Here is a 42798-nt window from a genome sequence, read left to right as displayed (position 1 = left end):
GCGGGTACACCCGCCCGGCCGGAGGAAACCGGCCCGGTTTGCGCCCACCGGCCCGACGGAGGAAACCGGCCCGGTTTGCGCACACCGGCCCGACGGAGGAAACCGGCCCGGTTCGCGCACCCCCCGGCAGAGGAGACGGACCCGACCCGGATGGGGCCGTCAGGCCTGGCGGGAGGCCAGTTCGATCACGGTGATGTCGGACTCGGCGCCCACGCGCGTGGGCGGGCCCCAGGCGCCCGCGCCGCGGCTGACGTAGAGCTGGGTGTCGCCGTAGCGCTCCAGGCCGGCCACGGTCGGGTTGGCGGCGGCGGCCAGGAGCGGGCCGGGCCAGAGCTGGCCGCCGTGGGTGTGGCCGGAGAGCTGGAGGTCGACGCCGTGGTCGACGGCGTCGTGGATCATCACCGGCTGGTGGGCGAGGAGCACACAGGCGCGGCTGCGGTCGCGGTCGCCGAGAGCGCGCTCGTAGTCGGGGCCCTGGCCCTCGTCCTCGCCGCTGATGTCGTTGACGCCGGCCAGGTCGAAGTGGGGCAGTTCGGTACGGGCGTTCTCCAGGGGCAGCAGGCCCAGGCGCCGCACCTCGTCCACCCACTGCTCGGCGCCGGAGAAGTACTCGTGGTTGCCGGTGACGAAGTACGCGCCGTGCCGGGCGCGGAGCTGCGCGAGCGGCGCGGCGGCGGGACCGAGGTCCTTCACACTGCCGTCGACCAGGTCGCCGACGACCGCTATCAGGTCGGGCTGGGTGCCGTTGACCGTGTCGACGACCTTCTGCGCGAAGCCCCGGCCGAGGACCGGGCCCAGGTGGATGTCGCTGACCACGGTGATCCGGAACCCGTGCGCGGCGCGCGGCAGCTTGGCCAGCGGCACGGTGACGCGTTTGACCGTCGGCCCGTTCAGCACGCCGTACGTCCCGTACCCGACCGTCCCCACGGCCACCGCGGCGGCGGCCCCGCCGACGACCCGGGAGACGAAGAGGCGTCGGGAGGGGACGGCGAGGGGGGTGGCGGAGGTGGGCGTGGGGGCGGTGGTGGCAGTGGTTCCGGTCCCGGGAGACGTGGGGGGCGCGGCCTCCACGGCCGCCGCACCGGACGCACCGGACGTGGTGGCCGTGCCGTCGCCGCCCGGGGACGGGGCCGCGGCCCCCGCCGCCACGCGCTCCGTCGGCACGTCGGCGCGGGACTCCGGGGCCGGGGCCGGGGCGGGCGCCCGCCCCGCGGCCCGCCGTTCCAGCAGGAGCCGCACCAGCGGCCGTACCGCCTCCCCCACCAGGAGCGCCAGCAGCAGGTAGACCGAGAGGGCCATCCACAGGAAGCCCGGCCACCCCAGGACCCGCTGGAGCCAGAAGGGCGCGCCCGAGCGCTCGGCGACCAGCGCGCCGACGGCCAGCAGCCAGCCGCCCGCGACCAGTACCGCGCCCGCCCGGCGCACGCCGCCCGCGCGCCGGGTCGTGTCGCGGAACAGGCGCCGCCACACATACCAGTTGGCCGCCACCAGGACGCCCACCACCAGCAGCGCGACCAGCGCCAAGACGATCACCATCGTGTCCCTACCCCACCCCTTGTGAAACCGCGACTATGACGTGCGGCGCAGTGCGCGCAGACCGCGCAACCCGATGACCCCGACGACCGTCCCCAATACGAAGGAGACCACCGCCAGCAGCAGGTGGACCCAGAAGTACGCCGTGGGGTCGCCGTCCTCGAACGCGAGCCCGCTGCTGTCCTTGGCGAGATTCTTGACGAAAGTGATCCAGATGATCCAGGACCACACCCCGAAGATGAGCAGGAACCACGAGACGGGACGGCTGAGCTTCATACAGCCAGTATCGCCGCCGCGTGTCCGGTTCCGTGTCCGGGGTGGGGAGGCGGGTGGGACGGCGCGGGGAACGGGCGGTACGTTCTCGACCGTGCCCGCACCCAAGAAGACCGTCCGGCGATCGTTGCTGGTCACTCCCGCCGTCCTGACCACCGTCTCGGCCCTCGCGCTGGCCTCACCGGCCGCGTACGCCGCGCCGAGCCCGGATTCCTCGGCGAGCCCCTCCGCCACGCCCCCGGCGAACATGTCGTCCGTGGGCGGCGCCCGCCTCGGGCAGCCGGGGACGCAGGCCAATCTCGCCGGCGGCGTGCCCGTGCTGCCCAAGGACATCACCGCCCGCTCCTGGATCGTCTCCGACGCCGAGTCCGGCGAGGTCCTGGCCTCGCACAACGCCCACTGGCAGCTGGCCCCGGCGTCCACCCTGAAGATGCTGTTCGCCGACACGCTGCTGCCGCAGTTCCCGAAGACCACCGAGCACAAGGTCGCCCCCTCCGACCTGGAGGGCATCGGCTCCGGCTCCAGCATGGTCGGGATCAAGGAGAACGAGACGTACACCGTCCACGACCTGTGGCTCGGTGTCTTCCTGCGCTCCGGCAACGACGCCGTGCACGTGCTGTCCGCGATGAACGGCGGCGTGGACAAGACGGTCGCCGACATGAACGAGCACGCCGAGGAGCTACAGGCCCTCGACACCCACGTGGTCAGCCCCGACGGCTACGACGCCCCCGGCCAGGTCTCCTCCGCGTACGACCTGACCCTGTTCGCCCGCTCCGGGCTGCAGAAGGCGGACTTCCGCGAGTACTGCTCGACGGTCAGCGCGAAGTTCCCGGGCGAGACGACGAAGAACAAGAAGGGCAAGACGGTCCGCAAGTCCTTCGAGATACAGAACACCAACCGGCTGCTGACCGGCGACTACGACATAGAGCAGTACGAGGGCATCGCCGGCGTCAAGAACGGCAACACCACCAACGCGGGCGCCACCTTCACCGGGGTCGCCGAGCGCGACGGCAAGGTGCTCCTGGTCACGGTCATGAACCCGGAGAAGAACGACCACAACGAGGTCTACAAGGAGACCGCCAAGCTCTTCGACTGGGGGTTCAAGGCGGCCGGCAAGGTCGAGCCGGTGGGCGAGCTGGTGGCCCCGAAGGGCGCCGAGTCGAGCGCCTCCCCGGCGACGGGCGGGGGCGAGGCCGGCGGCAGCGGTGACGCGGCCACGGGCACGAAGACCGTCGGCGCCGCCGCGGCGGGCGGCTCGGGCGGCGCCGGGACGGCGCTGGCGATCACCGGCGGGGTGCTGGTGCTGCTCGCGGGCGCCGCGTTCCTGGTCAACCGCCGGTGGCCGCTGCCGGACCTGGTGCGTCGCCGGACCCGTCCGTGACGTCGGCGGGTTCGGTCTCCTTGCCGCCCGTCGCCGTCCAGGAGGCGCAGAACAGGACCAGCTTCGAGGTGAAGTTGATCCACAGCAGCAGGGCGACGGGCACGCCGAACGCGCCGTACACGCTCTTCGCGGCCACGCCCCGCACATAGCTGCTCAGCAGCAGCTTGAGCAGTTCGAAGCCGACCGCGCCGATCAGCGCCGCCACCAGCAGCCGGCGGCGCTCGGGCTCGGCGCCGGGCAGCAGGGTCAGGACGTAGAGCAGGACCAGGAAGTCGGCGAGTACGGCGACGGCGAACGCGGCGATGTACAGCAGTACCCCGCCGACGCCGCCGTCGTCCATGCCCAGGTGCCGGACGAGCCAGCCGGCCAGCGCGGAGGCGACGGTGGAGAGGGCGAGGGTGACCAGCAGCGCGCCGCCGAAGCCGATCAGGACACCGCCGTCCTTGGCCCGGCGCAGGAGAGGGTTGTCGTCCTCGTCGGGCAGTTCCCACACCGCCCGCAGACAGCCCCGGGTCGAGTCGACCCAGTTCATGCCGGTGAACAGCAGCAGGGCGGCGGCGATCAGCCCGACGGTGCCGGCGTTCGCCACCAGCCCCTCGATGTCCAACTGGTCGCCGAGGCCGGGGAACTGATCGGCGATCGCTTCCTGGACCTCCTTCTGCTGCCGCTCGCTGAGCGTGGCGGCGGTGATCGCGGCGCCCAGCGAGAGCAGCGGGAACAGCGCGACGAAGCTGCTGAAGGTCATGGCGGCGGCCAGCCGCGTCCACTTGACCCGGTCCAGGCGCTCGTACGACCGCCACGCGTGCGTGGCCATCAGCCGCGCCGTCCACGGGCCCACTACGGGAAGCTTTTTCAGCCAGTCCATGGTCCGTCTCTGCCCCCGGTCGGGAAAACCAGTGTCCTTGTGCCCCAGAAACGCAGCAGCGTGGCCAGCGCCATGCCGATTCCCGCGCCGGAGACGGTGTCGGCGCGCTGCGAGGTGAGGCCGAGGCCGTAGTGGCTGACGGCGAGGCAGAGGAGTTGTACGGCGGCCCCGGCGAGGTTCACCGCGAAGAAGACGGCGTACGGGCGCGGGCCCCGGGGCCGGGTGTGCCGGTAGGTGAAGAGCGCGTTGCCGGCGTACGCCACCGAGCAGCCGGCGACGAAGGAGAGCGCCTTGGCGGTGAGCGGGCCGAGTCCGGCCGGTCCGCGCAGGCAGGTGAAGAGGGCGAGGTCGACGGCGTAGGCGAGCAGGCCGACGGAGGCGAAGCCGAGGAGTTCCCGGCGGGGACCGGGCGCGCTCGCCGTACCGCCCGGCGCGCCCGCCGACTCGGCCCACCCGCTCGCCGCGTCACCCGTCCCGCTCGCCGCGTCACCCGTCCCGCTCACCATGCCGCCCGTCCCGCTCGCCATGCCACCGCCCGCCGCGCTCACCAGTTGGCCACCGCGGCCCCGTACATCGCGGCCCAGACCACCCCGATGACGGCGAGCGCGCGGTCGCGCAGCACCACGTCCTCGGGTTCGCCGGCCGTGCCCCGGTCGGCGAAGACGGCGTAGCGCAGCACGGCGAGGACGAAGGCGACCACGGAGAGCTGGCGCCAGGGCAGCAGGCCGGCGTGCGGGACGCCGCCCTCCTCCAGGGCCCACAGGCAGTAGCCGAGGACGGCGACACCGGCCGCGAGCTGCCAGACGAAGCGCAGGTAGCCGACGGTGTACTCGGTGAGCAGCGCGCGGGTGGCGCCCGCCGCCCCGGCCATCTGCACGGCCTCGGAGTAGCGCTTGGCGGAGACCATGAACAGCGCGCCGAAGCCGGTGGTGATCAGGAACCAGCGGGAGAGCGGGATGCCGAGCGCCAGTCCGCCGGTCACCGCGCGCATCAGGAAGCCCGTGGTGACGACGACGAGGTCGACGACGAGGACGTGCTTGAGGGTGACGCAGTACGCCAGTTGCATGCCGAGGTAGGCGGTCAGCAGGGCGGCGACGGCGGGCGGGCAGAGCCAGAGCGCGGTGGCGGGCGCGAGGAGGGCGAGGGCGCCGCCGGCGGCGTAGGCGACGGGGACGGGGACCTGTCCGGCGGCGACCGGGCGGTGCCGTTTGACCGGGTGGGCGCGGTCGGCGTCGGCGTCGCGGGCGTCGTTGACCAGGTAGACGGCGGCGGCGCAGGCGGTGAACAGGAGGAAGGTCAGGGGGAGCCGGGCCAGGGCGGCCGTGGTGAACAGTTCTCCGGCGGCGGCCGGGGCGGCGACGACCAGGACGTTCTTGACCCACTGCTTGGGGCGCGCGGTGCGGACCAGGCCGGTCAGCAGGCCGCCCGCGCCGGGCGGTGGTGCCGGGGACCGCTCGGGGGTGCGCCGGCGCAGGACGGCGGTGGTGTCAGCCACGTGCGGCGCCTCCTCGCATCCAGCCGGCGCCGAGACGGGCCGTGAGGGCGCCCAGGGCGGCGCCGGCCGCCACGTCCGAGGGGTAGTGGACGCCGGTGACCAGCCGGGAGAGGCACACCGCGGCGGCCACCGGCCAGGCGGCGCGGACCCCGAGGGTGCCGAAGACGACGGCGGCGGCCACCGCGGAGGTGGCATGCGAGCTGGGGAAGGAGTGCCGGCCCACGGTGGGCACCAGGGGCCGCACATGCGCGGGGCGCGGACGGCGCACGACCCGTTTCACGCCCATGCTGGCCAGGTGCGCGCCCGCGGTGAGCGCGGTGCCGCGCAGCCAGGCGCCGCGCCGGGCGCCGTCCGCGGCGGCCCCGGCGAGGCCCGCCGCCAGCCACAGCGCCCCGTGCTCCCCCACGAAGGACAGGGCGCGGGCGGCGCCCGCCACGCGCGGGTCGCCGCCGCACGCTCTGAGGGCGGAGACGATCCGGTGGTCCATGCCGTCGCGGTGGTCGAGGTGGTGGTCCATACGGACTCACTGTTCATGCCGGTGGCGGCGGAACTCCGGCAAAACTCCGGAACTATTGAGCGACATCCCATTAATCACCCATTTCGGGGATAAACCGGAGGTTTCAGAATTGATGTTGGATAAAGGGGCGATACGGTCACCGGCATGTCTGCCGACACCGACTGGGGCCCCGTCACCGGCTGGGGCCGTACCGCCCCCACCGTCGCCCTCCTGGTCCGCCCCCGGACGTACGAGGAGGCGGCGCTCGCCGTCCGCGCCTGCGGCCGGCGCGGTGCCGTCGCCCGGGGCCTGGGCCGGGCGTACGGCGACGCGGCGCAGAACGCGGGCGGGGCCGTGCTGGACATGACCGGCCTGGACAAGATCCACGCCATCGACGTCGAGGGCGGCACCGTACTGTGCGACGCGGGCGTCTCCCTGCACCGGCTGATGGAGGTGCTGCTGCCGCTCGGCTGGTTCGTGCCGGTGACGCCGGGCACCCGTTACGTCACCGTCGGCGGCGCGATCGGCGCCGACATCCACGGCAAGAACCACCACGTCAGCGGCTCCTTCTCCCGGCACGTGCGGTCGCTGGAGCTGCTCACCGCCGACGGGCGGGTGCGGACCGTCACACCGGGCACGCCGCTGTTCGACGCGACCGCCGGCGGGATGGGCCTGACCGGCGTGATCCTCACCGCGACGGTCCGCCTCCACCGCGTCGGCTCCTCGTGGATGTCGGTCGACACCGAGCGCGCCGCCGACCTGGACGACCTGCTGGCCCGGCTGACCGACGGGGACCACCGCTACCGGTACTCCGTCGCCTGGATCGACCTGCTCGCCCGCGGTGCCGCGACCGGCCGCGCGGTCCTCACCCGCGGCGACCACGCCCCGCCCCACGCCCTGCCGCGCCGCGCCCGCCGGGAGCCCCTCGCGTTCCGCACCGCCCGCCTCCCGGCCGCCCCCGCGTACGTCCCGGAGGGCCTGCTGACCCGGTCCACGGTCGGCCTCTTCAACGAAGCCTGGTTCCGCAAGGCCCCCCGCGCCCGCACCGGCCGGCTCCAGCGCATCCCGTCCTTCTTCCACCCCCTGGACGGCGTCCCGCACTGGAACCGGATCTACGGCCGCGGCGGCTTCGTCCAGTACCAGTTCGCCGTCGGCCACGGCCAGGAGGAGGCCCTGCGCCGCATCGTGCACCGCATCCGCGCGCACCGCTGCCCGTCCTTCCTGGCCGTCCTCAAGCGCTTCGGGGACGCCGACCCGGGCTGGCTGTCCTTCCCGGTGCCCGGCTGGACGCTGGCCCTGGACATCCCGGCCCACCTGCCCGGCCTCGGCGCCCTCCTCGACGCGCTGGACGAGGAGGTGGCGGGGGCGGGCGGCCGGGTCTACCTCGCCAAGGACTCCCGGCTGCGGCCCGAGCTGCTCGCCGCGATGTACCCGCGTCTCGACGACTTCCGCGCGCTGCGCGCGGAGCTGGACCCGCGCGGGGTGTTCGTCTCCGACCTCTCCCGCCGCCTCGATCTCTAGGAGACCGCCATGAAGGACGCCTTCGGCCTGCCCCAGTCCCTGCTCGTCCTCGGCGGTACGTCCGAGATCGCGCTGGCCACCGCCCGCCGCCTGGTGGCCCGCCGCACCCGTACGGTCTGGCTCGCGGGGCGCCCCTCCCCCGCCCTGGACGAGGCCGCCGAGGGGCTGCGCGGGCTCGGCGCCGAGGTACGCACGGTCGCCTTCGACGCCCTCGACCCCGAGTCGCACGAGGAGGTGCTGGGGAAGGTCTTCGCGGAGGGCGACATCGACCTGGTGCTGCTCGCCTTCGGCGTCCTGGGCGACCAGGCGCACGACGAACGGGAGCCGGTGAGCGCCGTGCGGGTCGCGCAGACCAACTACACGGGCGCCGTCTCCGCCGGCCTGGTCTGCGCCGCCGCGCTCCAGGACCAGGGCCACGGCTCCCTGGTCGTCCTCTCCTCCGTCGCCGGGGAGCGGGCCCGCCGCGCCAACTTCATCTACGGCTCCAGCAAGGCCGGCCTGGACGCCTTCGCGCAGGGCCTGGGCGACGCGCTGCACGGCACCGGCGTGCACGTCATGGTCGTACGCCCCGGGTTCGTGCGGTCGAAGATGACCGCCGGTCTGGAGGAGGCGCCGCTGGCGACGACGCCGGAGGCCGTCGCCACCGCCATCGAGCTGGGCCTGAGGCGGCGCTCGGAGACGGTGTGGGTGCCCGGCGCGCTCCGGGTCGTGATGTCGGCCCTGCGCCACCTGCCCCGCACGGTGTTCCGGCGGCTGCCGGTGTAGGGCCCCGGCCCGCTGTGTGGTTATGAACCGTCCGGTGACAGGCCGGGGACGTGGCAGGCCCGTACGCCGCCGGGGCCGCGCAGGTAGAGCAGGTCGCCGTAGGTCCAGTGCGGCTGGGTGTCGCAGGCCGCGGGCTCGTGGACCGACTCCGCGGACCACACCTCGTGACCGTCCGCCGGCCGCACCGCGCGCAGCCGCAGCCCGTCGTACAGGAACAGCAGACCGCCGTGCCGCTCCGGTGCGAACTGCGGGGTGCCCACGCTCCGCCCGGCCTCCGCCCGCCACAGCAGCTCGCCGCGGGCCGTGTCACGGGCGAACGCCACCCCGCCGGCCACGGCCCACAGCACACCGTCCACGGCTCCGGTGTACGTGTGCGACAGCGTGTCGCGGTCGCCGTACGCCGGCGCCGACCACAACAGCCGGCCGGTGCGCGCGGCGAAGGCCCACGTGCCCTTGGTCGTCACCACGGCGACCACGTCCCGGTCCGGATCGACGCTCACCGCGCCGTTGGCCCCCCGGGGTCTTCGGCTGCGCCACAGGACGGTGCCGGTGACACCGTCCCGGCAGGCCAGCCCCCAGTGGGGCCGCCAGGTGAAGACGCGCTCGCCGAGGGAGGCGGAGGCCTCCGCCCGCTCCCGCCACCAGGTGCCCGTGTCGGTGGCCAGCCCCACGGCTTCCAGGCACCGGTAGCCCTGGACGAACAGCCGGTGGTGGGCCGCCCAGACGGTCGTGCCCCAGAGCGCGGTGCCCGGGTCGTTGCTCAGCCGGGGGGTCATGACCGGCTCACCGGTGGCCGGGTCCAGCAGGTAGAGGTGCTCCCAGGTCGGCACCGAGTGATCGGGCGTCTCGGGGGCCGGGTCGCGCAGGGTGTGGCGCAGGGCGACCCAGTGCCGTGGGGTGTCGGTGACGAAGAGACGGGCCCCCAGGGGCACGCCGGACCCCTCCCCCTTCTCCTGGCGGCTCCACCGGCACGCCCCGTCCGCCGCCCGGTGGCCGCTGATCCGGCCGTCGGCGTCGGCGACCACGAAGACGTCCCCGGCCGCCACGGGGCCCGCGGCCAGGCTCCTCCAGCCCGTCGGGAGGCTCCAGCGCACGGTGCCGGCGACCGCGTCCAGCCCGTACAGCCGGCCGCCGGCCGCGACGCACACCACGCCGGTTCCGTCCCCGGTGTACGCGAGGGCCGGGCCGCGCAGCGGGACCCACTCCGTGCCCGCGCGCTCGGGCGCCGTCCACTCCCACGGCCGGGGCCGTACGGCCGCTCCGTTTCCCTTCTGCCCGGCGGACGCCACCGCCACCGAAGCCACCGCCACCGAGGCCACCGCCGTCGCCGCCTGCGACTCGGCGCCCGCGAGGAGGTCCCGGACGGCGGGTGCCAGCAGGCCGGCGAAGGGGCGCGGCGGCCCGGCCCGGCCGATCCGCTCGGCGCACAGCGCCGCCAGGTCGGACAGGGCGGGGCGGGCGGCGGGGTCGAGGGCGAGTCCGGCCTCGGCCAGGGCGGCGAAGGACGCGTCGAGACCGTCCGGGAGATCGGGCGGTTCGTGCAGGACGTGGGCGATGTACTCGACCAGCGTGCCGCCGCGGAACGGGCTCCGGCCGCCGGCCGCGTACACCAGGAGGCAGGTCAGCGCGAACACGTCCGCCGCCGGGCCGACGTCGCGCATGCCCCGTAACTGCTCGGGGGCGGCGTAGCCCGGGGTGCCCGCCGCCTCGTGGGTGACGGTGAGGCGGGTGGCGTCGGCGAGGGAGGCGATGCCGAAGTCGATGACCCGGGGGCCGTCCTCGGCCAGGAGCACGTTGGACGGCTTGAGGTCGCGGTGCACGAGCCCGGCGCCGTGCAGGGTGGCCAGTGCCTCGCAGAGCCCGGCCCCGAGCCGCCAGACGGCGTCGGGAGCGAGCGGGCCGCCGCGGGCGACGACCGTGCCGAGGTCGGGCCCGGCCACGTACTCGGTGGCGAGCCAGGGCAGCGGCGCGGCGGGGTCCGCGTCCACGAGCGAGGCGGTGAAGAACCCCCCGGCCCGGCGCAGCGCCTCCACCTCGCGGCGGAACCGGGCCCGGAAGCCGTCGTGGTCGGCGATGTGCCGGTGCACCGTCTTCACCGCGACCCTGCGGCCGCCCGCGGTGAGCCCCAGGTAGACCGTGCCGAAACCGCCCGCGCCGAGCCGGCCCAGCAGCCGGAAGTCCCCCACCGTGGCCGGGTCCTCGGGTCTGAGCCCCGTCACCCCCACCCTCGCGCCCTCCCCCATGAGTGCCTGTGCGCCCGGGCCGCGTCGGTCAGCGGGCGGGCAGGCCGCCCCGGGCGCGCGGGGCACCGGGCTGTGGGGGTACGACGGTACCGCCGAACACGTACTCGTGCAGCTTGCGCCAGACGCCGTCGGTGCCCTGCTCGTAGAGGGCGAACCCGGTGCAGGGCCACTCGGCCGCGTAGTCGGCCAGTTCCTCGAAGGCGCGGTCCATGGCCGCCTCCTCGATGCCGTGCGCCACGGTGACGTGCGGGTGGTACGGGAACTGCAGCTCGCGGGCGACCGGCCCGGACGCGTCACGGACCTGCTTCTGCAGCCAGGAGCAGGCCTCGGCGCCCTCGACCACCTGGACGTAGACGACCGGGGAGAGGGGGCGGAAGGTGCCGGTGCCGGACAGCCGCATCGGGAAGGGCCGCCCGGCGGCGGCGACCTCCGCGAGGTGCGCCTCGATCGCGGGCAGCGTCGCGGCGTCGACCTCCGTCGGCGGCAGCAGGGTGACGTGCGTGGGGATGCCGTGAGCAGCGGCGTCGCCGAAGCCCGCGCGCAGCTGTTGCAGCCGGCTGCCGTGAGGCTCCGGGACCGCGATCGACACGCCGATCGTTACGGTCCCCACGTCGTCTCCTGTTCTGACCTGTCGTCGTTCCGGAAGTGGCCGCCGGTGCGGCCACCTGTTCTCCGACTGTACGGCCACGGCCCGGCAGCGGGCAGGCGCAACCGGAGTGATGTGCGGCGCTCGGGGTGGCGCTCAGTGCTTGGCGGGCAGGAAGCCCACGCGGTCGTACGCCTGGGAGAGGGTCTCCTCCGCGACCGCCCGCGCCTTCTCCGCGCCCTTGGCCAGGACCGAGTCCAGCGTCTCCGGGTCGTCCAGGTACTGCTGGGTGCGCTCCCGGAACGGCGTCACGAAGTCGACCATGATCTCGGCGAGGTCGGTCTTGAGAGCGCCGTAGCCCTTGCCCGCGTACTTCTCCTCCAGCTCGCCGATGCCCGCACCGGTGAGGGTGGAGTAGATGGTGAGGAGGTTGCTGACGCCGGGCTTGTTCTCGGCGTCGTAGACGATGACCGTGTCGGTGTCGGTGACCGCGCTCTTGACCTTCTTGGCGGTGGTCTTCGGCTCGTCCAGCAGGTTGACCAGGCCCTTGGGCGTGGACGCGGACTTGCTCATCTTGACCGTCGGGTCCTGGAGATCGTAGATCTTCGCCGTCTCCTTGAGGATGTACGGCTTGGGGACGGTGAAGGTCTCGCCGAAGCGGCCGTTGAAGCGCTCGGCGAGGTCGCGGGTCAGCTCGATGTGCTGGCGCTGGTCCTCGCCGACCGGCACCTCGTGCGCCTGGTAGAGGAGGATGTCCGCGACCTGGAGGACCGGGTAGGTGAACAGGCCGACGGAGGCGCGGTCGGCGCCCTGCTTGGCGGACTTGTCCTTGAACTGGGTCATCCGGGACGCCTCGCCGAAGCCGGTGAGGCAGTTCATGACCCAGGCGAGCTGGGCGTGCTCGGGGACGTGGCTCTGGACGAAGAGGGTGCAGCGGTCCGGGTCGAGGCCGGCCGCGAGGAGCTGGGCGGCGGCCAGGCGGGTGTTGGCCCGCAGCTCCTTCGGGTCCTGCGGGACCGTGATCGCGTGCAGGTCGACGACCATGTAGAACGCGTCGTGGGTCTCCTGGAGGGCCACCCATTGGCGGACCGCGCCCAGGTAGTTGCCGAGGTGGAACGAGCCTGCGGTGGGCTGGATTCCGGAGAGCACACGAGGTCGGTCATTCGCCATGCCCACCATTGTCTCAGAGGGTCATGGATGGTTTCGGCGGGTGGGACCGCGCGACCGTCGTGGCCGGTCGCGCGGTTCCCCGCGCCCCTTCGGGGCGCCTCAGCCGAGGTCGATCTCCGGGTACAGGGGGAACCCGGCGACCAGGTCGGTGGCGCGGCGGGAGATCTCGTCGGCGATCTTGCCGTCCAGGACGTGGGAGGCCTTGGAGGTGGCGCCGGACTTGGTGGTGCCGGGCTCGGCGGCGGTCAGCACGCGGTCGATCAGGCCCGCGACCTCGTCCATCTCGGCGGTGCCCAGGCCACGGGTGGTCAGGGCGGGGGTGCCGATGCGGATGCCGGAGGTGTACCAGGCGCCGTTCGGGTCGGCGGGGATCGCGTTGCGGTTGGTGACGATGCCGGAGTCGAGCAGGGCGGCCTCGGCCTGGCGGCCGGTGAGGCCGTAGGAGGACGCGACGTCGATCAGGTTGAGGTGGTTGTCGGTGCCGCCGGTGACCAGGGTGGCGCCGCGCTTCATCAGGCCCTCGGCGAGCGCGCGGGAGTTGTCGACGATGCGCTGGGCGTAGTCCTGGAAGGCGGGCTGCCGGGCCTCGGCGAGGGCGACGGCCTTGGCGGCCATGACGTGCGGGAGCGGGCCGCCGAGGACCATCGGGCAGCCGCGGTCGACCTGGTCCTTGAGGGAGTCGTCGCACAGCACCATGCCGCCGCGCGGGCCGCGCAGCGACTTGTGCGTGGTGGTCGTCACGATCTGGGCGTGCGGTACGGGGTCGAAGTCGCCGGTGAGGACCTTGCCCGCGACGAGACCGGCGAAGTGCGCCATGTCGACCATCAGCGTGGCGCCGGCCTCGTCGGCGATCTCGCGCATGATCCGGAAGTTCACCAGGCGCGGGTACGCGGAGTACCCGGCGACGATGATCAGCGGCTTGAACTCGCGGGCGGAGGCGCGCAGGGCCTCGTAGTCGATGAGCCCGGTGGCGGGGTCGGTGCCGTACGAGCGCTGGTCGAACATCTTGCCGGAGATGTTCGGGCGGAAGCCGTGGGTGAGGTGGCCGCCGGCGTCCAGGGACATGCCGAGCATCCGCTGGTTGCCGAAGGCGCGGCGCAGCTCGGCCCAGTCCTCGTCGGTGAGGTCGTTGATCTGGCGGACGCCGGTCTTCTCCAGGAAGGGCACCTCGACGCGGGCGCCGAGGACGGCCCAGAAGGCGACGAGGTTGGCGTCGATGCCGGAGTGCGGCTGGACGTAGGCGTGGCGGGCGCCGAACAGCTCGCGGGCGTGCTCGGCGGCGAGCGACTCGACGGTGTCGACGTTGCGGCAGCCGGCGTAGAAGCGGCGGCCGACGGTGCCCTCGGCGTACTTGTCGCTGAACCAGTTGCCCATCGCGAGGAGCGTGGCCGGGGAGGCGTAGTTCTCCGAGGCGATCAGCTTGAGCATCTCGCGCTGGTCGGCCACCTCCTGCCCGATGGCGTCGGCGACGCGCGGCTCGACGGCGCGGATCACGTCGAGGGCGGCGCGGTAGGCGGTGGACTCGGTGGAGAGGGACGGCTGCTCGGCTGACATGGGGACCTCCGGACGGGGGCGTTCGGCGTACACGGTTCGGCCCAGGCGCACGGCACTCGTTCCCGTACGGGCCGCTTCCCGATGGTCGGTCCCATCCCAGCGCGCCAGTCACGGCCCGGGGCAAGGGTACCCGGGGGACAGAAGCGCGGAGGTACGGCGTCCATCATCCGGGCGGGGTGACGAGACGGCGTACGGCGTCCGTGATCGTCGTGCGCCGCTGTGCGGGCGGGACCAGGGAGTTGACGTCCTCGGTGTGGTGCTGCCACATGTTCGCGAGCGTCAGGACGAGCGCCAGGATCTCCGCCGCCGGCTTGTCCCGCCGGACGCTGCCGCGCCGCTGGGCGGCCTCGACCGCGGCGATCTTGTCCCGCATCGAGCGGGCCACGAGGTCGGACGCCGGCCGTTCGGCGCTTTCCAGCGCGTACCAGGTCAGGAAGCGCATGACCTGGGGGTGCCGCTGTCCGGCGTCGTGCAGTCGGCCGGCGTACTCGGGCAGGTCGTCGGCGTCGAGGGGGACCGCGTTCACGGTCTGCTCGGCGATCGCCTCGTAGACGGCCTCGAACAGGCCCTCCTTGCCGGCGGCGAAGGAGTACACCAGACCGGGACTGATCCCCGCGCGCTTGGCGAGCCGGTCCACGCGGGCTCCGGCCACGCCGAACTCGGCGAACTCGGCGAGGGCCGCCTCCATCAGCTGCTGACGCTTGCGGTCGGGGTCGCGTGTTGCCATGCCGTCAACCTTCCTTACTGAACGTTCATTTTACAACTCGGACCGGCTTCCGCATACTGAGCGGAGTAAATGAACATTCATTTAGGAAGTGACATGGTCGATTCACACTGGTCCCCGGCCGGCATCCCGGATCTCTCGGGCCGTACCGCACTGATCACCGGCGCCAACAGCGGCATCGGCTTCCGCACCGCCCAGGTGCTGGCGGAGCACGGTGCCCGCGTCCTGCTCGCGGGCCGGCGCCCCGACTCCCTGGCGGATGCCGCCCGCCGTCTGCGCGCGGAGGTGCCCGGCGCCCGCCTGGAGACGGTGGAACTCGACCTCGGCAGCCTCGCCGCGATCCGCGAGGCCGCCGCCCCGCTCGCCGCGGCCGAGACCCTCGACCTGCTCGTCAACAACGCCGGTGTGATGGACGTCCCGGAGCGCCGGCTGACCCGCGACGGACTGGAACTCACGGTGGGCACCAACCACCTCGGCCATTTCGCGCTGACCGCGCACCTGATGCCCGCCCTGCGGCGCTCCGCGGGCGCCCGGGTCGTCACAGTCAGCGCCGTCGCCGCCGCCTGGCGCTCCGGTGATCTCGCGGATCTGATGAGCGAGCGCGGCTACCGCCCGATGAGCGCGTACGCGAAGTCCAAGCGTGCCAACGTCGTCTTCACCCAGGAACTCGCCCGCCGCCTCGCCGGCGGTGCGCACCGTGCCGTGGCCGTCCATCCGGGCTCGGCCGTCACCAACCTGCAGCGCCACACCTCCGCCAGCCGGACGGGGCGCCTGCTCGTGGCCCTCGCCTCCCGCACGCTGATGGGCTCCCCCGACGGCGCGGCCTGGCCGTCCCTGTACGCCGCGACCCACCCCGAGGTCGCCAACGGGGCCTACCTCGGCCCGGCCGGACGCGACCAGACCTCCGGTACGCCGAGGCCGGTCCGGCTGCCCGCCGGGGCCGACGACCCCGGCGTGGGGGCCCGGCTGTGGCGCGAGAGCGAACGGCTGACCGGCGTCACCTTCCCGGTCCCGCAGACCTGACCGTGCCAGGAAGGAGAAAGCCCGTGACCAGCTCCGACGGATTCGTCCCGAACCCCGACGCGGCCGAGCTCGCCGCCGTCAACCGACGGATCGCCACGATGATGCGGTACCCCGATCTCACCACCCCCGAGGGCCTGGCAGCGGTACGCGCGACCGACTTCTCGCCCGGCGGCGACCTGAGCCATCCCGTCAGCGAGCGGACCGTCCCCGGCCCGGGCGGGGAGCTGACGCTGCGGATCATCCGGCCCGAGGGGCCGCCCGAGGCCGTCATGATCGGCATCCACGGCGGCGGCTGGTGCACCGGCACCCCGGCCGAAGACGACTGGCTCAACGACTACTACGCCGGCCACTCCCACGTCGCGACCGTCGCCATCGACTACCGGCTCGCCCCCGAGCACCCCATGCCCGCGGCGGTCGACGACTGCCTGACCGGGGTCCTGTGGGTCGCCGAGCACGCCGCCGCAGCGTTCGGCACCGAACGCCTCCTGCTGCACGGCGCCTCGGCCGGCGCACACCTGGCCGCGGCGACCCTGCTGCGGCTGCGCGACGAGCACCCCCGGGTGGCCGCCCGGATCGCCGCGGCCGGCCTGCTCTACGGCGCATACGACCTGAGCGGCACCCCCAGCCAGCGTCTCGCCGACGACCACACCCTCGTCCTGCCGGCCCACTGGATCCGCGGCTTCGCCGCCAACACCTTCCCGGACCTCGACGCCGAGCGGCTGCGCGACCCGGCCCTCTCGCCGCTCTACGCACAGCTCGACGGCCTGCCGCCGGCCCTGTTCACCGTCGGCGCACTCGACCCGCTGCTGGATGACAGCCTGTTCATGGCCGCCCGCTGGCGGGCCGCGGGCAACCACGCGGACCTCGACGTCTGGCCGGGCGGCGTCCACGGCTTCGACACCATGGGCCCCCGCACCGGCCGCGCCGTCGCCGCACGCGTCTCGTCCTGGTTCAGCGCCCGCCTGGCCGCCTGACCCGCTCCCGGTCCGCCCGCCGGCCCCGTGGGTGCCTACAGGATCACGTGGGGCAGGAAGCGGGCGTACTCGTCCGTCACCAGGCCCGACGACTCCCGGATGCCCAGGCCCGCCGACTCGTCCTCGACCACCCAGGCGCCGAGCACGACGTGGTTGCCGTCGAAGTCGGGGAGCGGGGCGAGGGCCTGGTAGCAGCAGGGTTCGTCGCGGACGGCGGCCGGGCTGCCGGGCTCGTGGACCGTGACGCCGGCGCCCTCGCGGCCGAGGAGCGGCTTGGCGACCCAGCCGGGGCCCTCGGCCAGTTCGCGGGGGCCGTCGAGGTAGGCCGGGAGGAGGTTGGGGTGGCCGGGGTACAGCTCCCAGAGGACGGCGAGCAGCGCCTTGTTGCTGAGCAGCATCTTCCAGGCGGGCTCGATCCACAGGGTGGAGCCGGTGCCGCCGCCGTTGTCGAGGGTGTCGAGGACGTGGCCGGCGAAGCGGTCGGTGGTGAGCCACTCCCAGGGGTACAGCTTGAAGCAGCTGCGGATGAAGCGGAGCCTGGTGTCGACGAAGCGGCCGGAGAGGCGGTCCCAGCCGATCTCCTCCATGGAGATCGACTCCGTCTTCAGGCCGGCCTGCTCGGCGGTCTCCTGGAGGTAGGCGACCGTCATCAGGTCCTCGCCGAGTTCGTCGGCGGTGGAGTGCGCGAAGTACAGGGGGCTGCCGGGCGGCAGCAGGGCGGCCTGTTTCCTCCAGGCGTCGATCAGGCGCTCGTGGAGGGAGTTCCACTGGTCGGCGCCGGGGAAGCGCTCCTCCATCCAGAACCACTGCGGGGAGGCCGCCTCGACGAGGGAGGTCGGGGTGTCGGCGTTGTACTCCAGGAGCTTCGCCGGTCCCGTGCCGTCGTAGCGCAGGTCGAAGCGGGCGTAGACGGAGGGGAGTTCGGCGCGGCGCCGCCAGGATTCGGCGACGGCCCCGGCCACCCGGGGGTCGGTGATGCCGAGGTCGGCGAAGCGGCCGGCGGTGACGATGTGCTCGGCGGCGGCCAGGCACATGCGGTGCAGTTCCTCGACGACTTCTTCCAGCGCCTCGACCTCGGGGAGGGAGAACACGTAATAGGCGCTCTCGTCCCAGTAGGGGCGCAGGGAGCCGTCGGGGTAGCGGGTGAGGGGGTAGACGAGCCCCTGCCCCTCGACGGTCTGCTGCCAGCCGGGGCGGGGCTCGGTGGTGCGGCGCTCCACGGCCGCTCAGCCGCCGCTGCTGCCGGAGGAGCAGCCGAAGCCGCCCCGGTCGACGGCCTCGTCGCGGTCGAAGGTGCCGTAGTCGGCCCGGCCGCGGGTGACCTCGGAGTCGTAGTACCAGTCCGAACTCGAAAGGCTGGTGGAGGACTTGCAGTTCTTGTCGGCGACGACCTTGTAGCCGTCGGCGAAGGTGTAGTTGTCGCGGTCCACACAGCGCCGGTCGGGCTCCGAGCCGCACGACGTCAGGGCCGCCGCGAGGACCCCCATACCGCCGAGTACGACGGTGCTCGACCGCAGCCGTCGCCGAGTCTCTGCCATGTCCCCATCCCCCGCTGCTGTTGCCGATGTCCGTCCGGACGTACGGCCGTTGGGTCGCTCGGATGTACGGCCGCCGTCGGAGGTGGATGCTACGGCAGGAGCCCGTGCGGGTGGCAACGCGCACGGGCGTGCGGTGGCGGATCAGGGAGTCGCGACGCGTACGGCGGTGGTCGCCAGGGTGGTGTACCGCATGGTGAAGCCGCCGCCCAGCGCGTCGATGGCGTCACCCACCGTGCCCAGGACCTCGGCGAGTCGACCTGCGGGGAGCCGGGTGACGCCGCCGGTCGTGGGGAGCAGGTCCAGCCACTGGTCGCGGGTGTAGGGCCGCTCCCAGTCGAACTGCCACTGTTCCGGTTCGTCGAACCGCCCGGTCTCGCGGATCGTGCCGGCGATCTTCGCGTACCCCGCTCGGTACATCTCCAGCGGACGTCGCGCCGGCTGGCCGCTGAACGGGGAGTCGGGCGCCACCCGACGGCAGGCGGCGGCGAACGCCTCGGCCACCTCGGCCGGGGGTTCGAAGACATGCCCGAAGATCGCCAGGCGCCCGCGCGGACGCAGCACGCGGGCCGCCTTCGCGGCGCCGACGGCCGGGTCGACCCAGTGCCACGACTGGGCGGCGGTCAGCGCGTCGAACGTCCGGCCGGCCGGCTCCCAGGCCTCGAAGGTCGCCGCCTCGACCCGCAGGCCACGGGCGCGCGCGACGTCGGCCATCCGCGCGTCCGGCTCCACACCGAGCACGGCGCATCCGGCGGCCTGGAACTGGCGGGCGGCCGTGCCGGTGCCGCAGCCGACGTCCAGCACGTCGGGGGCACCGGACGCGCCGGACCCCGGGCTTCCGGCGATGACGCGCGCCACCAGGTCGTCGGGGTAGCGGGGGCGGGCCCGGTCGTAGCGTCGCGCGTCGGCGCCGAACGACTCGGCGGTCTGGCGAGCCTGATGCGGGCGCACCGGCTCTGGCTGCTCTCGCGATGGAGTGGGCATGCGGTCACTTTAGTGGGCGCATGCCCACACGCCAATACGGCTGCGCCCCTGGGGAACGCCCGTTCCCTCTCGTCCTTCTTCTACTTCTTCCGCGTCGTGATGACCGCGGCGATGATGGATCCGGTGGCGATGATGATCCCGGAGATGATCTCCATGCCCCGCACCTCCTTCCCGTCGGTGCCGGTGTGATCTGGTGACGCCGACCACCTTGGCGGCCGGCGGAAGGAAGTTGGGGATCGCCGGAAAAACTGCATCCCGGCCATGGAAGCGGCCCCGGCTGCCTAAGGTCACGGACCATGGGAGTGAAGCAGCCGCCAAAGGTCTTGCTGGATCTTCTGCCGGCCGTTGACGCCGCACTGGAGCGCAAGGGGCTGACCGCGGGTCGCTACACCGCAGAGCGTCTGCGCGTGGACTACTACGCCGAGAAGCTGGTGCCGTTGCCCGGCCGGTGCGGGGCGAGCGCCGAGGACGCGGTGCTGTCGATGTTCGTCGCGGCGACGGCGCGGGCCGAGACCGGTCGTCTGTGTCCGGCGATCCGCTGGTACCTGTTGGCGTTCAATCCGGAGCCGGGCGCCACCGAGAAGTTGCGCACGCGGTTGCGGGGTGCGCTCGGGCGGGTGGAGAAGCGCGGGCTCGCGGTGCCGAAGCTACCGACGCAGGCCGAACCGAACTTCAGCGAGGAGCGGGACGCCCTGATCCGCCGAGCGTCCGCCGATGCGAGACAGATCATGATGCCGCTGGCGGACCAGATGGATGAGGAGGAACAACGCCAGGAGACACTGGCGGCGATCAGAACGCTGTTCCCGGTGGAGCTGGACCCTCGGCGTCGGTCGGCCGCTGCCGCGGTGCGTGAGCTGCACCACGCGTTCTCCCGATCCCTGGGTGGCCCGATCTCAGATGAGAGTCGGGCTGACCTGGCGCTGCACATGACACGGCTCCGCGACCGGACAAGCGTTCTGCGGGACCTGATCGCCGAACGGGAAGGGATCACGGACGCGGCATTGGCCGACTCGTATCGGGGATGGACCGATCCGGCGATGGTGCACAGCCTGCTGGACGCAGCACCGGACGAACGGCTTCGGCAGACGGCCATCAAGGTGCTCTCCCGCAGACGTCTGGGGTCGTTGACCTGCCAGGGCCATCTGGGGCAGGGGTGCCGGCCGGCGTGTGACGGCGTGGCGTGGGTGTTGTGCTGCCTGCTGGATCCTCCGGTTCAGAGGTTGTGGGAGCTGCGGCAGGCCGACGTGGCGTGGCTGGTGCAGCGGGTGATGGAGATCATGGGCGTGCCTGCGCGGGTGGTTGAGCAACGCGCTCTTCGTCCGGGCCGGTGAGGGCGGCGTCCAGCGGGCCGGGGCCGGCCAGAACCACGCGGGCGCCTGGGAACGCGGGACGGGAAGCGGCTGGAACGACGCCCCCGCCCGCGCGCCTCTCTCGGATCCACTACGGCAGCACCCGGCACAACGCGTCCAGTGCCCCCGTCCAGGCGTGGTCCGGTGGGGTGCCGTAGCCGACGACGAGGGCGTCGGTGGGGGGTGTCGTGGCGGTGGGGTGGCGGAAGAGGGAGAGGCCGTAAAGGGCCAGGTTCTGCCAGGTCGCGGCCTGGACGACGGACTGTTCGGTGCCGGGCGGCAGGAGCAGTACGGCGTGCAGGCCGGCGGCGATGCCGGTGGGGCGGACGCCGGGGGCGCGGGCGGCGAGGGCGGCGACCAGGGCGTCACGGCGGCGGCGGTAGCGCAGGCGGGAGGCGCGGACGTGGCGGTCGTAGGCGCCGGAGGTGAGGAACTCGGCGAGGGTGAGCTGGTCCAGGGCGGAGCAGGTGGGGAGGTTGTTCTTGGCCTCCAGGACCTCGTCGACGAGCGGCGGTGGGAGGACGGCCCAGGCCAGGCGGAGGCCGGGGGCGAGGGCCTTGCTGGTGGTGCCGAGGTGGACGACGCGGTCGGGGTCGAGGCCCTGGAGGGCGCCGACGGGCTGGCGGTCGTAGCGGAACTCTCCGTCGTAGTCGTCCTCCAGGACCAGGGCGCCGGTGCGGCGGGCCCAGTCCACGACGGCGGCGCGGCGGTCGGGGCGCAGGGGCATGCCCATCGGGAACTGGTGGGCGGGGGTGAGGAGGACGGCCCCGGCACCGTCGGCGGGGGCGCTCGGGTCGGTGCCCTGGTCGTCGAAGGGCAGCGGGACGGTGCGCAGGCCGGCGGCGGTCAGCAGGTCGCGGTGGATGTGGAGGCCGTACGACTCGACGGCGACGGTGCGGACGCCGCGGGACCGCAGCACCGAGGCGAGCAGGGACAGCGCGTGCACGAAGCCGTTGCAGACCAGGACGCGGGACGGGTCCGCGTGCACGCCACGGGCGCGGGAGAGGTAGCCGGCGAGGGCGAGCCGGAGTTCGGGGCGGCCTCGGGGGTCGCCGTAGCCGAGGGCGTCGTGCGGGGCCCTGTCCAGGGCGCGGCGGGCGGCCTTGAGCCACTCGGCGCGAGGGAAGGAGGCCAGGTCGGGGGTGCCGGGGCGCAGATCGTAGGCGGGGCGGGCGAGGGCGCGGCCCTGGGGTACGGGGTCGGCGGGCGGGGCGGCGACGGGGCGGTCGGCGACCCTTGTGCCCGAGCCCTGCCGGGCGGTGAGCCAGCCCTCGGCGACCAGGTCGGCGTAGGCGTCGGCGACGGTGTTGCGGGCGATGCCCAGGTCGGCGGCGAGGGCGCGGGAGGACGGCAGCCGGGTGCCGGGGGCGAGGCGGCCGGTGCGGGCGGCTTCGCGCAGGGCGTCGGTCAGGCCGCGGCGCAGGCCGGGACCGGCCGGTTCCAGGTGCAGGTCGATGCCGAGATTGGCCCGCGTTTCCGTCACGGAAGTGGACCATACCCGTGGGCTGCTTGCTCTCTAGGGTCGAGGCATGACGGACACCGAGAACACCACGACGTACGCCGACGAACACCAGCCCCGGCTCCAGTGGGCCAAGCACGCCCCCGAGGTCTACAAGGCGATGGTCCGGCTCGACGCCGCCGCCAAGAAGGGCCTGGACCCCAAGCTGTACGAGCTGGTCAAGATCCGTGCCTCGCAGCTCAACCACTGCGCCCTCTGCCTCGACATGCACACCAAGGACGCGCTCGCGGCGGGCGAGAGCGTGGAGCGGATCGTGCAGCTCAGCGCCTGGGAGGAGTCGCGGCACTTCTACACGGAGAAGGAGCTGGCGGCGATCGAGCTGACCGAGGCGGTGACCGTGCTGACGGACGGTTTCGTGCCCGACGAGGTGTACGCGCGGGCCGCCGCGCACTTCCCCGACGAGGCGGAGCTGAGCCAGCTGATCGCCGCCATCACGGTGATCAACGCCTGGAACCGGTTCGGCGTGACCTGCCGGATGACGCCGGGGCACTACACGCCGGGGCAGTACGCGTGACGACGACCGATACGGCCCGTACGGCCCGTACGGCTCGTACGTCGCGTCTGGACGCCGGGGTGCGGTCCGCGCTCCAGGCGGTGAGCGCCGCCGCCAAGCAGGGGTTCGGTGACCCCGCCCTCGCCGAGCTCGTCCAGATCCGCGCCTCGCAGCTCAACCACTGCGCGTTCTGCCTCGACATGCATCTGGAGATCGCCCGGAAGCACGGGGTCGGGCAGCGGCAGCTGGATCTGCTGGCCGCCTGGGAGGAGGCGGGGGACGACGTCTTCGACGGCCGGGAACGGGCGGCGCTGGAGCTGACCGAGGCGGTGACCGTGTTGACTGGGGGTCCCTCCCGGGCTTTCGGCTCTGGGGGAGGGTTCGTGCCCGACGAGGTGTACGCGCGGGCCGCCGCGCACTTCGACGCGGACCGGCTCGCCCACCTCCTCGCGCTGATCACCGCCATCAACAGCTGGAACCGGCTGATGGTCGCCCGGCGCGTCCCGGCAGGGGGCAGCCCGTGGTGACCAAGGCCGAGCGGTTCCGCGCCCTGCACCGCCGCCGCGCCCCGGAGAACCCCCTCGTGCTGCCCGGACCGTGGGACGCGGCGAGCGCCCGGGTGTTCGAGGCCGCCGGGTTCCCGGCGCTGGCGACGCCCAGCGCGGGGGTCGCGGCGTCCCTCGGGTACGAGGACGGGCACACCCCGGCCGACGAGATGTTCGCGGCGGTGGCCAGGATCGTCCGGTCGGTGGACGTGCCGGTCTCGGCGGATGTCGAGGACGGGTACGGGCTGGCGCCGGGGGAGCTGGTGGGGCGGTTGCTGGAAGCCGGAGTCGTGGGCTGCAACCTGGAGGACTCCGTGGACGGCGTCCTCAAGGACCCCCGGGAGCACGCGGAGTGGCTGGCCGGGGTCCGGGAGGCGGCCGGCGACCGGCTCTTCGTCAACGCGCGGGTCGACACGTTCGTCCGCGGGGTCACCGATCCCCGCCGGGCCGTGGAGCGGGCGGCGCTGTACGTGGCCGCGGGCGCCGACTGCGTCTATCCGATCATGGCCCCCGTGGCCGTACTGCCGCTGCTGCGGGCCGGGATCGAGGGGCCGCTGAACGTCGGCGCCCTGGTCGGGGACGGCCCCTCGCCCGCCGAGCTGGGCGGACTCGGGGCCACCCGGGTCACCTTCGGGCCGGGGTTCCAGCGGCGGGCGGCCGAGGCGCTGCGGGAGACGGCCGCGCGGCTACTGGGCTGAGGGCCACGGGCCAGGGCCGCTGCGCGGCTGAGGGCCACGGGTCAGGGCAGCCACGTCCGCCACACCGACGCGTGGCTGTCCGCCCACTTCTCCGCCGCCTCCTCCGGTGACAGCTTCTGCTCCGCGATCATCAGGGAGACCTCGTTCTGGTCCTCGGTGGTCCACTTGAAGTTCCTCAGCAGCTGGGCCGCCTTGCCGCCGTCCCGGGCGAAGTCGGCGTTGAGGTACTTCTGGAGGGGCGTGACCGGGTAGGCGCAGTCGACCTTCGCGGGGTCGGCGTCGCAGCCGTCCTCGCGGGCGGGGAGCTTCACCTCGGTCATCGGGACCTTCTCGAACAGCCACTGCGGGCTGTACCAGTACGTCAGGAAGGGCTTCTTCTCCTTCGCGAACTGTTGGATCTGGGTGATCTGCGCGGCCTCGGAGCCGGCGAACACGACCTGGTAGTCCAGGTCCAGATTGGCCACCAGCGCCTTGTCGTTGGTGACGTAGGACGGGGAGCCGTCCAGGAGCTGGCCCTTGCCGCCGCTCTCCGGGGTGCGGAGCTGACCGGCGTACTTGTCCAGGTTCTTCCAGTCCCTGACGTCGGGGTGCGCCTTCGCGAAGTACGTCGGGACGAACCAGCCGATGTGGCCGGTGACGCCGAGGTCGCCGCCGTTCACGATGGTGCGCTTGTCCTCGACGTAGCGCTGTTCCTGCTCGGGGTGGCCCCAGTCCTCCAGGATGGCGTCGACGCGGCCCTGGCTGAGCGCGTCCCAGGCGGGCACCTCGTCGACCTGGACGGTGTCGACGCGGTAGCCGAGTTCGTGCTCCAGGAGGTACCGGGCGACGGCCACGTTGGCCTGGGCGCCGACCCAGGACTGCACGGACAGCGTCACCGTCTTCGCGCCCTGCGCGTTCGCGAACGGTGACGCCTGCTTGGTCATGTCGGCGGCGCCGCAGCCGGTCAGCAGCAGCGAGCCCGCCAGGGCGATGACACGACGGCGCATGTCAGGCTCCCTTCCGTGCGCGGCGTTCGGTGGGCTGGGTCACCCGGTCGAGCATCAGGCCGAGGCAGACGATGGCCGCGCCGGCCACCAGACCGGTCGCCAGGTCGCCCTGGGCGAGGCCGAAGACGACGCTGTAGCCGAGGGCTCCGCCGCCGACCAGGCCGCCGATGATGACGACGGCGAGGACCAGGACGACGCCCTGGTTGACGGCGAGCAGCAGGGCCGGGCGGGCCAGCGGGAGCTGGACCTGGCGCAGTTGCTGCCCGCTGGTGGCGCCGAGCGAGCGGGCCGACTCCAGGGCGCCCGGGTCGACGCCGCGCAGGCCCTGGGCCGTGATCCGGACGACGGCGGGGAGGGCGTAGACGACGGCGGCGGCCACGGCGGGGGCACGGCCGACGCCGAACAGGGCGACGACCGGGATCAGGTACACGAACTGCGGCATCGTCTGGAAGACGTCCAGGACCGGGCGGAGCAGCCGTTCGAAGCGGTCGCCGCGGGCCGCCGCGATGCCGGTGGCGAAGCCGATGACCAGGGTGGCGGCGACGGCCGCCAGGACCTGGGAGAGGGTGTCCAGGGACGGTTCCCACACGCCGAGGACGCCGATCGCGGCCATGGCCAGGACGGCGGTGAGCGCGGTGCGCCAGGTGCCGATCAGCCAGGCCAGGGCGGCGACGAGGAGGAGCACGGACCACCAGGGCAGCCAGAGCAGGCCGTCGCGGAGCGGGTCGAGGACCCAGGTGGTGAAGCGGCCCGCCCAGTCGGCGGTGCCGCCGACGACGGGGACGCCGGAGTAGAGGTGGGCGGTCATCCAGTCGACGGCGCGGTTGACCGGTCCGGCGATGCCCAGCTCCCAGGACTCCGGCCACTCCAGGCGGCCGGCGAGGCGACCGGCGACCGCGACGGCCACGGCGGCGGCGAGCGCGGACAGCCATCCCGCCGGGGACGTCGGTTCCTGGCCCGTCCGCTCCCCCGCCGCGCCGGTCACCCGGTCCAGGACGACGGCGAGCAGCACGATGGGGATGCCGGCGACGAGGGCCGCGCCGACGTCGACCGAGGCGAGCGCCTGGTAGACGCGGTCGCCGAGCCCGCCGGCACCGATGACGGAGGCGATGACGGCCATGGACAGCGCCATCATGATCGTCTGGTTGAGGCCGAGCAGCAGCTCCCTGCGGGCCAGCGGGACACGGGCGGTCAGCAGCCGCTGGCGGGCGGTGGTGCCGAGGGACTCGACGGCTTCGAGGACCTCCTTGTCGGCGCCGCGCAGGCCGAGGGCGGTGAGCCGGGCCATGGGCGGGGCGGCGTAGACGACGGTGGCCAGGACGGCGGCGGGGACGCCGATGCCGAAGACCAGGACGACCGGGAGGAGGTAGGCGAAGGCGGGGAGCACCTGCATGGTGTCCAGGACCGGGCGCAGCAGCCGGTCCATCCGGTCGGACAGCCCGCCGGCCAGCCCCAGCAGGGCGCCCACGACCACCGAGGCCAGGACGGCTACGACCATCAGGGCGAGGGTCTGCATCGTCGGCACCCACATGCCGAGCAGGCCGCAGGCCAGGAACGCCGCAGCCGTGCCGAGCGCGAGCCGGGCGCCCGCCACCCGCCAGGCGGCCAGGACGCCGATCGCGGTGACGCCCGCCCAGCCGACGGCGAGCAGGGCGAGGTAGACGGCGCGTACGGAGAGGACGACGGCGTTGCTGACGTGGCCGAAGAAGTAGAGGAAGAGCGGGTGGCTGTCGCGGTTGTCGATGATCCAGTCGCTGACGTCGCCGAGCGGGGCGGAGACGTCGACGGTGAGGGCGGCCGGCCAGGTTCCGCTGGACCACTGGGCGTGGGCGAGGGGGGCGAGGACGGCGGCGGCGACGGCGAGGAGCAGCAGCTTGCCGACGGGGCGGCGACGCAGGAGGGCCGGCAGGGCGGGACGCGGGGCGGTGGACGCCGTGGCGGTCGCCATCAGACCGCCTCCTTCGGCCGTTCCGTCTCCTCGGGGTCCTCGGGATCGTCGGGGTCCTCGGGGTCCTCGGGGACGGCGGGATTCTCAGGGACCGCAGGGCCCTCAGGGACCGCAGGGCCCTCAGGGACCGCAGGGCCCTCAGGGACCGCAGGGCCCTCAGGGACCGCAGGGCCGGTTCCTGAGCCTCCTCCGGTCCCGGCGACGACGCCGAGCAGCGCGCCCGCGTCGACCACCCCCAGGCAGCGGCCGTCGGCCATCACCCGGGCCGCCGATCCGGCGCGGGCGACGGCCTCGATGGCCTCGGAGACGGTGGCGTCGGGGCGCAGCGCCGGGCCGTGGCCCGCCTCGCCCGCGTCGGCGGCGGGCCGCATCGCCGTACGGACCGTCAGGACCTGCTCGCGCGGCACGTCCCGCACGAACTCCCGTACGTAGTCGTCGGCGGGCGAGCCCACGATCTCCTCCGGCGTGCCGAGCTGCACCACCCGGCCGTCCCGCATCAGGGCGATGCGGTCACCGAGCTTCAGGGCTTCCTGGAGGTCGTGGGTGATGAAGACCATCGTGCGGCCCTCCTCGCGGTGCAGCCGGACGACCTCCTCCTGCATGTCCCGCCGGATGAGCGGGTCGAGCGCGCTGAACGGCTCGTCGAACAGGAGCACCTCGGGGTCGACGGCGAGCGCGCGGGCGAGGCCGACGCGCTGGCGCTGGCCGCCGGAGAGCTGGGCCGGACGGCGCCGTTCCATGCCTTCCAGGCCGACCTTGGAAATGACGGCGGCGGCCCGCTCGCGCCGCTCGGCGCGGCCCACGCCCTGGATCTCCAGGCCGTAGGCGACGTTGTCCAGCACGGTGCGGTGCGGGAGCAGGCCGAAGTGCTGGAAGACCATCGCGGTGCGGTGCCGGCGCAGGGCGCGCAGCCGGGCGCGGTCCATGGCGCGTACGTCGTCGCCGTCGATGGCGATGGTGCCGGCCGTCGGTTCGATCAGCCGGGTCAGACAGCGTACGAGGGTGGACTTGCCTGAGCCGGACAGGCCCATGACGACGAAGACCTCGCCCTTGCGCACCTCGAAGCCGACGTCCCGGACGGCGGCCGTGCAGCCGGTACGGGAGCGCAGTTCGGCCGGGCTGAGGGAGGTGAGGGAGGGGTCGCCGGGGACGCGGTCGGCCTTCGGGCCGAAGACCTTCCACAGGCCGTCCACGGAGAAGACGGGGGGACGCTCGGCCGGGGTCTGGGTGACGGCGCTCACCGGGCGTCACCGCCGATCAGCTCGACGGCCTTCTCCCCCACCATCAGCACGCCGATCATCGGGTTGACGGCGGGCATCGTCGGGAAGACGGAGGCGTCGGCGATCCGCAGGCCCTCCAGGCCGCGCACCCGCAGGTCGGGGCCGACGACGGCGAGCGGGTCGTCGGGGGCGCCCATCCGGCAGGTGCCCGCCGGGTGGTAGACGGTGTGCGCGACCTTGCGGGCGTACTCGCTCAGCTCGGCGTCGCCCAGCACGTTCGGGCCGGGGCACACCTCGCGCTTGAGCCACCCGGCCAGCGGCTCGGTCTGCGCGATCTCGCGGGCGATCCGGATGCCGTCCACGAGGGTACGGGCGTCGTAGTCGTCCTCGTCCGTGAAGTAGCGGAAGTCCAGGGCGGGCTTGACGGACGGGTCGGCGCTGGTCAGGCAGAGCCGGCCGCGGCTGCGCGGCTTGGGGATGTTCGGGGTCATCGAGACGCCGAACTCCGGGCGCTCGTAGCCCAGTCGCTCGGGGTTGTCCGTGAACGGGATCTGGTAGAAGTGGAACATCAGGTCGGGGCCCTGGCGTTCGGGGTCGCGGCGCACGAACAGGCCGGCGTCGGAGTCCATCGCGGAGTTCTCCGGGATGGGACCGTTGGTCTCCCAGACGATCACGGACTCGGGGTGGTCGAGGAGGTTCTCGCCGACGCCGGGCAGGTCGTGCGCCACGGGTATGCCGAGCCCTTCGAGGTCGGCGCGCGGTCCGATGCCGGAGTGCAGCAGCAGCCGGGGGGAGTCGACGGCGCCGGCGCAGAGGACGACCTCGCCCCGGGCCCGTACGAGGATCTCCTCGCCGTCCTTGGTGCGCACGTGCACGCCCTCGGCGCGGGTGCCGTCCAGCTCCAGCCGGTAGGCCCAGGTCTCCAGCATGATCGTGAGGTTGGGGCGTTCGTCCATCACCGGGTGGAGGTACGCCACCGACGCCGACGAGCGCTTGTTGTTCTCGGGGTGGTAGGCGAGGTCGAAGAAGCCGACGCCCTCGGTGAACGGCTTCTTGTTGAAACCCTCGATCCGGGGGACTTCGAGCGCCTTCTGGGCGGCGTCGACGAAGTCGCGGGCGATGGCGTTCCGGTCCTTCTCGTCGACCGGGACGATGTTGTTGAGCAGCCGGGCCCAGTACGCCTCCATCGGCACCGAACCCCAGCCCTTGGCGCCGGCCGCCTCCCACTCGTCCCAGTCGGACGGCAGCGGCTTGAAGGCGATGAGGGTGTTGTGCGAGGAGCAGCCGCCGAGGACGCGGGCGCGGCTGTGCCGGATGTGCGAATTGCCGCGCGGCTGCTCGGTGGTGGGGTAGTCGTAGTCCAGTTCGCCGCCGAGCAGGCCCATCCAGCGGCGCAGGGTCAGCACGTCGTCGCGGCCGACGTCGCTGGGTCCGCCCTCGATGACGGCGACGGTGGTGTCGGGGTTCTCGGTCAGACGGGCGGCGATGACCGAGCCGGCGGTACCGCCGCCGATGACGACGTAGTCGTAGACGTGGGGGGTCTCGGGCATGGGGGTACTCCAGGTGGGGCTGGGGTGGGTGGAGGGGGTGGCGGGCCGCGGTGTCAGCCGGCGAACCAGCGGACGGGCGCGGGCGCGAGGTTCTGATAAACGTGCTTCGCTTCGCGGTACTCGGCAAGGCCCGCGGGCCCCAGTTCCCGGCCGGTGCCGCTCTTGCCGAAGCCGCCCCACTCCGCCTGCGGCAGGTAGGGGTGGAAGTCGTTGATCCAGACGGTGCCGTGGCGCAGCCGGCCCGCGACCCGGCGCGCGCGGCCCGCGTCGGCGGTCCACACGGCGCCCGCGAGCCCGTACTCGGTGTCGTTGGCGAGGGCGACCGCCTCGTCCTCGGTGCGGAAGGTCTCCACGGTGAGGACCGGGCCGAAGACCTCCTCGCGCACGACGCGCATCTCGCGGTGGCAGTGGTCGAGGACGGTCGGCTCGTAGAACCAGCCGGCCTCGGGGCGTACGGCGCAGGGGGCGGGGCGCTTGCCACCGCAGCGCAGGACCGCGCCCTCGGCGAGCGCGGAGGCGACGTACTCCTCGGTGCGGGCGCGCTGCCGCTCGGAGACCAGGGGGCCGCACTCGACGCCCTCCTCGGTGCCGCGGCCGAGGCGGATGCGCTCGGCGCGGCGGGCGAGTTCGGCCACGAAGCGGTCGCGGACGGACTCCTCGACGATCAGACGGGAGCCAGCCGAGCAGACCTGGCCGCTGTGCATGAAGGCGGCGTTGAGGGCCTGGTCGACGGCGGTGTCGAAGCCCTCGGCGGTGGCGCAGGCGTCGGCGAAGACCACGTTGGGGTTCTTGCCGCCGAGTTCGAGGGCGGTCTTCTTGACGGTGACGGCGGCGGCCCGGGCGACCTTGACGCCGCTGGCCAGGCCGCCGGTGAAGGAGACCAGGTCGACGTCGGGGTGCTCGGCGAGCCGGGCGCCGACGGTGTCACCGGGGCCGGTGACGAGGTTGGCGACACCGGCCGGCAGCCCCGCCTCGACGAGCAGCTCGATCAGGGCGATGGTCGTCAGCGGGGTGATCTCGCTCGGCTTGAGCACGAAGGTGTTGCCGGCCGCGAGCGCCGGGGCGACCTTCCAACTGGCCTGGAGCAGAGGGTAGTTCCAGGGCGTGATCAGCGCGCAGACGCCGACGGGTTCGTGGACGACGACGCTGTGCACGTCCGGGGTGCCCGCGTCGACGACCCGGCCGGGGGCCTCGGCGGCGACCAGGTCCGCGAAGTAGCGGAAGGCGTCCGCGACACAGTCGACGTCGACACGGCCCTCCTCGACGGTCTTGCCGGCGTCCCGGCTCTCCAGCAGGCCGATCCGCTCCCGGTCGCGGACCAGGAGATCCGCGACGCGGCGCAGCAGGGCGGCGCGTTCGGCGACCGGGGTGTGCGGCCACGGGCCCTCGTCGAAGGCGCGGCGCGCGGCGGCCACCGCGAGGTCGGCGTCCTTCGCGTCGCCCTCCGCGACGACGGCGAACGGCAGGGCGTCCGCGGGGTCGACGACCTCCCGGGTGGCCCCGGAGGACGCTTCCCGCCACTCGCCTCCCGCGTGGATGCTGCGCCGCGTGCGCTCCGCCGACGGTTCCGCTCTGTCCGCCATGCCTGCCGCCGTACCTGCCGCCATGCCTGATGTCCGCCTTTCGGTCCTGTTCAGCGCCCGTGTGTCACTTGGGTGGCACGTCGGGGTGTCGCGATCCCGGGTGTCGCGTCGGGGTGTCACGAATCCCGGGCATCGCGTCCGGGTGTCGCGTCCGGGCGACCGGGAGCCCTGCCCCGGTCGCCTGTTTGCATGCCGAATCGATGGCTGAAAGTGCGGTATGTCACTGCGGACGCAGCGGGCCCCCTTCCGGTCAGTACCGGAAGGGGGCCCGTCGGACGTCGTGGGCGGTGCGGCTCAGATGAGGCCGAGGCCGCGGACCGCGTCGCGCTCCTCGGCCAGCTCCTTGACGGAGGCGTCGATGCGGGCGCGCGAGAAGTCGTTGATCTCCAGGCCCTGGACGATCTCGTACGTGCCGTTCTTGCAGGTCACCGGGAAGGAGGAGATGAGGCCCTCGGGGACGCCGTAGGAGCCGTCCGACGGGATGCCCATGGAGACCCAGTCGCCGTCGGCGGTGCCGTTGACCCAGGTGTGGACGTGGTCGATGGCGGCGTTGGCGGCGGAGGCGGCGGAGGACGCGCCCCGGGCCTCGATGATCGCGGCGCCGCGCTTGGCCACGGTCGGGATGAACTCGTCCGCGAGCCACTTCTCGTCGTCGACGACCTCGGCGGCGTTCTTGCCGGCGATGGTGGCGTGGAAGATGTCCGGGTACTGGGTGGCGGAGTGGTTGCCCCAGATGGTCAGCCGCTTGATGTCGGAGACGGTCGAGCCGGTCTTCTTCGCGAGCTGCGTCAGCGCGCGGTTGTGGTCCAGGCGGGTCATCGCGGTGAACCGCTCGGCCGGTACGTCGGGCGCGGCGGCCTGCGCGATCAGCGCGTTGGTGTTGGCCGGGTTGCCGACGACCAGGACCTTGACGTCGTCCGCGGCGTGGTCGTTGATGGCCTTGCCCTGCGGCTTGAAGATGCCGCCGTTGGCCTCCAGGAGGTCACCGCGCTCCATGCCCTTGGTGCGCGGGCGGGCGCCGACGAGCAGACCGACGTTGGCGCCGTCGAAGGCGACGTTCGGGTCGTCGGTGATGTCGATGCCCTGGAGGAGGGGGAACGCACAGTCGTCCAGCTCCATCGCCGTGCCCTCGGCGGCCTTCAGCGCCGGGGTGATCTCCAGCAGGCGCAGCTTCACCGGCACGTCCGCGCCGAGCAGCTGGCCGGAGGCGATGCGGAAGAGGAGGGCGTAACCGATCTGGCCGGCCGCGCCGGTGACGGTGACGTTCACGGGAGTGCGGGTCATGGCGTTCTCCGTATGACAGCTGGCGGTGGGGCGGCGTCCCTGCCCCGCTACGTTTGATCGATCTCTCGTTATCAAGAGATCCATCCAGCCGTCAGGCTATCGCGCATCCGGCAACCCGGACCTCCGGGTGCGTGTGGCCCAGCCCACAGATCCCCGGCCCACAACCCCCCGGGCCTGCGAAAAAGAGGCGGCCGCCCGTCCGGGAGAGGGGGGACGTGAGCGGCCGCCGTATGGGACACCCGTTGCCGGATCCCGTGGGGGTACTGTTCGCGTGCCCCCGAAGCCGCCGACCATGCCTGCCCGACGGATTGTTTTCCGGCTGTTCGGTTTTCCGGTTGTTCGGTCCGCTCGCTACTCCGTGCAGCCCTTCTCCCCCGACGCCAGCGTCACGCACGCCTTGGCGTCGGCCGCGCTGTCGACGGCCACCATCGGCGTGTACGCGATGGTGTCGCCGGCCACCGTGATCGACCCGGTCTGCTCGGCTCCGCCGGCGCTCACCTCGACCTCGTCGCCCTGGCCGGCCTGGGTGACCCGGCCCCATGCCGTACCGCAGGTCTTGCTGTACCGGACCTCGACGACGGCCGTGCCGACGGTCGCCGTCCGCTCGGTGGTCACGAGGTCTCCGCCGCACCCCATCGTCTCGGCGTCCTTGCCGGTGCACTGGTCGCCGCTGCACTTCACGCCGGCCGGCAGCTCCGGGCCGGTGGACACGGTGGGCGACGGGGACGGACGGGCGTCCGCTTCCTTCTCGCCGCCGTCGTTCAGCAGGAAGAAGGCGCCGGCGACCACGACGAGGACGCCGACCACGCCCGCGACGAAGGTCGTCAGCCGCTTGCCGCCGCTCCCGGAGCCCTGTCCCGGCCCGTGGTCGCCGGGCGGCGGTCCGCCCTGCGGCTGCGTGCCCGCGGGCCGGGCACTCCCGAAGGTGCCCAGCGCCACGGTGGCGTCCGGCCCGGATTCGCCGGGCGGCGTGGCTCTCCGGTTGCCGGAGGGCGCCGGTCCGCGGTAACCGGCCATGCCCCAGGAGTTGCCCCCCGAGGACGCGCCCGAGGAGACACCGGAGGACGCGCCGGAGACCTCGGCGGCCGCATCGCCGTCCCGGGCCCCGGCGTCCCGGGCGACGCCGCCCCGAACGCCACCCCGGTCACCGGCCCAGTCCTGGCTGTCGGCGGCCGTCGGCTGCGCCGGGACCGGCGGCACGGTGGGCGCCACCCCGGCCGGACCGGCGATCCCGGGCGTGAGCACCCCACGGCCGACCGCCCGGCCGCTCTTGGCTCCCGCGCCGCCCTTGGCTTCCGCGGCCGCCTTGACCCCCGCGGCTTCCGTGGTGCCCCGGCCGCTCCTGGCCTGCTGCTGGGGCGCGGTCAACTCGCCCAGCGCCGCGCGTGCCTGGGAGATCCGGATGGCCTCCATGGTCATGTCGTGCCGCATCTCCGAGCGGCTCCACGCCCGCTCGGCCAGCTCCCACATGGTGGTCAGATGGACCGGATTGGTCCCCGTGACCTCGGCCAGGGCCACGATGGCCCCCTTGGGCGCGAGCAGCCGGCCGTTGAGATACCTCTCCCAGGACGTCTTGCTGTAGCCCGTGGCGTCGGCCACCGCCGCGATGCTCAGTTCGCTGCGGTCGACGAGCCTGCGCAACTGGCCGGCGAACTCCTTGATCTGCGGATCGAGTTCGTCGGGCAAGGCCTTCCAACGAGGCATTGCTTCCCCCTCTTCCCCCCGGATGTCTTGCTGGGTCGTACTGGTCGTTCCCCCGTGCGCATGCGCTCCGCCGAGTCCCGTTCTGGCTACCCACAGGGATGCGCCCGGCGTGGAACTCGGTTTCCCGGGGTGGGGGCGCACAGAAGCACAGCAACCGCGGGCGAGCACCGTCGCACGCCCGCTGGATCGCGGACCAGTCTCCCACCGAGGCCCCCGTGGTCCCAATCACGGAGACCTGTTTTTCCGTCGGGACGCCCCGGACCGTCCCGATTGACCAAGTGAAGCGGTTCTCGGACGAGTTGACCACACATCCGCGAACTTGTCGCCACATCATCACACCGAATGCACACGCCCGCGCACGCCCTGTCACGCCCGGCGCACGACTCTCTCCGGTCACGTGTTCGGCGGGTGTCTTGGTAGACGAACGGCGCCGGGGCGCGGGACCAGGACAGCGGACGGCGGCCCGTCCTCACGCCGGGGGGCGAGAGGACGGGCCGCCGTTCCGTGACAGCCGTTCCGCGACGCGGGCGGCTGCGCGCGTTATCCGTTGCTCACCGTGAAGTGGAGCGTGTCCTTCAGGAACGGGATCTCCAGCCACGGCTTCGGCTGCGCCATCAACGCCAGCAGCACGATGACGAGGCCCAGGAAGCCGTACGTGGCGATGTCCGTGAAGCGGGACCGCACGGCGAGCATGCCGACGTCGGGCAGGAACCAGCGCAGCACAGCGCCGCCCAGCAGCGCGAGGCCGATGAGCAGCGTCCCGTACCGGAACACGTCCAGCGCGGTCAGCAGCAGGCCCAGCCCGACCAGTCCCGCCACGGTGAGCACCGGCCACTGCCGGGCGGGCGCCGGGGCGTCACCGGGGGCGGCCCGGCCGCCGCCCTCGGGACGCGCGGTGTCCCTGGTGAACAGGGGGAAGCGGCGGGTGACGCGACGCGGGCGGCCCTGGGCGTCGGGGGCACTGACGGGGTCCCGCACGGTGAGCTCGCCGGCGCCGTCACCGAAGCCGCTCACACGGGCGTCGGCGTCACCGGCACCGGCACCGGCACCGGCACCGGCCTGACGAGCGTCACCGGCACCGACACCGTCCTGACGAGCGTCACCGGCACCGGCACCGCCCTCGGTCGCCTTCCGCGCCATCCCGGCCTCCGTCACCGCGTCCGCGCCCCGTTCCTCGTCGACCGTGTCCGCGGCCTTCTCATCGGCCGGCACTGCGCTCCGCCGCCTCGACCACGTTGACCAGCAGCTGGGCCCGGGTCATCGGGCCGACGCCGCCGGGGTTCGGGGAGATCCAGGCGGCGACCTCGGCGACGTCCGGGTGGACATCGCCGACGATCTTGCCCTCGGCGTTGCGCGAGACACCGACGTCCAGGACGGCGGCGCCCGGCTTGACGTCCTCGCCCCGGACCAGGTGCGGGGAACCGGCCGCGGCGACGATGATGTCCGCGCGCTTGAGGTGGGCGGCCAGGTCGCGCGTACCCGTGTGGCACTGGGTCACGGTCGCGTTCTCGCTGCGCCGGGTGAGCAGCAGCGGCATCGGCCGGCCGATGGTGACCCCGCGGCCGACGACCACGACCTCGGCGCCCTTGATCTCCACGCCGTGGCGGCGCAGCAGGGTGAGGATGCCGTTGGGGGTGCAGGGCAGCGGCGCCGGCTCGTTGAGGACGAGGCGGCCGAGGTTCATCGGGTGCAGGCCGTCCGCGTCCTTCTCCGGGTCCATCAGCTCCAGGATGCGGTTCTCGTCGATGCCCTTGGGCAGCGGCAGCTGGACGATGTAGCCGGTGCAGGCCGGGTCCTCGTTCAGCTCGCGGACGACCGCCTCGATCTCCTCCTGCGTCGCGGTCGCGGGCAGCTCACGCTGGATGGAGGCGATGCCGACCTGGGCGCAGTCCCGGTGCTTGCCGGCGACGTACTTCTGGCTGCCGGGGTCCTCCCCGACGAGGATCGTGCCGAGCCCCGGCGTGACCCCCTTCTCCTTCAGGGCCGCCACGCGGGCGGTCAGTTCGGACTTGATCGCGGCTGCGGTGGCCTTGCCATCGAGAATCTGGGCGGTCATGCCTCCATCCTCGCGGATGACCGCCCTCCTGTTCCAATCCGGCCACCATCCGGGCAGCCCCCGGGCGGCGGCGGCCGGCTTGTCCTGCCGTATCCGTCCTTGATCAGGGATGTTGCACTTGCACAACAGTGCGGCGATCGGCTGGACAAGGGATCGGCCCGCCAAGGACGATGAACGGCGCAGTACCGCGGTCAAGCTCGGGGGGCGAACCGCTCACGTCCTGACGTTCCTCCGCGGCGTCCGCACCGTCCCCGCTTGCGCAACGGAGGAAATCCGCCATGAGTTTCGGCTCGCCCAACAATCCGTACGGTCAGCCGCAGAACCCCCCGCCCGGGTACGGCGCCCCCCAGGAGGGCCAGCCCGGTCAGCCGGGGCAGCCGGGCCAGCCGGGTTACGGCGCGCCGCAGGAGCAGCCCGGTCAGCCGGGGCAGCCCGGCTACGGCTACCCCCAGTACCCCCAGCAGGGTCAGGCCGGCTACGGCTACCCGCAGGCGCCGGGCGTTCCGCCGCAGCAGGGGTACGGCTACCCGCAGCAGGGCGGTTACCCGGGCGGACCGCGCGTCGCCTCCATGGCCCGCCGCTTCAGCGCCCGCCTGATCGACAGCGTGGCCTTCGTCATCATCTACGCCGTCCTCGCCTTCATCGGTGTGGCCGGCTCGGTCGACGCGATGCAGGACTGCGACCCGGCCTCCGTCAACTACGACAGCTGCATGAACGACGCCGGCTCGGACTTCGTGAGCTCGTTCGGCGCGATCTTCGGCGTGTTCCTGCTCATCGGCGTGCTCTACGAGTGGCTGATGACCGGCCTGGTGGGCGCCACCCTCGGCAAGCTCTGCGTCGGCATCCGCGTGGTGAAGGTCGACACCGGCCAGAAGCCGGGCCTGGGGTCGTCGTTCATCCGCTACATCATCCCGGTGGTCGGCGGCTTCGCCTGCGGCATCGGCCAGCTGCTCGTCTACCTGTCCCCGTTCTGGGACAAGTCCGGCCGCCAGCAGGGCTGGCACGACAAGGCCGCCAGCACGATGGTCATCCAGAACTGACCCCCGTACCCGTCCGGGGTCCCGTTCTCGCCATTCAACCGTGAGGGCCGTGTTCCACCCTTTCGAGGGGGACACGGCCCTCACGTGTCCCCCTAGGCTGGCCGAGGCAGCCGTCAGGCACGGGGAGACGCACCTTGTACAGCATCATCGTGGTACCTCCGCCGACCACGGAGGACGGACGGGGTCCGGCCGGCCCCGTCGACCGCGCCCAGGTCCGGCTCGCTCCCGGCGAGCGGCTCGCCTTCGGGCGGGCGGTGGGCGCGGACGGCCTGCTGATCCCGCACGACGGGGTGTCCCGCAGAGCTGGTGAGATCACCGCCCAGGGCGCGTTCTGGACCTTGAGCAACCTCTCCGGCCACCAGACGTACGTGGTGGAGAACCCGGAGGGCGCGGGCGAGCACATCAAGGTGGCGCCGGACCGGCTGGACGCGCCGGTGCCGTTCGAGTTCTCGCGGATCGTGCTGCCCGCGGCGGGCGACCTGCTCCCCGTGGAGGTGTGGGCGCCGCGCCACGACTACCTGCGCGCCGAGGACGGAGACGACTGCCTGCGCGCCGAGGACGGAACCGACGGCGACCCGACCGCGCCCGCCTTCTCCGTGGACCGCACCAAGCGGTACTTCGCGGTCCTGGCCGCGCTGTGCGAGCCGCGCCTGCGGGGCGCGCCGCACGCCCCGCTGCCCACCGTCGACCAGGTCGTGGAGCGGCTGCGTCCCACCTGGCCGGCCGCGTCCCGCACCTCGGTGCAGTGGAACATCGACTACCTGGCCGTCAAGCTGCGCCTCAAGCCCGGCCCGGAGACGGCCGAGCCGGGTCCGCGGCTGAACGGCAAGAAGGAGTCGCTGGTGTCGCTGGCGCTCCGCTTCGACCTGGTCCGCGAGGACGACCTGCTGGTCCTCTCGGCGCCGTCCCGACGGGTGCCGCGGTGACCGAGCCGTACGCCGTGCCGGTGCCCCGGGGGTACCGGGTGGGCGGCTGGGAGGTGCGCGAGCCGATCGCGACCGGCGCCTTCGGCAGCGTGTACGCGGCCCGCCGGGCCGGTGCCGGCGAGGGCGGGCCGGACGCGCCGGACTCGGTCGCCCTGAAGTTCCTGCCCACCGGCACGGGGACGCCCCGCCAACTCGCCCACCTGCGCGAACTGATCGACCGTGAGGTGCGGCTGCTCGGCCGGCTGCGGCGGCCCCGGCTGGTGCGGATGTACGAGACCCTCACCGTGGACGACCCCGGCGCGCCCCGCCTCGACGGCGCCACCGTGCTCGTACTGGAACGGGCCGAGGGCTCCCTGTCCGGCCTGCTGGCCGCCACCCCGCGCCCGCCGTCCGGTCCCGTCCTGCTCGCCCAGGTCTGCGAGGGCCTGGCCCAGCTGCACCGGGCGGGCTGGGTGCACGGCGACCTGAAGCCGGGCAACGTGCTGCTGATGGCGGACGGTTCGGTGCGCCTCGCCGACTTCAACATGGCCGCGGAGCTGGAGGGCACCCACGCCTACACGCCCGCCTTCTCGACCCCGGACTACACCCCGCCCGAGCTGCTGTGGTCCGAGGTCGGGGAACGGGGCCGGCAGACCCGCCCGTCCGCCGACGTCTGGGCCTTCGGGGTCCTCGCCCACCTGGTGCTCACCGGTTCCTTCCCGCTGCCCGGCGGCACCCCGACGGCCCGCCGCGACGCGGCCGTCGCCTACGCCCGCGGCACCGACGAGCTGCGCCTGTCGCCCGTACTGCCCGACGCGTGGCGGGAGATCGTCCGCGCCTGTCTGACCCGTACGCACGCCGGCCGCGTCGGCACCGAGGCGCTGCTGCGCCGGGTCTCGGACGCCACGGCCACGGCACCGGCCGGCCGGCGCTTCCCCTGGCCGACCCACCCGTTCGCCCGCCGGGACCTGCCCGGACCACGCCGCCGGCGCGTCCTCGCCGTGGCGGCCGCCGCCACGGCGGCCGTCGCGGCGCTGGTGTACGGCGTCGTCGGCCTGACCGCCGCCGGACCGGACCGGCAGGGCGGGGGCGGCACGGGAACGGCCGGCGCCGCGGCCGTCGCCGCCGCCTCCTACGGCGCCGCCGAGCTGCGCACCGACCGGGGCGTCCCGTCCGCCTACCGGCTGCTGATCGTGGAGACGGCGCACGACTGCGCGGACGAGGACGTCACCCCGGCGCTGATCGCCGCCATGCTGAAGGTGGAGAGCGACTTCGACCCGGACCTGGCCGACTACGAACTCAACGAGTACGGCATCGCCCGGTGGACGCCGAAGGTGCTGCGCTGGTGGATGAACGACGACGGCACCCCCGCCGAGACGGTGCCCGAACCCCCGTTCCCCCCGGCCGAGTCCATCCCGGCGATGGGCCGCTACCTGTGCTGGATCGCCCCCCGCCTGGCCGACGACCTGCCCGGCGACCGCCGCGTCCTGATCGCCGCCGCCTACCGGACGTCGTACGACACGGTGAACGACGCGGCCGGTGTTCCCCCGAAGTACCGCGACTACGCCGACCGCGTCGCTCACTACCTCAAGGAATACACGCCTTCGGGCCGGACGTGACCCTGAGACTTCTCAGGGCTCCCGGCCGGCGGGAAGATGCGGACGCGGGGAGCCTGGACGTCCTGCGATCGGGCCGGCCGGCGCCGCACGGCCGGCGAAGGCCGGGCAGAGCGGCTTCGCCACCGGGGCCGATCCGTACGTCGACGGCGGCGGCGAGCCGCAGAGACGAGTCCGGCGGTACGGGGCGGGAACGGGGGCACTCTCGCCGTCCCCGCCCTCGCCCCCGTACCGCCGGCGGCCACGTCAGTGGAAGAAGTGCCGCGTCCCGGTGAAGTACATGGTCACGCCGGCCTTCTTCGCGGCCTCGACCACCAGCTCGTCGCGGACCGAGCCGCCCGGCTGGACGACCGCCTTCACACCGGCCTCGGTGAGGATCTCCAGGCCGTCGGGGAAGGGGAAGAACGCGTCGGAGGCGGCGTACGCCCCCCGCGCGCGCTCGGCGCCCGCCCGCTCCACGGCGAGCTTCGCGGAGTCGACCCGGTTGACCTGGCCCATGCCGACGCCGACCGAGGCGCCGTCCTTGGCGAGCAGGATGGCGTTGGACTTGACCGCCCGGCACGCCTTCCAGGCGAAGGCCAGCTCGGCCAGCTCCGCCTCCGACAGCGCCTCGCCGGTGGCGAGGGTCCAGGTGGCCGGGTCGTCGCCCTCGGCCTGGAGCCGGTCGGTGACCTGGAGCAGGGCGCCGCCGTCGATCGGCTTGACCTCGACCGGGTGGGCCGGGGTCTCGGGGCAGCGCAGGACGCGGATGTTCTTCTTCTTGGTGAGGGCTTCGAGGGCGCCGTCCTCGTAGTCCGGCGCGACGATGACCTCGGTGAAGATCTCCGCGACCTGCTCGGCCATCTCCTTGGAGACGGGCCGGTTGACGGCGATGACCCCGCCGAAGGCCGACAGCGGGTCGCAGGCGTGCGCCTTGCGGTGCGCCTCGGCGACGTCCGCGGCGACCGCGATGCCGCACGGGTTGGCGTGCTTGATGATCGCGACGCAGGGCTCGGCGTGGTCGTACGCGGCACGGCGGGCGGCGTCCGTGTCCGTGTAGTTGTTGTACGACATCTCCTTGCCGTGCAGCTGCTCGGCCTCGGCGAGACCGCCGGTACCCGCGGTGTAGAGCGCGGCGGGCTGGTGCGGGTTCTCGCCGTAGCGCAGAGTGTGCGAGCGCTCCAGGCTGGTGGCGAGGAACTCGGGGAAGGCCGAGTCGTCGGCCGGGGCGTAGGACGAGGCGAACCAGGAGGAGACCGCGATGTCGTACTCGGCGGTGTGCCGGAACGCCTCGGCGGCCAGCCGCTTGCGGGTGGCCAGGTCGAACCCGCCGTCCCGCACGGCCGACAGGACGTCGGCGTAGCGCTCGGGGCTGGTGACCACGGCGACCGAGGGGTGGTTCTTGGCGGCGGCGCGGACCATCGAGGGGCCGCCGATGTCGATCTGCTCGACGCACTCGTCGGGGGTGGCGCCCGAGGCGACGGTCTCGCGGAACGGGTAGAGGTTGACCACGACCAGGTCGAACGGGGCCACGCCCAGCTCGTTGAGCTGCTGCCGGTGGCTTTCCAGGCGCAGGTCGGCGAGGATGCCGGCGTGCACCTTGGGGTGCAGGGTCTTGACCCGTCCGTCCAGGCACTCGGGGAAGCCGGTGAGCTCCTCGACCTTGGTGACCGGGACCCCGGCGGCGGCGATCCGGCCGGCCGTGGACCCGGTGGAGACGAGTTCGACGCCCGCCTCGTGCAGGCCGCGGGCGAGGTCCTCGAGACCGGTCTTGTCGTAGACGCTGACCAGTGCGCGGCGGATGGCCCGCTTGTTGCTCTCGGCGGTCACGGGATAACTACCTTTCGTCCCTCGATCGAACAGCCGTTGCGGGCGATCCGCCCCACGACGTCGACGAGCAGCTTTCGTTCGACTTCCTTGATGCGCTCGTGCAGAGCGCTCTCGTCGTCCTCGTCCCGGATCTCCACCACGCCCTGCGCGATGATCGGCCCGGTGTCGACGCCGTCGTCGACGAAGTGGACGGTGCAGCCGGTGACCTTCGCGCCGTACGCGAGCGCGTCGCGCACGCCGTGGGTGCCCGGGAAGCTGGGCAGGAGGGCGGGGTGGGTGTTGATCAGCCGCCCGCCGAACCGTGCGAGGAACTCCTTGCCCACGATCTTCATGAACCCGGCCGAGATGACGAGGTCGGGCTCGTACGCGGCGACGGCCTCGGCGAGCGCGACGTCCCACTCCTCGCGGGTGGCGTAGTCCCTGACCTTCGTGACGAAGGTCGGCAGCCCGGCGCGCTCGGCGCGGGCGAGCCCTTCGATGCCGTCGCGGTCGGCGCCGACGGCCACGATCTCGGCGCCGTAGGCCGCGGTGCCGGTGGCGTCGATCTCGTCGAGGAGCGCCTGGAGGTTGGTGCCGGATCCGGAGACCAGGACGACGAGGCGTGCGACGCCCTCGGCCACGGGCTTGGCGGCCACGATGGGGCCCTTTCTCGGGGAAACGGGTGCGTACGGGCGGCTCGTACCACCGCGTTTGTGCGGTCATACGAATGCTTCACGCCCCCGGATACGGGGAAGCCTACGAAGCAGCCGACCGGCAGCAACGATACCGGCACTCCGGGCGGCCCCCTCGGGACGGGGGCGTGGCCGGAAGGTAGCGTCGGGTCGAGGGCGCGCCGGGAACGCTGTCCGCGCACCGCGCGTTCACCACTCGTAACCGCCCGATCCGCACAGCCAAGGGGAAGACGCTCACTTGATGCCGGACCGCAGCCCGCGACTGCTCACGCTCCCCCAGCAGTCGGCGCAGGGAAGGGAGCACAGCGCCGTCGTGCTGCTGCGGGAGCGCCCGTCCTCGCCGCCCGACGCGCCGGGCGGCCACGGGTCCGGCGAGGGGCGGGGCGAGAGCCGGAAGGGGTCCCGGGACAGTGCCCGGCAGGGGCGCCGGGAGGGCGCCCAGCAGGACGACAACCCCTTCGCCCCGCCGCCCGAGGGCTCCCCGGACCAGCCCTGGCAGCCGCGGCACGGGTCCGGCGGCGACGGCTCGCGGGGCTCCTCGGGCCGGGGTGACGGCAACCGGCCGTGGGGCGGTCGGTGGAGCGACCGGCAGCCCGGCCGTTCCCCCGGCGGCTTCGGCGAGCGCCCCGGCGGCCCGGGCAACGGTCCCGAGCAGCCGTCCGGCACCCCCGGCCCGCGCTGGGACCCCACCGACCCCGCC

Annotated in this window: 39 protein-coding genes, 1 pseudogene and 1 riboswitch; of the genes and pseudogenes, 14 read left to right on the top strand and 26 right to left on the bottom strand. The window is 73.4% G+C overall.

Annotated features, from left to right (window positions below; translation table 11 throughout):
• Positions 1-159: 159 nt before the first annotated feature.
• Positions 160-1536, bottom strand: coding sequence for a metallophosphoesterase (locus J7I94_RS32265; protein WP_215172897.1), 1377 nt, complete (start codon positions 1534-1536; stop codon positions 160-162).
• Between the two features lie 33 nt (positions 1537-1569).
• Positions 1570-1809, bottom strand: a complete 240-nt coding sequence (locus J7I94_RS32260) for an SCO4848 family membrane protein (protein WP_215172895.1) — start codon at positions 1807-1809, stop codon at positions 1570-1572.
• 91 nt (positions 1810-1900) lie between these two features.
• Here J7I94_RS32260 and J7I94_RS32255 point away from each other — a divergent pair, with 91 nt between their 5' ends.
• Entirely contained in the window at positions 1901-3187 is a 1287-nt protein-coding gene (locus tag J7I94_RS32255) for a D-alanyl-D-alanine carboxypeptidase (protein ID WP_308114787.1), read from the top strand.
• Here J7I94_RS32255 and J7I94_RS32250 read toward each other — a convergent pair.
• From J7I94_RS32250 to J7I94_RS32235, 4 genes are read right to left on the bottom strand one after another with little or no spacing between them, the layout of a single operon-like run.
• On the bottom strand, positions 3135-4052 hold the full coding sequence (locus tag J7I94_RS32250; protein WP_215172891.1) for a YihY/virulence factor BrkB family protein: 918 nt from the start codon (positions 4050-4052) through the stop codon (positions 3135-3137). The two genes, J7I94_RS32255 and J7I94_RS32250, sit on opposite strands and share 53 nt — an antisense overlap.
• On the bottom strand, positions 4040-4579 hold the full coding sequence (locus J7I94_RS32245; RefSeq protein WP_251076059.1) for a GtrA family protein: 540 nt from the start codon (positions 4577-4579) through the stop codon (positions 4040-4042). The genes J7I94_RS32250 and J7I94_RS32245 overlap by 13 nt, the downstream gene beginning before the upstream one ends.
• A 17-nt stretch (positions 4580-4596) precedes the next feature.
• A complete protein-coding gene (locus tag J7I94_RS32240) occupies positions 4597-5547 on the bottom strand; it encodes a decaprenyl-phosphate phosphoribosyltransferase (protein WP_215172889.1) in 951 nt (316 codons plus the stop codon).
• On the bottom strand, positions 5540-6064 hold the full coding sequence (locus J7I94_RS32235; protein WP_215172887.1) for a phosphatase PAP2 family protein: 525 nt from the start codon (positions 6062-6064) through the stop codon (positions 5540-5542). The genes J7I94_RS32240 and J7I94_RS32235 overlap by 8 nt, the downstream gene beginning before the upstream one ends.
• 144 nt (positions 6065-6208) lie before the next feature.
• Between J7I94_RS32235 and J7I94_RS32230 the strand changes: the two genes are divergently transcribed.
• The gene (locus J7I94_RS32230) at positions 6209-7564 is read left to right on the top strand and encodes an FAD-binding oxidoreductase (protein ID WP_215172885.1); all 1356 of its coding nucleotides are present in this window, start codon (positions 6209-6211) and stop codon (positions 7562-7564) included.
• 9 nt (positions 7565-7573) lie between these two features.
• Positions 7574-8329, top strand: a complete 756-nt coding sequence (locus tag J7I94_RS32225; RefSeq protein ID WP_215172884.1) for a decaprenylphospho-beta-D-erythro-pentofuranosid-2-ulose 2-reductase — start codon at positions 7574-7576, stop codon at positions 8327-8329.
• Between the two features lie 20 nt (positions 8330-8349).
• Here the strand turns inward: J7I94_RS32225 and J7I94_RS32220 are convergent, their stop codons facing one another.
• The 5 genes from J7I94_RS32220 to J7I94_RS32200 form a co-directional block, all read right to left on the bottom strand.
• Positions 8350-10548: a PQQ-binding-like beta-propeller repeat protein gene (locus J7I94_RS32220; protein WP_215172882.1), complete on the bottom strand. Its 2199-nt coding sequence runs from the start codon at positions 10546-10548 to the stop codon at positions 8350-8352.
• Between the two features lie 52 nt (positions 10549-10600).
• Positions 10601-11182 (bottom strand): 2'-5' RNA ligase family protein, encoded by a 582-nt coding sequence (locus J7I94_RS32215; protein WP_215172880.1) that lies wholly within the window; start codon positions 11180-11182, stop codon positions 10601-10603.
• A 132-nt stretch (positions 11183-11314) separates the two neighbouring features.
• On the bottom strand, positions 11315-12328 hold the full coding sequence (gene trpS, locus J7I94_RS32210; protein WP_215172879.1) for a tryptophan--tRNA ligase: 1014 nt from the start codon (positions 12326-12328) through the stop codon (positions 11315-11317).
• A gap of 99 nt (positions 12329-12427) precedes the next feature.
• Positions 12428-13882: a glycine hydroxymethyltransferase gene (locus J7I94_RS32205; RefSeq protein ID WP_215172877.1), complete on the bottom strand. Its 1455-nt coding sequence runs from the start codon at positions 13880-13882 to the stop codon at positions 12428-12430.
• Positions 13883-13914: 32 nt separating this feature from the next.
• Positions 13915-14004: riboswitch (ZMP/ZTP riboswitch) on the bottom strand.
• A 41-nt stretch (positions 14005-14045) separates the two neighbouring features.
• A complete protein-coding gene (locus J7I94_RS32200; protein WP_215172875.1) occupies positions 14046-14609 on the bottom strand; it encodes a TetR family transcriptional regulator in 564 nt (187 codons plus the stop codon).
• 93 nt (positions 14610-14702) lie between these two features.
• Between J7I94_RS32200 and J7I94_RS32195 the strand changes: the two genes are divergently transcribed.
• Positions 14703-15629, top strand: coding sequence for an oxidoreductase (locus tag J7I94_RS32195; protein ID WP_215172873.1), 927 nt, complete (start codon positions 14703-14705; stop codon positions 15627-15629).
• A gap of 23 nt (positions 15630-15652) precedes the next feature.
• Positions 15653-16603, top strand: a complete 951-nt coding sequence (locus J7I94_RS32190) for an alpha/beta hydrolase fold domain-containing protein (protein WP_215172871.1) — start codon at positions 15653-15655, stop codon at positions 16601-16603.
• Positions 16604-16638: 35 nt separating this feature from the next.
• On the opposite strand, the gene J7I94_RS32185 is transcribed toward J7I94_RS32190, so the two are convergent.
• From J7I94_RS32185 to J7I94_RS32175, 3 genes are all read right to left on the bottom strand, one after another.
• Complete coding sequence (locus J7I94_RS32185) at positions 16639-17823, bottom strand: glutathionylspermidine synthase family protein (RefSeq protein WP_215172869.1); 1185 nt, start codon at positions 17821-17823, stop codon at positions 16639-16641.
• Between the two features lie 6 nt (positions 17824-17829).
• A complete protein-coding gene (locus J7I94_RS32180; protein WP_215172867.1) occupies positions 17830-18141 on the bottom strand; it encodes a hypothetical protein in 312 nt (103 codons plus the stop codon).
• A gap of 141 nt (positions 18142-18282) precedes the next feature.
• Positions 18283-19122: a bifunctional 2-polyprenyl-6-hydroxyphenol methylase/3-demethylubiquinol 3-O-methyltransferase UbiG gene (locus J7I94_RS32175; RefSeq protein WP_215172865.1), complete on the bottom strand. Its 840-nt coding sequence runs from the start codon at positions 19120-19122 to the stop codon at positions 18283-18285.
• Between the two features lie 12 nt (positions 19123-19134).
• On the opposite strand from J7I94_RS32175, the gene J7I94_RS32170 reads away from it, so the two are divergent.
• Positions 19135-19311: a hypothetical protein gene (locus J7I94_RS32170; protein ID WP_215172862.1), complete on the top strand. Its 177-nt coding sequence runs from the start codon at positions 19135-19137 to the stop codon at positions 19309-19311.
• Between the two features lie 107 nt (positions 19312-19418).
• Positions 19419-20453 (top strand): hypothetical protein, encoded by a 1035-nt coding sequence (locus J7I94_RS32165; protein ID WP_215172856.1) that lies wholly within the window; start codon positions 19419-19421, stop codon positions 20451-20453.
• Positions 20454-20562: 109 nt separating this feature from the next.
• On the opposite strand, the gene J7I94_RS32160 is transcribed toward J7I94_RS32165, so the two are convergent.
• Entirely contained in the window at positions 20563-21954 is a 1392-nt protein-coding gene (locus J7I94_RS32160) for a PLP-dependent aminotransferase family protein (protein ID WP_215172854.1), read from the bottom strand.
• A gap of 46 nt (positions 21955-22000) precedes the next feature.
• On the opposite strand from J7I94_RS32160, the gene J7I94_RS32155 reads away from it, so the two are divergent.
• From J7I94_RS32155 to J7I94_RS32145, 3 genes are read left to right on the top strand one after another with little or no spacing between them, the layout of a single operon-like run.
• Positions 22001-22504: a carboxymuconolactone decarboxylase family protein gene (locus tag J7I94_RS32155; protein ID WP_215172853.1), complete on the top strand. Its 504-nt coding sequence runs from the start codon at positions 22001-22003 to the stop codon at positions 22502-22504.
• Entirely contained in the window at positions 22501-23010 is a 510-nt protein-coding gene (locus J7I94_RS32150) for a carboxymuconolactone decarboxylase family protein (protein WP_308114786.1), read from the top strand. The genes J7I94_RS32155 and J7I94_RS32150 overlap by 4 nt, the downstream gene beginning before the upstream one ends.
• Positions 23007-23726: an isocitrate lyase/phosphoenolpyruvate mutase family protein gene (locus tag J7I94_RS32145; RefSeq protein WP_215172902.1), complete on the top strand. Its 720-nt coding sequence runs from the start codon at positions 23007-23009 to the stop codon at positions 23724-23726. The genes J7I94_RS32150 and J7I94_RS32145 overlap by 4 nt, the downstream gene beginning before the upstream one ends.
• A gap of 41 nt (positions 23727-23767) precedes the next feature.
• Here the strand turns inward: J7I94_RS32145 and J7I94_RS32140 are convergent, their stop codons facing one another.
• The 9 genes from J7I94_RS32140 to J7I94_RS32100 all read right to left on the bottom strand — a co-directional run bounded on the left by J7I94_RS32140 (position 23768) and on the right by J7I94_RS32100 (position 36057).
• Positions 23768-24712, bottom strand: a complete 945-nt coding sequence (locus tag J7I94_RS32140) for an ABC transporter substrate-binding protein (RefSeq protein ID WP_215172851.1) — start codon at positions 24710-24712, stop codon at positions 23768-23770.
• Between the two features lies 1 nt (position 24713).
• Positions 24714-26660: a proline/glycine betaine ABC transporter permease gene (locus tag J7I94_RS32135; protein ID WP_215172849.1), complete on the bottom strand. Its 1947-nt coding sequence runs from the start codon at positions 26658-26660 to the stop codon at positions 24714-24716.
• Complete coding sequence (locus tag J7I94_RS32130) at positions 26660-27901, bottom strand: betaine/proline/choline family ABC transporter ATP-binding protein (RefSeq protein ID WP_308114785.1); 1242 nt, start codon at positions 27899-27901, stop codon at positions 26660-26662. The genes J7I94_RS32135 and J7I94_RS32130 overlap by 1 nt, the downstream gene beginning before the upstream one ends.
• On the bottom strand, positions 27898-29430 hold the full coding sequence (locus tag J7I94_RS32125) for a GMC family oxidoreductase (RefSeq protein WP_215172847.1): 1533 nt from the start codon (positions 29428-29430) through the stop codon (positions 27898-27900). Before J7I94_RS32125 ends, J7I94_RS32130 begins: the two co-directional genes overlap by 4 nt.
• 53 nt (positions 29431-29483) lie before the next feature.
• Complete coding sequence (locus J7I94_RS32120) at positions 29484-31013, bottom strand: aldehyde dehydrogenase family protein (protein ID WP_215172845.1); 1530 nt, start codon at positions 31011-31013, stop codon at positions 29484-29486.
• Between the two features lie 294 nt (positions 31014-31307).
• A complete protein-coding gene (locus J7I94_RS32115; protein WP_215172843.1) occupies positions 31308-32297 on the bottom strand; it encodes a malate dehydrogenase in 990 nt (329 codons plus the stop codon).
• 351 nt (positions 32298-32648) lie between these two features.
• A complete protein-coding gene (locus J7I94_RS32110; protein WP_215172841.1) occupies positions 32649-34001 on the bottom strand; it encodes an XRE family transcriptional regulator in 1353 nt (450 codons plus the stop codon).
• Between the two features lie 540 nt (positions 34002-34541).
• The gene (locus J7I94_RS32105; protein ID WP_215172899.1) at positions 34542-35141 is read right to left on the bottom strand and encodes a DUF3017 domain-containing protein; all 600 of its coding nucleotides are present in this window, start codon (positions 35139-35141) and stop codon (positions 34542-34544) included.
• Between the two features lie 58 nt (positions 35142-35199).
• Positions 35200-36057, bottom strand: coding sequence for a bifunctional methylenetetrahydrofolate dehydrogenase/methenyltetrahydrofolate cyclohydrolase (locus J7I94_RS32100; RefSeq protein WP_215172839.1), 858 nt, complete (start codon positions 36055-36057; stop codon positions 35200-35202).
• A 278-nt stretch (positions 36058-36335) separates the two neighbouring features.
• Here J7I94_RS32100 and J7I94_RS32095 point away from each other — a divergent pair, with 278 nt between their 5' ends.
• The 3 genes from J7I94_RS32095 to J7I94_RS32085 all read left to right on the top strand — a co-directional run bounded on the left by J7I94_RS32095 (position 36336) and on the right by J7I94_RS32085 (position 39621).
• Positions 36336-37097 carry an RDD family protein gene (locus tag J7I94_RS32095; RefSeq protein WP_215172837.1) on the top strand — a complete coding sequence of 254 codons (762 nt, stop codon included), beginning with the start codon at positions 36336-36338 and terminating at the stop codon, positions 37095-37097.
• 134 nt (positions 37098-37231) lie between these two features.
• Entirely contained in the window at positions 37232-38023 is a 792-nt protein-coding gene (locus J7I94_RS32090) for an FHA domain-containing protein (RefSeq protein ID WP_215172835.1), read from the top strand.
• Positions 38020-39621: a protein kinase gene (locus J7I94_RS32085; protein WP_215172833.1), complete on the top strand. Its 1602-nt coding sequence runs from the start codon at positions 38020-38022 to the stop codon at positions 39619-39621. Before J7I94_RS32090 ends, J7I94_RS32085 begins: the two co-directional genes overlap by 4 nt.
• Positions 39622-39864: 243 nt before the next feature.
• On the opposite strand, the gene purH is transcribed toward J7I94_RS32085, so the two are convergent.
• Entirely contained in the window at positions 39865-41427 is a 1563-nt protein-coding gene (gene purH / locus J7I94_RS32080; protein WP_215172831.1) for a bifunctional phosphoribosylaminoimidazolecarboxamide formyltransferase/IMP cyclohydrolase, read from the bottom strand.
• Positions 41424-42062 (bottom strand): phosphoribosylglycinamide formyltransferase, encoded by a 639-nt coding sequence (purN, locus tag J7I94_RS32075; RefSeq protein WP_215172829.1) that lies wholly within the window; start codon positions 42060-42062, stop codon positions 41424-41426. The genes purH and purN overlap by 4 nt, the downstream gene beginning before the upstream one ends.
• A 277-nt stretch (positions 42063-42339) precedes the next feature.
• On the opposite strand from purN, the pseudogene J7I94_RS32070 reads away from it, so the two are divergent.
• A pseudogene (locus tag J7I94_RS32070) lies at positions 42340-42798 on the top strand (hypothetical protein); the annotation flags it as partial.

This window comes from Streptomyces sp. ISL-12 (genome assembly GCF_018614415.1).
In the GTDB taxonomy this organism is placed as follows: domain Bacteria; phylum Actinomycetota; class Actinomycetes; order Streptomycetales; family Streptomycetaceae; genus Streptomyces.
The sequence above is the reverse complement of the archived record's forward strand: the minus strand, read 5'-3'. Positions and strand labels throughout refer to the sequence as shown.

Coding starts and splice junctions, on each gene's coding strand:
- J7I94_RS32195 (WP_215172873.1), top strand. CDS start 14,703: ATGGTCGATTCACACTGGTCCCCGGCCGGCATCCCGGATCTCTCGGGC.
- J7I94_RS32105 (WP_215172899.1), bottom strand. CDS start 35,141: ATGGCGCGGAAGGCGACCGAGGGCGGTGCCGGTGCCGGTGACGCTCGT.
- J7I94_RS32250 (WP_215172891.1), bottom strand. CDS start 4,052: ATGGACTGGCTGAAAAAGCTTCCCGTAGTGGGCCCGTGGACGGCGCGG.
- J7I94_RS32180 (WP_215172867.1), bottom strand. CDS start 18,141: ATGGCAGAGACTCGGCGACGGCTGCGGTCGAGCACCGTCGTACTCGGC.
- J7I94_RS32265 (WP_215172897.1), bottom strand. CDS start 1,536: ATGGTGATCGTCTTGGCGCTGGTCGCGCTGCTGGTGGTGGGCGTCCTG.
- J7I94_RS32140 (WP_215172851.1), bottom strand. CDS start 24,712: ATGCGCCGTCGTGTCATCGCCCTGGCGGGCTCGCTGCTGCTGACCGGC.
- J7I94_RS32165 (WP_215172856.1), top strand. CDS start 19,419: ATGGGAGTGAAGCAGCCGCCAAAGGTCTTGCTGGATCTTCTGCCGGCC.
- J7I94_RS32110 (WP_215172841.1), bottom strand. CDS start 34,001: ATGCCTCGTTGGAAGGCCTTGCCCGACGAACTCGATCCGCAGATCAAG.
- J7I94_RS32115 (WP_215172843.1), bottom strand. CDS start 32,297: ATGACCCGCACTCCCGTGAACGTCACCGTCACCGGCGCGGCCGGCCAG.
- J7I94_RS32135 (WP_215172849.1), bottom strand. CDS start 26,660: ATGGCGACCGCCACGGCGTCCACCGCCCCGCGTCCCGCCCTGCCGGCC.
- J7I94_RS32235 (WP_215172887.1), bottom strand. CDS start 6,064: ATGGACCACCACCTCGACCACCGCGACGGCATGGACCACCGGATCGTC.
- J7I94_RS32200 (WP_215172875.1), bottom strand. CDS start 14,609: ATGGCAACACGCGACCCCGACCGCAAGCGTCAGCAGCTGATGGAGGCG.
- J7I94_RS32120 (WP_215172845.1), bottom strand. CDS start 31,013: ATGGCGGACAGAGCGGAACCGTCGGCGGAGCGCACGCGGCGCAGCATC.
- J7I94_RS32125 (WP_215172847.1), bottom strand. CDS start 29,430: ATGCCCGAGACCCCCCACGTCTACGACTACGTCGTCATCGGCGGCGGT.
- J7I94_RS32100 (WP_215172839.1), bottom strand. CDS start 36,057: ATGACCGCCCAGATTCTCGATGGCAAGGCCACCGCAGCCGCGATCAAG.
- J7I94_RS32225 (WP_215172884.1), top strand. CDS start 7,574: ATGAAGGACGCCTTCGGCCTGCCCCAGTCCCTGCTCGTCCTCGGCGGT.
- trpS (WP_215172879.1), bottom strand. CDS start 12,328: ATGGCGAATGACCGACCTCGTGTGCTCTCCGGAATCCAGCCCACCGCA.
- J7I94_RS32260 (WP_215172895.1), bottom strand. CDS start 1,809: ATGAAGCTCAGCCGTCCCGTCTCGTGGTTCCTGCTCATCTTCGGGGTG.
- J7I94_RS32245 (WP_251076059.1), bottom strand. CDS start 4,579: ATGGCGAGCGGGACGGGCGGCATGGTGAGCGGGACGGGTGACGCGGCG.
- J7I94_RS32175 (WP_215172865.1), bottom strand. CDS start 19,122: ATGCCCACTCCATCGCGAGAGCAGCCAGAGCCGGTGCGCCCGCATCAG.
- J7I94_RS32230 (WP_215172885.1), top strand. CDS start 6,209: ATGTCTGCCGACACCGACTGGGGCCCCGTCACCGGCTGGGGCCGTACC.
- J7I94_RS32205 (WP_215172877.1), bottom strand. CDS start 13,882: ATGTCAGCCGAGCAGCCGTCCCTCTCCACCGAGTCCACCGCCTACCGC.
- J7I94_RS32155 (WP_215172853.1), top strand. CDS start 22,001: ATGACGGACACCGAGAACACCACGACGTACGCCGACGAACACCAGCCC.
- J7I94_RS32095 (WP_215172837.1), top strand. CDS start 36,336: ATGAGTTTCGGCTCGCCCAACAATCCGTACGGTCAGCCGCAGAACCCC.